Consider the following 57,671-nt stretch of genomic DNA (forward strand, 5'->3'; position numbering starts at 1 on the left):
GGTTTTTGTATTGATCCTTAGAAACCTTATCTTAAAATATAAATTTTCCTGAAAAATTAGACATAAAAAAAACTCCTTAATTTCTTAAGGAGTTTTGTGGGCGATGAGGGGTTCGAACCCCCGACCCCCTCGGTGTAAACGAGGTGCTCTGAACCAGCTGAGCTAATCGCCCTATTTTATTAGGCTGCTATCATTTCGTGATTGCGAGTGCAAATATACAGCTACTATTTGAATTTCCAAGCATAAAATTGAAAAAATATTAATCTTTTTTTAATTTTTTCTTTACTTATCTATTTTTCAATCCCTTATGAAGTCAATAAATTTTACTCTTTTTAGCACATTTTATAAAATAATGAAATCTATAGTTTGAAAACATAATATTCTTTTGATTTTACTTGCATAATCTTACATTTGTAAACCTTAAATAGTATAATCCAATGGCAAGATTTCAAGAAAATGATTTACCTAAAGCTAAATTAGACTCAAACTCACTTCAAAAAGCACTTAAAATTTTTAAATACGGTAAGAACCACAAATGGAAATTTATTCTTGGTTTGGTTTTTCTACTCCTAACCAGTGCCACAGCCCTCGCCTTCCCTAAGCTTATGGGAATGCTTGTAGACTGCGTAACTAACAAAGATCTTGATAGAGCCAACGAAATAGCCGTTGCACTTATGGGAATTCTGGTATTACAAGCCGTTTTTTCTTTTTTCAGAATTTCATTGTTTGTCAACTTTACAGAAAACTCATTATCCAACATTCGTTTTGCCCTTTATGAAAATCTGGTAAAACTTCCTATGTCGTTCTTTTCTCAAAAACGCGTTGGAGAACTGAACAGTCGTATTAGTGCAGACATTTCTCAGTTGCAAGATACTTTTACCACAACAATAGCTGAGTTTCTGCGTCAGTTAATCCTAATTATTGGCGGTTTTGTTATTCTGGGAAATATTAGTCCTAAATTAACGCTAATGATGTTGGCAATTGTTCCTATTGTAGCAGTTGCAGCAGTAATCTTTGGAAGATTTATTCGTAAATACGGAAAGAAAACACAAGATAAAGTTGCGGAAAGTCAGGTAATCGTGGAAGAAACACTTCAGGGAATCAGTAATGTAAAAGCTTTTGCGAATGAATGGTACGAAATTCAGCGTTATAAAAACAAAATCAAAGAAATCGTAAAAATCGCCATCAAAGGTGGTCAATATAGAGGTTATTTTGCATCTTTTATTATTTTGTGTCTTTTTGGCTGTGTAGTAGCAGTTGTCTGGTATGGAATAACTTTAACAATCAAAGGAGAAGTTGAAGGTGTTGGAGATTTAATTTCATTTGTACTTTATACAACCTTTATTGGTGCTTCTTTTGGAGGAATAGCCGAAATGTATGCTCAAATCCAAAAAGCAGTTGGTGCAACAGAACGCGTCTTTGAATTGTTAGAAGAAAGTCCGGAAGACATTAAAGGAAATGAAAACAGACCTGTTATAGAAAAAATCAAAGGAAATGTTTCGTTCAACAATGTTGCCTTCAGTTATCCGTCACGTAAAGAAGTTGAAGTCCTTAAAGATGTTAATTTCAAAGCTGAATTTGGTCAAAAAATCGCGATTGTCGGACCAAGCGGTGCCGGTAAATCAACAATTTCATCTTTATTACTTCGTTTCTACGATATCACTTCAGGAGAAATTATTATCGATGGAAAAAATATTTACGAATATGATTTAGAAAGTCTTCGCGGTAACATGAGTATTGTGCCTCAGGATGTAATTTTATTTGGAGGAACCATCAGAGAAAATATCGCTTATGGAAAACCTGACGCTACAGACGAAGAAATCATGTTGGCAGCAAAACAAGCCAATGCTTTGAATTTTGTCGAAGGTTTCCCTGAAAAATTCGAAACACTTGTTGGAGAACGTGGTGTTAAATTATCCGGAGGACAACGCCAGCGTATTGCTATCGCAAGAGCATTACTTAAAAACCCAAGTATTTTAATTTTAGATGAAGCTACATCTTCATTAGACAGTGAAAGCGAAAAACTGGTTCAGGAAGCTTTAGAAGTACTTATGGAAGGAAGAACAAGCATTATCATTGCGCACCGTCTTTCGACTATTAGAAACGCTGATAAGATCCTCGTATTAGATAACGGAAGAATTACAGAAGAAGGAACGCATCAGGAATTAATTAATCTTGAAAACGGAATTTATAAGAACTTAAGTAACCTTCAGTTCAGCAATTCTTAATATTTAACCCAATCACTACGCATAAATTATACACAAGCCCAAATCTAATTATCAAATCCTTAAATTAAACAAATGCCACAAATCAAAAACCTACTGATTTTATTAATTATTATTTTTAACACCATTAATGCTAATGCACAAGAAAAACCTTTTAACGTTGTCAATATAAGTCCTGATGGATCAAAATACATTAGATTCGGAATGAATCTTCAGGTTTGGGGACGTTATTCTGAATTAAATCCAGGCAGTAAAGTGGGTACAACACAAGTTGATGATACCTACGATGTTGTAATTAGACGTTTGCGTTTACAAGCATTGGGAATGATCTCTGATAATATCTTTTTTCATTTGCAATTTGGTCAGAACAACATCAACTTCACCCAAAATAGCGGTCCATCTAATGCACCATTATCGGTTATGGATGCTTTGGGAGAATACCATTTTAGTGATAAGCTACATATCGGAGGTGGATTAACCGGTTGGGGTGCCGGAACAACACGCTATTCTGCAAACAGTTCTGCAACTCACTTAAGTTTAGATACCCCTATGTATCAGCAATTTATCAATACCTCTTCTACTTTTGGAAACAGAAACTTGAGCATTTACGCAAAAGGATATCTTGATAAATTAAGTTATCGTGTTGCTGTTACCAATCCCTACAGAAATACAAATACAGTAATAAGTCCTACTTCTACTATAAGTCCTGAAACGCCAAGAGCACAATTCTCAGGAATTCTGACGTATCATTTTCTTGAAAACGAGCAAAACTTAGAAGCTTACAATAGAGGTACATATTTAGGAACGAAAAAAGTTTTTAATATTGGACTTGGTTATATGACACAAGCCAATGCAACTTGGCGATCAGATGTAGATGTGCCGGGTTCTGTTCTTCATGACGACATGAAAATTCTAGGTTTAGATGTTTTCTACGATAGTCCGATTGGTGGAAATGGTGCCGCAATTACAGCGTACGCTTCATACAATAATGCGCAGTACGGAAAAGATTACACACAGTTTGTAGCAACTCCAAATCCTGCTATCACTGATTTTTCGACAGTAAATGGTTCAGGAACAGGTTTTGCAGGCGTTGGAACAGGAAATATCTATTATGCTCAGCTTGGTTATTTCTTCCCGAAATCGGATAATGCAGAGAAAAAAGGACGTTTACAACCTTTTGTAGCAACACAAATAGCTGATTTAGAAGCTTTGAATACGCCAATGGCGATGTATGAAATTGGAGCCAATTATTACACTACAGGAACTTTTGGACCAAAATTCAGTTTAAATTACCAGAGCAGATCTGTTTATGGACAAACAGCGGTAAATTCAAAATTCAGACAGGAAGATCGTTTAGGAATGGTTGTTTTACAATGCCAGGTCTCTTTCTAGAAAAATAAAAACACTTTAAAGCAAAAAACTCCAATTAAATTTTAATTGGAGTTTTTTTTATAATAAAATAAAAGTAGAATTATTTTCCTTTTCTTCTCTTACGTTCTGCTTTAATCATCGATAATTCACGACTTGTCTGACCTGCTACAGAAGTATTTTCTTCAGCACGACGAATCAAGTACGGCATAACATCTTTTACAGGTCCAAATGGAAGATATTTTGCAACATTATATCCATTTTCTGCTAAGTTGTAACTAATATTGTCACTCATTCCGTACAATTGTCCGAACCAGATTTTGTTGTCATTTTTAGCAACACCTTTAGCATTCATTGCTTCCATTAATTTATAAGAACTCAATTCATTGTGAGTTCCTGCAAAAATGGACATCATATCTAAATGTGCTAACATATAGTCAACAGCTGCATCGTAGTTGATGTCAGTTGCTTCTTTAGAAACGCAGATTGGAGAAACATAATTCTTTTCTTTTGCTCTGTCGTTTTCTTTTTCCATGTAAGCACCACGAACTAATTTCATTCCAATGAAAAAACCTTCTTTTTTGGCAACTTCATGTAAATTTTTCAAATAATCTAAACGATCCCAACGGTACATTTGCAACGTATTAAAAACAATTGCTTTTTCTTTGTTGTACTTGCGCATCATTTCGGTTACCAAGTCGTCAGCAGCATCCTGCATCCAGCTTTCTTCACCATCAATAAGTAAAGCAACATCTTTTTTGTGTGCTTCACTGCATACGCGGTCAAAACGGGCTACTACTCTATCCCACTCTGCTTGCTCTTCAGGAGTTAAAGTTTTTTTCTCTCCTAATTTTTCATACAATTCAAAACGACCAAAACCTGTTGGTTTAAAAACAGCAAACGGAATTGCTAAACGTTCTTTTGCAAATTCAACTGTTTTTAATGTCATTTGTAGAGCAGCATCAAACTGTTCTTCTTCTTCTTTTCCTTCTACTGAATAATCAAGTACAGATGAAACTCCTTTAGTAAACATTTTGTCTACTACAGTAATACAATCGTTTTCATTTATACCACCACAAAAATGGTCAAAAACAGTTGCACGAATTAATCCTTCCACCGGTAAGTTTGCTTTGATAGCAAAATTGGTAACAGCAGTTCCGATCCTTACCAAAGGCTGGCTGTCGATCATTTTAAAAAGAAAATAAGCTCTATCAAGTTCCGTATCGCTTTTAAGTGAAAATGCAACTTGAGTGTTGTCGAATATTTTTTCCATTTAGAGTAATTTTTTGTGCAAATATAGAGAGAGTTTCAATATTATCTAGTTAAAAATGCCTTATTTTGCGGATTCAATTAACTAATGAATTATGCAATCTATTCAAGCCAATAATTATTTCGTACATTTTAACCAAAATGCCTACGAAGCTTTAAATAAACATTTAAAAGAAAATAAATATTCAAACTTGTTTATTATAGTTGATAATCAAACTAATGAGTATTGTTTACCTAAGTTTTTACCACTCTTAGAAACAGATTTGACGATAGAAATTATCGAATTTGAAGCAGGTGAAATCAATAAAAATATAGAAACCTGTATCGAGATCTGGAATGTTTTAACAGAACTTGGAGCTGACAGAAAATCCCTTATTATTAATGTAGGCGGTGGTGTTGTAACGGATTTAGGTGGCTTTGTTGCTTCTACTTTTAAGCGCGGAATTGACTTCATTAATATCCCTACTACCTTATTATCTATGGTAGATGCTTCTGTTGGAGGAAAAACGGGTGTAGATTTAGGAAATCTTAAAAATCAGATCGGAGTAATCAACGTACCGCAAATGGTTTTAATAGATACCAATTATCTGGAGACTTTACCACAAAGCGAAATGCGTTCCGGTTTAGCAGAGATGTTAAAACACGGTTTAATCTACGATGCAGCATATTGGAAACAGTTTTTGGATTTAAAATCAATCGATTATGCTGATTTTGATACCTTAATATATCGTTCTGTTGAAATTAAGAATGATATTGTAATTCAGGATCCTACTGAGAAAAACATACGTAAAGCATTAAACTTCGGACATACTTTAGGACATGCTATAGAAAGTTACTTTTTAGAAAGTGAAACAAAAAAGACATTGTTACATGGTGAGGCTATAGCAATTGGAATGATCTTAGAAAGTTACATTTCTTTACATAAAAATTTAATTACAGCAGAAGAGTACGCTGAAATTAAAACAGCCATTAAGAGTATTTATGATGATGTAATTGTAGAAGAAAATGATATCGATCCGATCTTAGAATTACTTATTCATGACAAAAAAAATGAGTATGGTTTAATTCAATTTGCATTAATTGAAGGAATCGGGAAAATAAAAATTAATCAATCCGTTGAAAATAAATTGATTCTAGACGCGTTTCAAGATTATAAATCCTAAACATTTTTTTAATCAAAAGCATTGCTTTTGGTATAATTTATTTTTTACATTTGCCACGATGAAAACAAACAATAAACAAAGACAATTTAGCTCTTACAGAAACCGGCTCAATAGTTCCCTACTGAGGATATTGGATCGTTTTTATAATAGTAAAAGTCCGTTTCGTTTTGATGTTTTCCAGTGCTCAAAAGCTGAACACGAAAAACTGCAGATTATATTTGCAAATATTAGGGTTTGAATTTTAGATTTAGCTTCGTGTTACTAAATTAAAAAAAAGACAATCTTTAATATTGAAAAATAAATGAATACTAAATATTCTGATCTAATCAATCAAACATACTATTTCCCACAAACGGAATTTAAACTAAACAAAGACAACTTACAATTTCACAATATCGATTTGATGAAATTAGTAGAGCAATATGGTACGCCATTAAAGTTTACTTACTTACCGCAGATTTCTGAAAACATCAATAAGGCAAAAGCCTGGTTCAGAAAATCAATGGAGAAAAACAAATACGAAGCAAAATATTACTACTGTTATTGCACGAAAAGCTCTCATTTTGAATATATTATGAATGAAGCTTTCAAGAACAATATTCACATCGAAACATCATCTGCTTTTGACGTTAATATTGTAGAGAATTTGCTTGAAAATGGTAAAATCAACAAAAGTACTTATGTAATCTGTAACGGCTTTAAAAGAGACGAATACATTACAAATATTGCACGATTAATCAACAGCGGACATAAAAACACTATTCCGATTATTGATAATTACGAAGAATTAGATTTACTACAAGCTGAAATCAAAGGAAAATTTAAAATTGGAATTCGTATTGCAGCTGAAGAAGAGCCTAAATTTGAGTTTTATACTTCAAGATTAGGTATTGGATATAAAAACATAGTTTCGTTCTATAAAAAACAGATTCAGGAAAACGATAAATTAGAGCTTAAAATGCTTCACTTTTTTATCAATACCGGAATCAATGATACTTCTTATTATTGGAACGAATTGGTAAAATGTATTAAAGTATACATTGCACTTAAAAAGGAATGCCCTACTCTGGACGGATTAAATATCGGAGGTGGATTTCCAATAAAAAATTCATTGGCATTCGAATATGATTACCAATATATGATTGATGAAATTATCAATCAAATCAAAATTGCCTGTGATGAAGCTGAAGTTGATGTTCCTAACATTTTTACAGAGTTTGGATCATTTACAGTAGGTGAAAGCGGTGGAGCAATCTATCAGATTTTGTATCAAAAACAACAAAATGATAGAGAGAAATGGAATATGATTGATTCTTCTTTCATTACTACACTGCCAGATACATGGGCGATAAACAAACGTTTTATCATGCTTGCGGTAAATCGTTGGAATGATACTTACGAGCGGGTTTTATTAGGTGGTTTGACTTGTGATAGTGACGATTATTACAACTCAGAACAAAATATGAACGCCATTTACCTTCCAAAATACAACAAAGAAAAACCTTTGTATATTGGGTTCTTTAATACTGGTGCGTATCAGGAAACTATTGGAGGTTATGGAGGATTACACCACTGTTTAATTCCGCAGCCTAAACATATTTTAATAGATCGTGATGAAAACGGAATTTTAGCTACTGAGGTTTTCTCAGATCAACAAACTTCTGACGATGTATTGAAGATTTTAGGTTACAAGAAAAAAGTATAAAAAAAAACCTGCAAAATAATATTAATATCTATAAAATTATTAATTTGCAGTACCATCAAAAAGGTTAAAAACTTTTAATTCAAAAAAAAAACAAAAAACAAGAAAAATGAAAGGACCAATCAGTCAGTTTATTGAAAAACATTATTTACACTTTAACTCTGCTTCGTTGGTTGATGCTGCAAAAGCATATGAGCAACAATTAGCAAATGGAGCTAAAATGATGGTAAGTATGGCTGGCGCTATGAGTACAGCAGAAATTGGTAAAATTTTTGCCGAAATAATTAGACAAGATAAAGTGCAAATTATTTCATGTACAGGAGCCAATCTAGAAGAAGACATCATGAATTTAGTAGCTCACTCCCACTACGAGAGAGTTCCAAACTACCGTGATTTAACACCAGAAGACGAATGGGCTTTGCTTGAAAGAGGATTAAACCGTGTTACTGACACTTGTATCCCTGAGCATGAAGCATTCCGTCGTTTACAAAAACACATTTACAAAATCTGGAAAGATGCTGACGATAAAGGTGAGCGTTATTTTCCTCATGAATTCATGTACAAAATGCTTTTATCAGGTGTTTTAGAAGAATATTATGAAATAGATTTAAAAGATAGCTGGATGTATGCAGCTGCTGAGAAAAACTTACCAATTATCGTTCCGGGATGGGAAGATAGTACGATGGGGAACATCTTTGCTTCATACGTAATCAAAGGAGATTTAAAAGCATCTACCATGAAATCAGGAATTGAGTATATGACATTCCTTGCTGATTGGTACCCTAAAAATAGCACTAACGGAATTGGATTCTTCCAAATTGGTGGTGGTATTGCAGGAGATTTTCCTATTTGTGTTGTACCAATGTTGTATCAGGATATGGAAATGCACGATATTCCGTTCTGGAGTTATTTCTGCCAAATCTCAGATTCAACAACTAGTTACGGTTCTTATTCAGGAGCTGTTCCTAACGAGAAGATCACTTGGGGTAAATTAGATATCAAAACCCCTAAATTTATTATCGAGTCGGATGCTACAATTGTTGCACCGCTTATTTTTGCATATTTATTAGATTTATAGGATAATTTTATGAAAAGAGTTATTGTAGACTACGCCAAACTTACCAACGAAATTTTAAACCTTTTAGTTGAAAAATTTCCTGATGGTTATGATGATTCGGATGTTATCCGTTTTAGAAATGCTAAAAACGAATTGATCGAAGCTGTTGAAGTTCGTACTGAAGATACTATTTACCTTGTAAAAATTAGTACTAAACTTGCTGACAGAATCGAAAATTACGACGAAGATGATGATATAGATGTTGATGTTGACACAATCGAACCAGTAAAAGGTCTTGATCTTGATGATGATATCGATGATGACGATGAAGATGATAATCTGGACAAACCAGACACAGATGGTGGTGACGATGATGACGATGATGATGACAAAGATGATGATATCGCTGACGACGACGATGAAGATGATGAAGACTAATTTATCATTTCTATAATAAACTAAAGGAACTCTATTCGGGTTCCTTTTTTTATGAATGTTAAAACTTTTTTTAATAGAAGGAAAATACTATGTTTTAATGTTAGTTTTTTAGCTTTGCCGCACATTAAAATATTCGCCTATGAATTCAGAAATATTACACGCCAAATTAAAAGAAAATTTTGGTTTCGAAAAGTTTAGACCTAATCAGGAAACGATCATACAAACGATACTTTCGGGTCAGGATACTTTAGCTATTATGCCCACAGGTGGCGGAAAATCTATTTGTTTTCAGTTACCGGCATTAGTTCTGCCCGGAATTACCATAGTAATCTCCCCGCTTATTGCTTTAATGAAAGATCAGGTTGATAGTTTAAAAACAAATGGAATTTCTGCTTGTTATATCAACAGTAGTCAATCTAGTGAAGAACAGCAGTTTTATATCGATAACTTAAAATCAAATACTTTTAAACTCGTTTATATTGCTCCGGAAAGCCTTTCTTATCTGGATGTTGTATTTAATGAACTCACCATTAGTTTAATTGCTATTGATGAAGCGCATTGTATTTCATCTTGGGGACATGATTTTCGTCCTGCTTACACAAATTTAGGATATTTAAAAAGCCGCTTCCCTTCTACTCCAGTTCTTGCCTTAACCGCGACAGCAGATAAAGCGACGCGAACCGATATTACAAAGCAATTAAAACTAAAAAATCCAAAAACATTTGTTGCTTCTTTTGACAGAAAGAATTTAAGTTTAGAGGTACGTCCGGCTTTAGACCGTGTAAAGCAAATTATCGAATTTGTTGAGAATAAAACCAACGAGTCAGGAATTATTTATTGCTTAAGCAGAAAAACCACAGAAGAATTAGCGCTAAAATTGCAAAAAAATGGCGTAAAAGCAAAAGCATATCACGCAGGTTTAGACAATAAGATTCGAGCTAAAACTCAAGACGAATTTATTAACGATGATTGTCAGGTCGTTTGCGCAACAATCGCATTCGGAATGGGGATCGACAAGTCAAACGTACGCTGGGTTATCCATTATAACTTGCCTAAAAATATTGAAGGATATTATCAGGAAATTGGCCGTGCAGGACGTGACGGATTGCCAGCAGAAACAGTTTTGTTCGAAAGTTATGCCGATGTGATTCAGCTTCAGAAATTTGCTTCAGAAGGGCTCAATTCAGATGTTCAGCTGGCTAAGCTGGAGCGAATGAAACAATATGCAGATGCATTAAGCTGTAGACGTAAAATTCTACTTTCCTATTTTGGTGAATTGGTAAAAGAAAATTGCGGTAACTGCGACATTTGCAAAAATCCGCCCAGATTTTTCGACGGAACCATTTTAGCGCAAAAAGCATTGTCTGCTATTGTACGTTTACAAGAATCGGAATCATTGGCTGTAATTGTTGATTTTTTAAGAGGCTCAAAAAACGCGTATATCTACGAAAAAAATTATCAAACGCTAAAAACGTACGGAATTGGCGCTGACATTTCCTGGTACGATTGGAATCAATACTTAATTCAGTTAATAAACTTAGGATATTGTGAAATTGCTTTTCATCAGCACAATAAAATTTTGCTTACTCCTTTTGCACGAAAAGTGTTGTTTGAAGGAGAAAAAGTAGAACTAACGACTGTTGTCAAAAAAGTAATTGATAAAAACGAATTAAAAGAAGCAAAAGAGAAACCAGCTAAAAACTCTCTATTTGAAATTCTTCGCAAATTACGTTATGAAATAGCGAAGGATGAAGAAGTTCCTGCCTATGTAATTTTTAGCGATGCTGCATTACGACAAATGGAAACTTTACGTCCTATGAGCGATGAAGAGTTCCTTGCTATTGATGGTGTTGGTAAAGCAAAACTTGAAAAATATGGTACGGAGTTTATCGATGCCATTGTTTATTACGAAGAAGTAAAAAAGAAGAACAAGAAAGCTAAAAAAGAAAGCAACACATATAAAACTACTTTAGGATATTTCAGAGATGGAAATACAGTGGAAGAAATTGCAGAGAGACGAAATTTAGGTTTAACAACCATTATTTCTCATTTAGCAAAACTTTACGTAGATGGAGAAGATATCGATATGAGTCAGTTTGTTACTGATAATGAAGTAAAACAACTCCATAAAGCACAAATAGAATTAGAATACCCAACAGCGCTAAAACCGTATTACGATTATTTTGAAGAAAAACTATCGTATGATAAGATTCGATTAGGGCTTGCTGTCGTGGAGAGGAATAAGTAGATTTTGATTGAATGATTTAATGATTTAATTATTTAATGATTGAATGATTGCTGCATGCCGTTTATAAAAGTAATTAGCTCAATCTTGCCTTTTCAAAACAAGGCGAAAACTTGAAACTTGAAACAAGCTTAAAACAAAAGAATTAAACTTAAAACAAAAAATCCTGTGAATTTTATTCACAGGATTTCCTTTTTATAATAATTTCATTGTTACAAATATCTTTCTTCAAAAACCTTTTGGTGGTGTTTTTGATGTCCAATGATTACAAAACCTAATGCACGAGTAGACATTGGATTGTTTGATGATGTTCCTATGAATTTAAGCTGTTCTTCAGATAAACTTTTGTAAAACAATATATTTGAGTGTCTTAACGCTGAAAGTTCAGTTAGCAAATCCTGAATACTTCTTTTGCCTGCATTTGCATTTATGGCATAATCATTCTCCTCAAAACTTGGCAAAGGTGTTTTGTCAAATCTTGAAAATCGCAACGCACGATAAACAAAAATACGTTCAGCATCTATTAAATGCTGAATGATATCTTTAATTGTCCATTTACCTTCAGCGTAACGATAATCAAATTTATCCAATGGAATATTTTGAACAAACTTAATAAAAGCATGAAGCGAAATTTCTAATTCTTCAATTAGATCTCCCTCGCCTGCTGCGTTTATATATGTTTTATAAAAACCTGCGTATTCATTTTCTAACAATTGGCTAGCGTACATTTTTTAACGATTTTAGTTGATAAAAATATAAATTTTAAGCTGAATTTCTACTTGCGTTCGTATTACCAAAAAGGGATCTTGTTACCACTTTTTCATATACTTTAATTAACTCTTCATTTGGTTCACTTTCCTTGTTCAATTCGTTAATTCTCAACAAAGCATATTGTTGTATTGTCAACAATGGCATTACGATACGTTCTCTTATCTGAATAGACGCTATACCGTCAGGATAATTCTCCATTAGTGTTTTATGACCAGCTATTTTAAGCAAAAGACGTTTTGTTTCTTCAAACTCATCGTAGATAATCTGCCAGAATTCTCCAAATTCAGGATCATTTCTCATGTATGCAGTAAGCGGAAGAAACGATTTTGCCAATGACATCATACTATTCTCTAGTAATGTTCTGAAAAATAATGAATTGTGGTACAAGTCATGCAGTTTGTCCCACTTATTTGTATCTTCAAAATGCTTTAATGCTGTTCCTACTCCAAAGAATCCCGGAACATTTTGTTTTAACTGACTCCATGATCCCACAAACGGAATCGCTCTTAAATCTGCAAAATCCAGTTGTTCAGATTTGCTTCTTTTAGAAGGACGGCTTCCAATATTTGTTTTAGAATAGTATTTTAAAGTACTCATCTTTTCCAAATACGGAATGAATTTAGGGTGATTTTTAAAACTTAAATACTTATCATATCCTAAACCGGCTAATTGCGTTAAGATTTCAGTTTCATTCGTGCTCAATTCATTTTTACCTTCACTAAAAATCTGATTCGTAACACCAGCACTTAAAAGGTTTTCGATATTATAACGGCAAGAATCTAGAGTTCCAAAATTAGAACTAATTGTTTGTCCCTGAACCGTAATCTGAATTTCATTATTTTCAATCTTTGGACCTAGAGAAGCGTAAAATTTATGTGTTTTTCCACCACCACGTGCTGGAGGCCCACCTCTACCATCAAAAAAGATCGCATTTATGCCATATTTTCTAGAGATTTCAGTCAGTGATATCTTAGCCTGGTAAATACTCCAGTTCGCCATTAAATAACCACCATCTTTAGTTCCATCAGAGAAACCTAACATGATCGTTTGTTTGTTTCCTCTGGCTTTTAAATGCTTAGAATATTCCGGATTCGTATACAATTGCTCCATAATCTGATGTGCATTTTGCAAATCATCCACAGATTCAAAAAGCGGGATGATATCAACAGTTGGATCTTCCCAATTGTTTAAGCGAATCATAGCGAATGTCTCCATAACATTCAGTGCGCTTTCGTTATTACTGATGATATAGCGATTGGCTCCTAATTCACCATTATTCTTTTGAATAGTTTTAATAGCCTGTACAGATTCTAAAGTAGATCTTGTTATCTCGTCTTCAAAATCAGCAGGATTTAATTCTCCTTTAACTTTTGATAAAACCACTAATTTTTCTGCTTCTGATAACTCAAAGTAGTTCTGAGGAAATACAGTAGAATTTGAGTTCAGATAATGTTGTACCACATCTTTAAATACCACATTATGAATTTTACTATTCTGACGAATGTCTAAAGTTGCAAAGTGAAATCCGAAAAGATTTATTTTAAGCAAAAACGCATCTAATTCGTCAAGATACAACGACTGATGTTTTTCGATAATTATAGCACGAATTGTATTTAATTGCGACAACAACTCATCTAAAGTGATAAAAATTTCGCCTTTAGAATAGAAAACGGAACGGTAAAGCTTATGCTCAAGTTCGGCTACCAAAGTATCTACATCTGAGAAAGTTAACTTACGTTTAAGATTTCTCATTTCAACATAATAACACTTTAAAATTGAGGTACGTAAACGCTCTGCAACCTTTAAGGTAATCTCAGTTGTAACAAATGGATTTCCGTCACGATCTCCGCCTGGCCAGAATCCAAGTTTTATAAGTTTGTTTTGAATTGCTTTTCCCTGAAGTACATTTTTCTGCAAATAATGTACAATTTCACCTGAAGTTGCATAAAATACATTTTCAAGGTACCAGATCAAGCTCACCGCTTCATCGTAAGGATTTGGCTTTTCTTTTTGAATAAAAGGTGTTTTTCCTAGTTGTGCCAGTAATTTTTTGATCTGAAATAAGTCATTGGAACGAATAGCTTCTGTCAGATCGTTTATAATCCCCAAAACAGCTCCAGGGTAAAATTGCGTAGGATGCGCCGTTAAAACAGTTCTAACATTGAAACTTTCAAGAAACTCAATAAGTTCATCGTCTTTTTCCTCTGCGTCTATTTTTTCTTTTATATCACGAAGAGAACCATGTCCTTCCATATTGTTTACTTCCGGAAATGCAGCATCTTCTATAGCGTCAAATAATACAATCTGACGTTCGATATACTGAATAAATCGAAACATTAGATCTAACTTTTCGCTTTCTGTAGCGTTAGTTAAAAATTTATTAGAAAAGAAATCAAAGATCTCTTTTGGAGTCTCCTGTTTTTTAAATCCTGTTTCGCAAGTTTCTGTAAATAAAGGAAGTAAAACTCCTGTATTATCAATAGAATCGAAAGGTAATGTTATAAAAACACTGTTGTAAATATGATATTTTGAAAGAACGTCCTGATTAAAGCGTTCTATTTTTGGAAGCGTATACATAATCTATAGGTGGTTGGTTAATTGGTCATAAAAAAACCCCAAGAATAAACTTGAGGTTATATTTTAATATAGCATTCAAGAAAATATTACATATTTTTAAAAATAGTATGCATCAAACGCTTCTTATCGTTTATACTTTCTTCTAATGAAATCATTGTTTCTGTTCTGTAAACTCCCTCAATATCGTCGATCATAAAGATAACTTCTTTTGCGTGTTTAGTGTCCTTTGCTCTAATTTTGCAAAAGATATTAAATTTACCTGTAGTAACAGATGCTACAGTCACGAATGGAATTTGGTTGATTCGCTCAAGTACAAATTTTGTTTGAGATGTATTGTTAAGAAATACACCAACATAAGCAATAAATGAATACCCTAATTTATCGTAATCTAAGGCTAATGAAGACCCCATTATTATACCCGCGTCTTCCATTTTTTTTACTCTAACATGTACTGTTCCAGCAGATATCAATAGTTTTTTTGCAATGTCAGTAAACGGAACTCTCGTATTGTCTATTAACATATCTAAAATCTGGTGATCTACTTCATCTAAACGAAATTTACTCATAATTCTTTAATTAATATTACTAATTGCTATAACAAAGTATAAAAATATATATAAAAAATAACAAATTTGCATAAAAATTAACTTTTTGCCAATCCGTTAACAAATTTAACATTTTTATTTAAATAAAAATCTGCTTTTTGATTCAATTTCGGAATGTTACCAAAGTCATCTGTATAACTTGCTCCTTCCGCATCATATTCAAAATGGCCAAAGTAATTTTCTAATTCGCCTATTTCAACTATATATGCATTAAATTGAATCTTATTTTCAATTAATTCTTCTTTGTATTGAGCGACAAAATTCGTAATAATTTCGATACCATCATAATTTATTTTGATATTTTTGTACATAAAATCATAAAAAACCACTTTATTTTGTGAAATATTCAAATAATCGTAAATTCTGTTATCAACTAAATCGTTTTCGCAAAGTAGCTCGAAGCTTGTGATTAAGGAGAAGAAGATGAACTTTCTGGTAATCTCTCTTTCGTAATCATTTGGATAATGCCCTGCTTCAAATAAAATGGTAGGAACTCCTAAATATTGAAAAGTATCTCCTATACAGTTGATATTAAAGGAGTCATCAAATCTTCCCACCTGCCCTGGTATATATTTTTGCAAAACATCGTTCATTCCGGCAATTATATTAATAGCTTTTAATCTATTATCATTTATCTCACGTTCTTCATTATAAGAAGGTGCTAAAAAAGAAACAGTTGCAGGATAACCGCTGCTTCCGGCACCAAAAATAGTACGCTGATCGTGCAAATTATAACAATAGTGTGGTTTAAAAGCTTCAAAAATCTCTCTCAATATTTTGCTTTCCGGTTGCGTCAAATTCTGAGAATCACGGTTTAGGTCTATCTTATTAGCATTTTCACGTGTGTATAACGCTGCTCCATCAGGATTTAATATAGGTATAAAATAAAAAGTAAATTTATTAAGGAGTTTTTGAGCAAAATCAGAACCGTTGTTCAAAACGTTTATAAAATCAAAAACAGCCTTTGTAGTGGTGCTTTCATTTCCATGCATTTGAGACCATAAATAAATACGCGTTTCGCCTGTACCAATTTCGTAACTATATATAGGTTTGTCTAAAACTGATTTACCAATAATTTTAACTTGATTATTAGTGTTTAGTTTTTCAAGTAATGGTTCAATATGTTCTAATGTTAGGTAACGACCATGAATCGATTGTTCTTTCGATTCGATAAATAATTCTTCTAAATTCATTGCTTTTCGATTAGTTTACAAAAGTAAACATCTTTATTGTTACAATTGTAAACATTTAAAAAAGACTAAAATTTAATAATGTAAACAGTATTTTAGGCAAATAGTTTAATAAATACAATCCTAATGTTGACAATTGTGATCGATGTTAAATTAATAAATAATAATATTGATTTTCAGTTAGTTAAACCGTGTTACTTAGAGTTAGAATAACCTTTTTATAATACTATATTCCTATTTTACAACTGTAAAATTGGTTATTTTGTTTATTATGATTACATTTGTAAACACTGATCAATTAAATAATAATTTACAATGGTAAACATCGATGATTTTGTAAAAAGGCTCGAGATTATACTCGATTATTATAGTTTAAATGCTTCTACATTTGCGGACAAAATTGGTGTACAACGTTCTAGTATGTCTCACCTACTTTCTGGCAGAAACAAACCTAGCTTAGATTTTGTACTTAAAATTCTGGATGTTTTTCCTGATGTAGATTTGTATTGGATCTTAAACGGAAAAGGAAGTTTCCCTAAACGAGAGGAAGAAATAGAATCTTTTAAAATAGAAAAAGACTTAGAGAATGAAAGAACGATCGCTACTATTTCATCTCAGGAAAATATAATGGCTCATGATCTTTTTTCTAGTATTGAAATCGAAAATGAAAAACCATCACAATCAATAAAGCAACCCGAAAGTAAAACATCAAATATTACTCCAGCTGAAGGTGAAATTGAAAAAATAGTGTTTTTTTACAAAAACGGAACATTTAAGGTGTATGTCCCGTAGTTTGTAAATTTTGCGTATTTGAAAATTTTTAAAAATATTTTTCGTTTAAGCGATTCTCACGAATCCGAAAAAATAGTGAAAATTTAGATCGGAAAACCATTCTCCGGAATTTTCCCCGAAACACCTTCGTAGAACTTTCTCAGAATTTGAATATCGGCTGCATAATCTCCTGTTGGGAAAAATGCTTCTCCAAAAGCAACTTGTTTTTTACCCCAGTCAAAAGCAACAGGAACAATTGGCACATTTGCTTTTAGCGCTATATAATAAAAACCACTTCGCAGTTCTGTTACTTTTTTACGTGTTCCTTCCGGAGCAACTGCTAAACGAAAAACTTCTTTTCTGTCAAAAATAGAAGCAATAGCATCTACTTTATTCAAACCACCTGAACGATCAAGAGGTTCACCGCCAACACTTCTAAAATAAAAACCCCAGGGAAATTTAAACAATTCTTTCTTTCCTACCCAGTTCATTTCTAAGCCGGAAATTCCGCGGGTAAAAATTCCCAAATAAAAATCATGATTACTTGTATGTGGCAATACCATTAATACACACTTTTTTACCGCTGCATTTTCCATTCCCACTATTTTCCAGCCCATTAGCTTAAAAAAGATGAATTTGTATATATTTTTCTTCATTAAATTTTATTGTTTCATGCAAAATAAAAGATTTAAAATGGTAAATTTGAGTAAAAGCGAAACAAAATGATCCCAAAACTGTTTAGTTATCTAATTCCAATTAAAATATTTAAAAAAAAATCAGCACGAAGCAAAACGATTGAAGTAACGTGGGCAAATGGTGAATTGGTACTGGATTCTGAAAACACAAATTATTCTTATGGAAGTCTGCAACGTATCTTAAGGTATGGTCTTAGAAATATTGGATACGACAAAATTCTCAAAATGGATCATATTTTAGTACTTGGTGTGGCAGGTGGCAGCGTAATTAAAACGTTGGCAGAAGAAATAAAATACAAAGGAAAAATTACAGGAGTTGAAATTGACGCTGAAATGATTCAGGTAGCGAACGAATATTTTAACCTCAATCAGATTGAGCAATTAGAAATCATTATCGATGATGCCTTTGAGTTTGTACTCAAAACAAAAGAACATTATGATTTAATCATCATTGACATTTTTGAAGATATAAAAATGCCTAACTTTTTATTTGAAAGTTTTTTTAGCAATCGAGTTTGCCAACTTTTGAAAAATAAGGGATTCATTCTTTTTAATACCATGATTCTGGATGAAGCGCACAATGTTAGAAACAAGAAGTATATTTCAGAAATCGACTCTAAACTTTTTTCTACCAAAATGCTGCCTCGTGTAGAAGATCATAACGAATTAATAATCATCGAAAAAGTAGCGTAATTTAGTATTTATGAAGAGTCTTATTTCTATTTTAAAATCTTTACCACCCACAAAAGTAATTGATTCCAGTATTGATTATTCTAAATATGTTGCTTTAGATTTATCGGTTACCAATAAAGAATTATTTGAGAACAAACCGGCTGATGCTGCTGAATTTGAAAATTATGTAGATCACTTTTTGGAGCGAAACAATGCAAAAGTGGCTTTTGGCGGTTATATCGAAGGGCGTACTTTATATCAGCGAAGCACTATTTTCAAAAATGATTCTGCTTTAGAACGAAACATACATATTGGATTAGATTTATGGACAAAAGAGGGAACATCCGTTTTGGTTCCGCTTGACGGAAAAGTACATAGCTTTAAAAACAACGTTGGTTTGGGCGATTATGGACCGACCATTATTTTAGAACACGAAATTGAAAATGAAAAATTTTATACTTTATACGGTCATTTATCGTTAGAAAGTATAGAAAACCTTGCCGTTGGGGCAGCTTTCAAAAAGGGCGACACCATTGCAACTCTTGGAAATTCAACTATAAATGGAGATTATGCACCACATCTTCATTTTCAGATTATACAAAATATAGAAGATTATTGGGGAGATTATCCCGGAGTCTGCAACACCAATCACCTGAATTTTTACATTGAAAACTGCCCCGACCCTAATTTATTATTAAAAATAACATAAATAGTTATGAAGAAAGCAGTATTGATTATAAGTTTGCTAATGTTAATTGGCTGTAAATCGAAAAATGTAAGCCGTGACACGGAAGATTTAAAAATTAAAAAAGTTTCTGGAGCAGAAATAAATTCCAGCCAGCAACAAAAAGCCTATGATTTAGGAAAACGAGTTTTAGAAACTTGTAACACATCAAAGTTTAAACCTTTTAATGAAACTGAAGTTACCAAATCGGTAATGGAAAACACAACAGAAGAACGTTTAACAAAAACCTGTCAGCGATTTAGACAATATTACGGAAGTTTCATTGATCTTAAATTAGATGGCGTTTACAAAAGCAAGCAGGAAGTTATCTATCGTTATCATGCGATGTACAGCAAAAAGGTAGCCAACAAAGAACTTCGTGTTTTTGTAGATGAAAACAATTTGATCTCTGCCATTAAATCGATGGATTGGGATGAAAAATTTGACGCTAAAATAAACGAATAATAAAATTAAATTATGAATTTAAAATTACCTCTTTTTGTCTTTCTGCTAATCTCGACATTAGCATGTGCTCAGGAAAGTATGGTTGTAAACGGCTCTAAACCTTGGCCAGCTACCGAAAATTATACTTTTATTTGCGAAAAATATGCTTACACAGGCGAGACCGATGTTCAGATTGCAAAAACAGACAAAGGAGGTATTTTAAAATTAACCGTTAAAACAGCAAACGACATTGTTAGAATTGCCGGTGGTTTGTATGTTGATTTAGCCAATGGTGATGTTATTGCCTGCGTAGACAGAAATGTAAAAGAAGCTGCAGACGGAAAAACTTCATCCTATTATTATTTTACTCCGGCAGAATTTAATAAACTAAAAAATACCGATATCAAAGCAATCCGTTTTATACTGGCAGGAGGTCCTACTACTTTTGGAAATCAGACAGGATATTTTACGACGATAAACAGAACTGCTTATTTTTCAACTGCTTTTGATACCTCAAAAAAAACATTTAATACTGCTTCGGCAATTAGTCTTTTATAAGCAATTATATCATTTAATAATTCTTATATTTATCATCTAATTTATCTTACATGAATTCAAACGAAAATTTAATTACAAAATTCTATACTGCTTTTGCAAATGCTGACTACCAAACGATGAGTGAATGTTACCATCCTAAAGTACATTTTATAGATCCCGCATTTGGTTTATTGAAAGAACAACAAGTTTCTGATATGTGGAGAATGTTACTTTTAAGAAGTAAAGGCAATATTAAAATTGAATTTTCAGCTGTTAAAGCAGATGAATCTACTGGTTCTGCAAAATGGGTTGCTACCTATAATTTCAGCAAAACAAACAGAATGGTAACCAATAGAGTTTCGGCTGAGTTTGTTTTCCAGGACGGATTAATAATAAAACATACTGACAGTTTTGATGTTTGGAAATGGTCCAAGCAAGCTTTTGGTACAACAGGACTTTTATTGGGATGGACTGGATTTTTCCACAATAAAATTCAAAAGCAAGCTTTGTTGTCATTAAGTAAATTTCAGCAAACAACATAATTTCCTTTAAAAATCGAAATTTATAATTCACATTAACTAAAATATTTTTTAGTCTTTATTCAATTTATAAGCCGTTATACTATTATACGTTTTTTGGTTATTGCTCTTTGTTAAGTTAATGGTGTTTCAATGAATAAATATGAAAGAACTTGTACACAAAAAATTAAATGAACTTCAGGCTACAGCAATTTGCGGAAACGATATTAGTTCTTCCTGCTTATATGTCTCTGCTTTAACAATTTTATATGCAGGACAATACGCCTGGATTTCTTTACTAATTGTTGCCGTAGTTTTATTTTTGTTTAGAAAAATTTATGGTGAAGTTGTAGGCGCAATTCCTTTAAATGGTGGAGCATATAATGTTTTACTAAATACTTCAACAAAACGCCTTGCCTCTCTGGCAGCAACATTAACTGTTTTGTCTTATATGGCAACGGCAGTAATTTCAGCTTCAGAAGGAATGCATTATTTACACGGTATTTTTGATGGTCTTAATGTAACGATTGCAACAGTCATTGTTTTAGTTTTGTTTACAGGATTGGCCATTTTAGGAATTGGTGAATCTGCTTTTGTCGCCGTCTTTATTTTTATTACACATCTTGTTACCTTAAGCCTTTTAGTTTTAGCATCCTTGTGGTTCATTTTAAATAATGGTTTGGAAACATTTCATATCAATTGGCAAATGCCCGTCGCATTCGGAAATATAAAAACAGCACTTTTTCTTGGTTTCTCGGCAGCAATGCTCGGAATTTCAGGTTTTGAGAGTTCTGCAAATTTTGTTGAAGAGCAAGAACATGGTGTTTTTCCTAAGACGTTGCGAAACATGTGGGGAATCGTTAGTTTTTTCAATCCGGTTATCGCACTTTTATTAATCAGTATTATTCCCTTAACAGAAGTTGGTGCTAATAAAGAATCACTTCTCGCCTATCTTGGCGAAACTACCGGTGGTTCATGGCTGGCATGGCTGATTTCTGTAGATGCTGTTTTAGTTTTATGCGGAGCTGTACTAACTTCATTTGTTGGTGTTTCCGGATTATTAAACCGAATGACCTTAGACCGAATTTTGCCAAATTATTTTCTAAAACAAAATAAAAGAGGATCACATTACAGAATCGTAATCAGCTTCTTGGTTTTATGTTTATCTGTTCAATTTGCAACCAGCGGTCATTTAGAATCTTTAGCAGGAGTTTATACTTTTTCTTTTTTGGCTGTTATGGCATTATTTGGAATCGGAAATTTGTTGCTTAAATACAAACGAGAAAAATTACCAAGACCGGAGCGCGCAAAAGGAATTTCAGTATTAATTGCTGTTTCCGCTATTATTGCTGCCTTTGTGGGTAACATGAAATTGAATATTTACGCTTTTTATACCTTTCTTCAATATATGGTTCCTGCATTAATTTTTATCGGAATCATGCTAAATCGTGTTTTTTTAATTCGGGTTTTAGTTTTAGCCTTAGAATATTTCTACGAACCTTTGCGTAAAATGGTCGTATTGAGCAATCGTTATTTGCGAAAAATGAGTTTAGAAATAAATTCGCAGGAATTTGTATTCTTTACGAAAGGCGATAATATTGCTATTCTGAATAAAGTTTTGCAATATGTTGAAGGAAACGAAACAACAAAAAAACTTAAGATTGTATATATCACAAGTGGCGTTTCTAATAGTGAAGCTTTACAAACTGATCTTGAAGTCCTTGATCGTGCTTACGATCAAATAGATATTGAGTACCTTGAAATTGAAGGCGTTTTTGGTCCCGAAATTATAGACGAGTTATCTAAAAAATGGAACATTCCTAAAAACTTTATGTTTATTGGTTCACCGGGAAATAAATTCTCCTACCGAGTTTCAGATCTTGGAGGTGTTCGTTTGATCATGTAATAATCAGGAGCACAAAAATCAAGTTTCCCAGAACTCCACTCCCGCTTTTCGCTAAATCTTTTATGGCACAATTAGTTACGGAAATTGCCATAAAAGGATATCGCTTCAATCGGGGCTAGATAAGAAAATGTAGAGATTAAATTTAAACACAAATTTCACCAATTTTCACTAATCTATTTGGGCAAATTTTAGTTTATGTCATTAATTTTAAAAAATTTAATTCGTGCTCACCCGTTAAATTTGTGTTGATTTGGAAAATGTGCCTACACGGCAGGCTTCAATCGGGGCTAGATAGGAAAATATAGAGATTAAAAATAAATATAAATTCCACCAATTTTCACTAATCTATTTGTGCAAATTTTAGTTTATGCCATTAATTTAAAAAAATTTAATTCGTGCTCATTCGTTAAATTTGTGTTGATTTTGAAAATGTGCCTACACGGCAGGCTTCAATCGGGGCTAGATAGGAAAATATAGAGATTAAAAATAAATATAAATTCCACCAATTTTCACTAATCTATTTGGGCAAATTTTAGTTTATGCCATTAATTTAAAAAAATTTAATTCGTGCTCATTCGTTAAATTTGTGTTGATTTTGAAAATGTGCCTACACGGCAGGCTTCAATCGGGGCTAGATAGGAAAATATAGAGATTAAAATTAAACACAAATTCCATCAATTTTCACTAATCTATTTGGGCAAATTTTAGTTTGTGTCATTAATTTTAAAAAATTTAATTCGTGCTCATTCGTGAAATTTGTGTTGATTTTGAAAATGTGCCTACACGGCAGGCTTCAATTGGGGCTAGATAGGAAAATATAGAGATTAAAATTAAATACAAATTCCACCAATTTTCACTAATCTATTTGGGTAAATTTTGGTTTGTGTTATTAATTTTAAAAAATTTAATTCGTGCTCATTCGTGAAATTTGTGTTGATTTTAAAAATGTGCTTACATGGCAGTGCAATCGGGGCTAGAAAAGAAAAAATAGTGTTTCTCAGAAATAACAAACCCGACAAGTGTTTTGCTCGTCGGGTTTACTTTTTGAAACAACTTTAGTTTTTATAAAGTCTTTATGCTCCTTTGTTTACAAACTGAATTGCTCTGTCTAAAACTTCATCTTTCTTTTCCTGAGTTCCCACAATTGTTGGTTTGACCACAATATTTGGAACAATTCCAACACGTTGGGTTTCTTTTTTATTTGGATAAAATACTCCGGATGAAGTAAATGAAGAATTAAAACCATTAATGATAGTAAAATTGTAATTAGGTCCATCTGCACCAGCAGTTTGACTTCCAATTATAGTCGTATTGGGTGCTGTCTGAAAAGCCATAGCTGTTTGCTCACCAAAACTAAAAGTACCGGAACCCACCAGAACAATCACTTTTCCTTTGTAATAATCCGGATTTATTTTACCACATTCCTGCATTTCGTTTGCCCAAATGTAACGTCCAGGAAAACTGAGATCTTGAGAAAGCAATCTCAAAATTGGTTTTGGTTCTGGATTTAAATATTCATGCAAAAGAAAATCGGTGTATTTTGGTCTGCTTCTTACATCAAAAATTATGGACTGAGTATTTTTTAATTCTTCCATCATCACATTGATGTCCACCTTTTCGACCTGACTCATGTTAACGTATCCGATATTGTTTTCTAAAATTTTCCACTTGTCCGTACTTTTTGGAGGTGTTCTTTTTAGATCACGATTTTCATACAATCGTATTCTCTTTACTGATTTCAGATTGTTTCTGATAAACTCAATTTCAAGGTCAGGCATATTTCCAGTAAGCATCACCATCCCAATAGACGGAAGAGCTGCATCTTTATTTGAACCTGACATGTATTTTTCCAGTTCCTTTACTTTTTGAGCAACCGTCTTACCATTAACTTTAGTGATTATATCCCCTATTTTAATGTCATCGATGTTTGCAAGTGAATCATTAGCTAAATTCGTAACAACAGCTTTGTCATCTATAATTTTTACTGAAGCTGCAATATATTTTTCTCCTCCTAAGTATTCTATCATTTTCATACTGAAAGTACCCGCGTGAGTATCATTCAATTTTATAGACAATTCACGCATGGCCAACAAGAAATCTTTCTCTGATGCTGGCGTAGCAATATTGGGTAAGATTTCCACCAAGGCATCATCCCATTTTTGATCCATTACATATTTGTACGGGAAAAAATATTCTACATAATTCCAAAATCGAAATAAGCTTAGAATACGCATATTTTTATTAGTCCAGTCAAACTCAGTATATTCTATTTCATTTGTAAAAGAAAGTCGAACGCCCTCACCTTCAAGCGATACATAATGGTTTTTTCCCTGAAATCTGTTTTCAGTAATAAACTGCAATTGTTCAGAGAGTTTCTTAGAAAATAATTTATTTCTTTTAATCCAATCTAAATCAAGGTTTTTAGTAAACAAATCAGTTTTAGCATCAAGCACTAAAGGTTTATTAGCAGGAACAACGCCAAGTGTTTCAACCCATTTTTCTAAAATAGTAGAAAACTCTTCTTTAGTTTGTGCTTTGTCAATTTCAGGCAAAATGTCAAAAAGTTTTTTGTCCCAATTGGTTTTTCCTCCTGCAACTTCAGGATGATAATATTTTAAAAATCCCCAAACTTTGCAAGTCGCTGCTAATTTTTGGTTTTCGGTAATTTTTGTTTGAGAAAATAAGGTTTGGGTAATGACAATAAAAAAACATAATGTAATTTTTTTCATGTAGTAATTTGGTTTAAATAGGTTTTTGGTTGATTAAAAAATAGTAAGATATTTTTTGTAAAAGTGAATAAAAATTAGTTTTACTCAAAGAAAAACTGTCGCTATTTTTTATGCTATCCTAAAGAATTTTTCAGACAGCTGTAAAACAGTTATTTACCTTTAAAAATTAAAAAATCCCGATAGCTTAAAAAAAACTATCGGGATACATATTATATGTTCTACAGAAAAATAGAAACTGTTCTAATCTAGTATTACGATTTAAACCAGCCTGCTACCAATTCATCTTCAAATGATGTAGCATTTTTATGAATGAATTCGTTTGTTTGTTTGTTGTATGAATAATCTAAAGCCCAGGATTCGTGGTTCTTAGCTAAATCTTTAATACTTTCGCAAACTAAAGCAATTTCCTGATCAGTAGTTGTTGGGTGAATAGACATTCTAATCCATCCCGGTTTTTTAATCAAATCTCCAATTGTAATTTCACCTACCAATTTATTAGACGTTTCCTGATCAACGTGTAATAAAAAGTGACCATAAGTTCCAGCACAACTGCATCCGCCTCTTGTCTGAATTCCAAATTTGTCATTCAATAGTTTTACTCCTAAATTAAAATGAAGATCTTCAATAAAAAAGGAAATAACTCCCAAACGGTTTTGATGTTGTCCTGCTAATATTTTGATATTAGGTACATTACCTAATGCCTCAAAAATATAATCAACGATTTCGTGTTCACGTTGCAAAATATTTTCGATTCCCATTTCTTCTTTTAGCTCAATCGCCAATGCCGTTTTGATTACCTGAAGAAAACCGGGAGTTCCGCCATCTTCACGGTCTTCAATATTGTCAATATATTTATGTTCACCCCAAGGATTTGTCCAGCTTACTGTTCCTCCACCAGGACAATCGGGAATCATATTATTGTATAATTTTTTATTAAAAATTAAAACACCTGAAGTTCCTGGCCCTCCTAAAAATTTATGCGGAGAAAAGAAAATAGCATCTAAATAAGATTCAGGATCTTTTGGATGCATGTCGATTTCTACATAAGGTCCTGAACAAGCGAAATCTACAAAACAAACACCGTTGTACTGGTGCATTAATTTTGCTGCTTCGTGAAAAGGTGTTTTTAACCCTGTTACATTAGAACATGACGTTATCGAAGCTATTTTTATAGTTCTGTCAGCATATTTCTCTAATAATAAAGCCAAATTGTCAAGGCAAAAAAGTCCTTTTTCGCAAGACGGAATAATTTCGACATCAGCAATTGTCTCTAACCAAGACGTTTGATTAGAATGATGCTCCATATGTGAAATAAAAACAACAGGTCTTTTTTCAGCAGGAACAACAGTACATTCTTTTAAGTTTTCCGGAATTTTAAGTCCCAAAATACGTTGAAATTTATTGACAACTCCTGTCATTCCGGTACCATCTGTAATTAAAACATCGTCGTTATTGGCATTGGTATGACGCTTGATGATGTTTCTGGCATGATGATATGCTTTTGTCATGGCAGTACCTGACACAGTTGTTTCAGTATGTGTATTGGCTACAAAAGGACCAAAACTGTTTAATAATTTGTCCTCAATTGGGCGATACAGCCTTCCGCTTGCCGTCCAATCCGTGTAAATAATCTTTTTTTGACCGTAAGGAGAAGTAAATTCCTGATCAATACCAACGATATTCTTTCTAAATTGCTGAAAGTATGTTTCTAAGGTGATGGTACTATTTTTGCTATTCATTAGTGTGCCTGTGTTTGATTGCAAATATATTGCTTTTTTAGAGAATTGCGAATTTATCAATTGTAAACTTCAAACATTAAATAACTGTTTACTATCTTTAATTTAATTGTTGTTTTATTAATAATTATCACAATATTCTATCGGATTAATAGGGCATGTAAACTTAAACAATACTATTTATGGAAAATTTATCAGTAGCTACTTTTGGTGGTGGATGTTTTTGGTGCATAGAAGCTGTCATTCAGCGTTTAAAGGGAGTTGAATCTTTAAAATCAGGATATTCAGGAGGTTTTATTAAGAATCCGCCTTATCGCGAAGTGTGTACTGGCAGAACTGGTCATGCAGAAGTTATTCAGGTTGTGTTTAATCCTGACATAATTTCATACCATGATTTGATCTTTATATTTATGACAAGTCATGATCCAACAACATTAAACCGTCAGGGAGCTGATGTTGGGACACAATATCGATCTGTTATTATGTATCATGACGCTGAACAAAAAGTCATTGCAGAACAGGTTTTTGAAGAAGTAAAACCTTTTTACGAAGATCCAATCGTTACAGAACTTGTACCTCTTGAAGTGTTTTACGAAGCTGAAGAAGATCATCAGAACTATTACAATGATAATCAGGATGCGCGTTATTGCCAAATCGTAATTGATCCTAAGATTCAGAAACTTAAAAAAATGTACGCCAATCAACTAGCGGACTAAATTACTTAAACAAATCTCATGAAAGATTTAAAAATAAAAAATCGATTCACAGCTGAACTACCGGCAGATCTTGACGAGACGAACGAAATTCGTCAAGTATCGAAAGCAGTGTTTTCGTTTGTGAATCCAACACCACCTTCGAATCCAAAATTAATTCATGCTTCTGAGGAAGTAGCTGATTTAGTTGGGATTTCGAAAGATGAAATTCAATCTGAAAGCTTTCTGAACGTATTTTCAGGTAAAGAAGTTCTGGCAGGAACACGTCCGTATGCGATGTGCTATGCAGGACACCAATTCGGTAACTGGGCCGGACAATTGGGAGATGGACGTGCTATTAACTTAACAGAAGTCGAACATAACAATTCGTTTTTTACACTTCAGTTAAAAGGTGCCGGAAAAACACCATATTCCAGAACGGCGGATGGTTTGGCAGTTTTACGTTCTTCTGTTAGGGAATATTTGTGTGCAGAAGCGATGCATCATTTGGGAGTTCCTACTACCCGATCGCTTTCGTTGATGCTATCTGGAGATCAGGTTCTGCGTGATATTTTGTACAACGGAAACCCAGCTTACGAAAAAGGTGCTGTAGTGTGCCGTGTCGCGCCATCGTTTATCCGTTTTGGAAGTTTTGAAATGCTGACTGCCAGAAATGAACTCAAAAATTTAAAAGAGTTTGTTGAGTATAACATCAAATATTATTTCCCTGAGATTCAAGGAGAACCAAAAGAACAATATTTGCAATTCTTTAAAACGGTTGCCGATAAAACCCGCGAAATGATCTTGCATTGGCAACGTGTTGGATTTGTACATGGTGTTATGAATACCGATAATATGTCTGTTCACGGAATCACCATTGATTATGGTCCGTATGGCTGGCTAGAAAATTATGATCCAAACTGGACACCTAATACAACAGATAGTCAAAACAGAAGATACCGATTTGGAAATCAGCCTCAGATTGCACAGTGGAATTTGTATCAATTGGCAAATGCGCTGTATCCTTTAATTAACGAAGCAGAACCTTTAGAAAAGATACTAGAATCGTTTATTACTGATTTTGATTCCGATTACAAAACTATGTTTTTAAGCAAGTTAGGATTATTTACTTCAACAGAAGCTGATGATGCATTAATTGAAGGATTGGAAACAGTTTTACAGCTGTCTGAAACGGATATGACAATCTTTTTTAGAAATTTAAGCCAAATTAAGAAGGCCGATTCTATAGAAAAAGCTATAGAAAAAATCGAGTATGCATTTTATACTCCTGCGGAAATTTCGGGAAGTATTTTAGATTCTTGGAAAAAATGGTTTGCTGTATATCTGCAAAGATTACAAGCAGAACATCCTTCAGATCAGGAACGTTCTGAGAAAATGAATACCATTAATCCAAAATATGTATTGCGAAATTATATGTCGCAATTGGCTATTGATGCAGCAGATCAGGATGATTATACTTTGATTGATGAGCTATATTTGCTTTTGCAAAAGCCGTATGATGAACAACCAGAATATGAAAAATGGTTTGCAAAACGTCCGGATTGGGCGCGATCTAAAGTCGGCTGCTCTATGTTATCTTGTAGTTCTTAAGAAATCTCAGATTTATAGTATTTCCCATCAGGCAAATTATCAATTGAATACTAATTGAATTTTTCTGATGGGATTTTTTATTGCACTTAAAATTAAAATAATATTCCTATTTGGAAGTAATACAATCTATAATCATGTTAGCATGAACACGAGAATTTTCTATAAACCATTTGTGCGTTTGCATTCCTCCGCAAACTACACCAGCCAGAAACAGTCCTTGAACATTTGTTTCCATTGTTTCAGCATTGTATTGTGGAATTTTCAGCTCATCGTCTGATAATTTGATTCCCATTTTCTCTAAGAAAGTAAGATCAGGTTTATATCCGGTTAAAGCTAAAACAAAATCATTTTCAATCGTCACTTTTCCGTTTGGTGTTTCGATTTCAACCTCGTTATCAAGGATTTCAGTAATATTAGATTCGAAATAGGCTTTGATACTTCCTTCTTCAATTCGGTTTTCGATATCCGGCTTTACCCAATATTTTACTCTGCTGTTTATTTCGTTTTTACGCACCACCATTGTAACGTTAGCGCCTTTTCGCCAACATTCTAAAGCAGCATCAACAGAAGAATTATTGGCTCCAACCACTAAAATATTTCTAAAAGCATATTCGTGTGCTTCCTTGTAATAATGACGCACTTTTGGTAATTCCTCTCCTTTTACGTTCATTATAATTGGAATATCATAGAAGCCTGTAGCAACAATTACATTTTTTGCTTCGTAGTCATTTTTGTCTGTACCAATTTTAAATCTGCCATTTTGAACTTTTTGAACTTCAGTTACTTTTTCGAATAAATTAATATTGAAATTAAAATAGCGATGAATGTTTCTGTAATATTCTAATGCTTCCTGACGTCCTGGTTTGGGTGCCAGACAATTAAAAGGAATATCTCCTATTTCCAGTCTTTCAGCTGTTGAAAAGAAAGTCATGTACAAAGGATAATTGAAAATACTGTTGACAATAGCTCCTTTTTCTATAATTAAATAGTTTAATTTTTTCTTTTGTGCTTCTATTGCGCATGCTAAACCAATTGGCCCGCCTCCCACAATAATTAGGTCATATTCTGTCATTATACTATTATTTTTCCCAATCTTTAAAAGGATTTTTACTCAGATAGGCATTGTAATATCTTGAATCGTTTGTTACTTCTATTCCAAGCCAATCCGGTTTTTCGAATACTTCTTCTTCTGATTCTAATTCGATCTCTGCCATGATCAATCCTTCATTCTCTCCGTAAAATTCATCTACTTCAACAATGTGTTTTCCTATTTTTACTTCATACCGCGTTTTCTCGATTTTCCCTTTCTCACAGAGTTTAAGTAATTCCTGCGCTTCGTCAAGCGGAATTTCATTTTCCCATTCAAAACGGGACATACCTCCTTGATTACTAATTCCTTTTATAGTAATAAACCCTTTTTGTCCTTTGATTCTAACACGTACCGTTCGTTCCGGAATAGAACTTAAATAGCCCTGGGCAATTTTATTTTGAGTAAAAGCCACTTCTTTAAAATCATTAGATTTCACTAGAAACTTTCTTTCAATTTCAATCATTTTTTTGTTTGTTTTTTCTACTGCAAGTTACTGAAATTAATGCAATCATTTAGAATGCAATAATCCTAAAAACAATGCAAATAATATCGATCGTTCCTACGGAACTTTAAATACTGGGGATACATAAATCAACGGATTAAAATCCGTTGCTACAATATATACCGTTCCTACGGAACTTTTACCTGTATCGAAAAAGAGCCAGAGGCTCGACAGATATTGTAGCGTCGGATTTTAATCCGACGTTAATATAGAAATCTACAAAAAAGATCCATAGGATCGGCCGATATTATCCAGCTTGTAAGCAATTAAACGCAATATTAATATGGAATTTATTTGTGTTATTATTCAAATCTGAAATCAACAATTAAACCTTATAAATCAAATACATAGCTTATAAATTTCAAAAAAACACTGCAAATAATATCGATCGTTCCTATGGAACTTTAAATGCTGGCGTTGCATAAATCAACGGATTAAAATCCGTTGCTACAATATATTTCGTTCCTACGGAACTTTACCAGTTTCAAAAAAGAGCCATCGGCTCGACAGATATTGTAGCGTCGGATTTTAATCAGATGTTAATATAGACAGCAACAAGAAAAGATCCATAGGATCGACCGATATTCTACAGTTAAATAAATAATTAAACGCAATGTTAATATGGAATTTATTTGCGTAATTATTCAAATCTGAAACCAACAATTAAACCTTATAAATCAAATAGATAGCTTATAAATTTCAAAAAAAACACTGCAAATAATATCGATCGTTCCTATGGAACTTTAAATGCTGGCGTTACATAAATCAACGGATTAAAATCCATTGCTACAATATATACCGTTCCTACGGAACTTTACCTGTATCGAAAAATGCTTTTGTAAATCGTAACGGATTGAAATATGTTTCTACAAAATTTGATTATCCTAATCTGATTCTATAATTATCAAAAAAGAGCCAGCGGCTCGGCAGATATTGTAGCGTCGGATTTTAATCCGACGTTAATATAGACAGCTACAACAAAAGATCCATAGGATCGACCGATATTATTCAGTTAGTAAGCAATTAAACGCAATATTAATATGGAATTTATTTGCGTAATTATTCAAATCTGAAACCAACAATTAAAACCTATAAATCAAATAGATAGCTTGTAAATTTCAAAAAAAAGCACTGTAAATAATATCGATCGTTCCTATTCAACGGATTAAAATCCGATGCTACAATATATTTCGTTCCTACGGAACTTTTACATGTATGAAAAAAGAGCCAGAGGCTCGACAGATATTGTAGCGTCGGATTTTAATCCGACGTTAAATATAGACAGCTACAACAAAAGATCCATAGGATCGACCGATATTATTCAGTTAGTTTTAGGCGTGATGATTAAATCGAATATTATTTTCTCGTTTATTTAAAAAATTCTAAAATCCTATTTTGTTAGAAAAATAACCTATTACAAAACAGATGATTGCCAAAGTATTTAGTAAATTTGAGAGTATATAAATTTATTCAGTTCTAAAAAGAGATTTTTACTCCTTTTGGTACGTACATCACCACTACAAGGATAAATCAGAATTGAAATTAGTTTTAAATAATTAAAATATACGATTATGAATTTACCTTATATAATACTGCCGATATTTATTGGTTTAGTCTGTGGAATTCTAGGTTTCGTGCTGGGAAAGAGAAGTACTAAAGATTATAAATCACTTGCAAAAGTATTACAGGAAGATCTTGATACCTGCAAAGCCAATACTAAAAACCTGATGACTAAAGTTTTGTCTCTTGAAAATGAGCTTCTTTCAAAAGCGACTCCTTATGCTGCAAAATCTTTTAAACCCTATTCGGTTCCTGTACCTGAGTTTGACAATGAGCTGGCAACGAAGATCATGGGAAAAAGAATAAGAGAAAATGATCTGAAAATTGTAGAAGGAATTGGACCAAAAGTTGAATTCTTACTAAATGAAGCAAAGATAACGTCCTGGTATGCATTGTCTGAAGCTGATACAGCGCAATTGTTTGCCATTTTAGATGCCGGAGGTGAAAATTCTGCCATTCATAATCCGAGTACATGGTCTAAGCAGGCTTTGTTAGCCTACAATGGTAAATGGGAAGATTTAAAAGACTGGCAGGAAAGTTTATTGGGCGGGAAAGAATAAATTTGCATCCCATTTTTTAGTTTTATCATACCATAATTGACCTTTCGTTACTTCTAACGGGCAATCGAAATTGTTGGTATAAAGTGCTCCAGTTCCCAAACCTTGTGGCATTGCGGAGTTTTGCAAAAATGTCCATTGTGCAATGGCATTCAGTCCTATATTACTTTCTAATGCTGATGTTATCCACCAGCCGATATTGTACTTTTCTGCTAATGTGATCCATTCTTGTGTGCCTTTGAAACCGCCCACAAAACTTGGTTTCAGAATGATGTATTGTGGTTTGATTTCCTGAATTAGTTTTTCTTTTTCTGCTAATGAAAAGACGCCTATTAATTCTTCATCAAGTGCAATTGGAAAAGGTGTTTCCAGGCACAAATCTGACATCGCTTTGATGTTTCCTTTTTTTATAGGTTGTTCGATACTATGTAATTGAAATTTATTTAATTGATTCAGCTTATCTAAAGCTTCGTCTAATGCAAATGCGCCATTAGCATCTACACGTATTTCGATTTGTTCTGCTGAAAAATGACTTCGAATGAATTGCAATAAATCAAGTTCTTTTTGAAAGTCGATAGCTCCAATTTTAAGCTTAATACACGTAAAACCATCTGCTAATTTCTCCTCGATTTGTTGCTTCATAAACGCCTCTTCACCCATCCAGACCAAACCGTTTATAACTATCGATTGTGAAGTAGTCGTAAAATCTGATGGAAATAAAAGATACGGATTCTCACTTTGCAGCGATAAAAAGGCCATTTCTATTCCGAATTGTATCGAAGGAAATTCCAATAAGGCATCCCAAAGTTGGTCTTTTCCTAAATGAATATTGTCGCAAGTCCACTGTAATTTTTCTTCGTAATCCGGTCGATCATCGGCGCTCAGGCCTCGAAGTATACCACATTCCCCTATTCCTTTTTTACCATTCTCCTCGAGAACAATAAACCAGGTTTCTTTTTGAGTCATAATACCTCTGGATGTTCCCGACGGACGCTTAAATTCCAACATATATTGGTGGTAACTTGCTTTCAAAATAGTGGGCTTTTTAATAGGTGTATTTCTAGTTGTAAAGTTTTAAAACTCTTTCAAAATCTTCTGATGACAGACCTGCTTTCTTAAAAACAGTGAAATCCAGTTTTGTTTTTTCAATCCAGCTTAAACTGTCTGTTACGTTTTGATTCTGATACTTTTTATAAATTTGTTTTGCTTCGCTGTAATCATCACTAAGCAAATAAACGTGCGCCAGATTTAGTTTTACTAACAATTCGGTATCATCTGCTTTTTCGCCTTCTTTTAAAACTTTTATTGCTTTTGCATATTGTTTTGTCAGTATGTAACAATACCCAATTGAGCTGTAATCTAACGCTGTTGCTTTTCCGTCATTAATTATGGTATTTAATTTTGGAATGGCTTCATTGTACTTTTGAGTTTTTATTAAGGCAGCAGCTTTAGTTCTTAAATCTTCATAAATATCTTTGGAGATACTATTATCAGAATAGCAAGAGTTTCCAAAGTCTTTAAAAACTTTGTTTTTTTCGATTGGCAATAACTTTTGAAATTCGGTGTAGGTGTATTCTTTTATGATTTTATCGAGTATACAAACGCAAAAATCATCTGAATTGGCCATTTTTTGAGCCATTGTAGACGTTTTACATAAACTGATAATGTCGTTTTTGTTGTCTTGGTTCCAGCCACGGTTTAATTTTGTATCGACCCACGGCACTACTTCAAGAACAATTTTTTGTTTTAGTACCCAGTTTTTACTGTGAAATCCAAACCAAAGTGTGCTTACGTTCTGATGTACACATGATGATTTATCGATTGATAATCTTTTGGCGTCTTTGTTTACGGCTTCTACTTCGGCATAACATGCTTTGTCTGTTTTTCCGTCGTTAACATACTTTTTAGCATCTTCGCTTGATGTAAAGAGCGCGTAGGTACAGGTATCGTCGCCTGAAATTTTAGACATTAGAAATACGGCTCCGGCAGAACCTTGACTTATTCCTGTAGGATCCGGAATTGCCTTTAGCACAGAAACCAAACTATTGCTCATTTCCTGATTTTCATCAAGTAGCGTAATTCGGTAGACAATTTCTGTTGTTCCGACGGGCAGGTCTTCTGTTTTTAAGGTAACACGATCGCGCGCATAGGCGATAATTTCTTTGGTAGTAGCACGATCTTTGTCCCAATAGCCATCTTTTTGTGCAAAAGTGTTAAGTGAAACTGTAATTAAAATAAATAGAATTATATTTTTAAAATTCATTGTTTTAAATTTAGTTTAAACGTATGTACAAATTTCAAGCCTAATTTTTTAATATTAACTGTATTCTTTTTTCTGCTTCTTCTTTTGAAATTCCTTCGTAATATTCTTTTACAAAAGGGTGATCAAAATCTTTGTGTGGAAAAATTTCGGGTCTTTGATTTCCTGCACTTGTCACAACTGTTGTGGGAATGCTGGCTGAAAATTCGTGTTGTGGTATAAAATTAGAAAGCCAGCCAAAATAATTGGTTTCGTGATTTTCATTGTCAAAATTAGCAAGGTAATCTTCAAAACTATTTTCACTCAAAGAAACCCAAAAACCATATTCGAGATCATCGCAATGATCGTTTACTTTCTGAATTAAAATACATCTCACAAAGCGAAGAACGTGTTCCGGATATTTGATAACGCAGAAATCTTCATCGAGTACTGCTATTTCGTCTTTTTCCTGCTGGGATAAATTATTGTAACTGTTGGGAGCTGCATATCCGATTGCCGGCCAGCTTTCGTGTTCTTTGCCGCAACATTCACAAATGAAAGTAATGTTGTTATCCATTTAAGTTTTCTTGTTTAACGTAAATCCCTAGCCCTGATAGAAGCGATATCCTTTTGTGGCATACGCGTAAAGATGGGTATGCCACAAAAGATAAAGCGGATAGCAGGATTAGCTCCTAAATCCTTTACTTTTCAGTATTATAGGTTTACAATTCAATTGAAGCTCCGATTTCAAGAAGCATTAAATCTTTTCCTTTATCGAAAAATTTACGGATAGATTCTTCGTGATCAATTTTGATATATCCAAAAGTATCGAAGTGATAGCCTAAAATTTTGTCGCATTCTACAAAGTCAGAAGCGATAATAGCGTCTTCTACATCCATTGTAAAATTGTTTCCGATTGGAAGTATTGCTAAATCCAGTTTGGTACGCAACGGAATAAGTTTCATATCCATTGTAAGTGCTGTATCTCCCGCGATATAAATGTTTTTATGCTCGCTTTCGATTACAAAACCTCCAGGATTTCCGCCGTATGATCCGTCAGGGAAAGAACTTGAGTGAATTGCATTTACGTATTTTACTTTTCCGAAATCGAAATTCCAGCTTCCACCATGATTCATTGGGTGCGCTTTGAATTCTCTTTGTTCATAGTAAGTCGCAATTTCTGCATTTGAAACAATAACTGCATTGGTACGTTTTGCTATGGTTTCAACATCAAGGACGTGATCGCCGTGTGCGTGTGTAAGTAAAATATAGTCTGCTTCTAAAGTGTTGATATCGATTCCGGCTGCTTGTGGATTTCCTGTAATAAAAGGATCTACAATGATATGTTTTCCGCCAACTTCAATTCCTAAGGAAGCGTGACCGTAGTATGTAATTTTCATATTGATAGTTTTTATAGTTGAACAATTATCTTCCACCCAGGAAGAGGTTAACAATGATGTCTGATATTAATGAAATCATACATACTGTTAATAATATTGAAAGTAAAAAAGTACTTAATGCCAGTTTTTTTAATTCGGGATCTAACAGCTTAGGATCTTGGTTTTTATATACCGTAATCAAATGTTTAGTTAAAGGTATATAAGCCAACAAAAACAGGTATTGATCGAAGTTGTAATCGCTTAAAATCGCAAAAAGAACTACCAAAAGCATCGCTGAAATGATAATGAAAAAGTGGTATTTTTTTGCTGTAGCGCCGCCTAATTTTACCACAATGGTATTTTTCCCTGCTTTTCTGTCTGACTCTTCATCGCGCATATTGTTCAGGTTTAGTACACCTACGCTTAATAATCCGATGGCTACTGCGGGAAGAATTAGGATTGGATCTACTTCTTTGGAATACAAAAAGTTAACCCCTAAGGTACTAACTAATCCAAAGAATATAAAAACAAATAAATCGCCATAACCTCTGTATCCGTAAGCTGAATTACCAACTGTATAACGAATAGCTGATGCAATTGCTGCTACTCCTAATACAAGGAAAAAGATGGAATAGACGAAATTACTTTGACCAAACGCAAAATATATAAGTGTAATTGCTGATAATAAGGTAAGTAATGAAGTAATGATTATGGCTTTTTTCATAGCCTGAGGCGTAATGGCTCCACTTTGAATTGCGCGCTTTGGTCCTATTCTATCTGCATTATCAGTGCCTTTTACTCCGTCACCGTAGTCATTTGCAAAGTTAGATAAGACTTGTAATCCTAAGGTTGTCAGAAGTGAAAAACCAAAAATTTTCCAACTAAATACTTCTGTTGGTGTATTTACGGTTTCGGTTGGGTTAGATAAAGCATAAATACTTCCTACTATAATTCCAGAAACTGATAAAGGTAATGTGCGCAATCTTGCGGCTTCAATCCAATGTTTCATTATTTTTTATTTTAGATTTTTGAGTGTAGGTTTTAGATTATTTTTAAATGATTTTAGTTTGTAGGCTTAAAAAAATCTACAATCTAAAATCTGAAATCTAAAATTATTACGGCAGCCATTTATTTTCGCCAAAGTTTGGTTTTCTTTTTTCTAAAAATGCATTTCTACCCTCTTTTGCTTCTTCTGTCATGTAGGCTAAACGCGTTGCTTCGCCTGCAAAAACTTGTTGACCAACCATTCCGTCGTCTGTTAAATTCATTGCGAATTTTAGCATTTTTATAGACGTTGGAGATTTTTGAAGAATTTCCTGTGCCCATTCGTAAGCTGTATCTTCCAGCTCATCATGAGGAATTACGGCATTTACCATTCCCATGTCCATAGCTTCCTGCGCTGAATAGTTTCTTCCTAAAAAGAAAATTTCACGTGCTTTTTTCTGACCTACCATTTTAGCCAAATACGCTGATCCGTAACCTCCGTCGAAACTGGTAACGTCTGCATCTGTTTGTTTGAAAATAGCATGTTCTTTACTCGCAAGTGTCATGTCACAAACTACGTGTAAACTGTGTCCGCCACCAACTGCCCAGCCTGGAACAACTGCAATTACTACTTTTGGCATGAAGCGAATTAAGCGCTGCACTTCAAGAATATTTAAACGGTGTTGACCGTCTTCGCCCACGTAACCTTGGTGTCCGCGTGCATTTTGATCGCCTCCACTGCAAAAAGAGTAAACGCCATCTTTTGTCGATGGACCTTCTGCAGATAATAAAACAACTCCTATTGAAGTGTCTTCTTGTGCGTCGTAAAAAGCCTGGTATAATTCTGAAGTTGTTTTAGGACGAAAGGCGTTTCTAACATTGGGTCTGTTAAAAGCAATTCTAGCAACTCCGTTACATTTTTTGTATGTTATATCTTCAAATTCTCTGGCAGTTATCCAATCCATTTCTATTTGTTTATTTTAATTATAGTGTAAAAATAAAGCATTTTTATATTTTTACCTACTCTATTTAAGTGAACTCTTCATGAAAATAGCTACGAATGTTAAGAATTGGGGGTTACGCACAAAAAATAACAATTTTTAACATTTGTATTTAAAAAAAAGAATTAATTTTACATCCTAGAAATCAACTAGATACATATTTTTCTAATTGATTTAGATTGATTTTCTTTCACTGATTTATTAACCTAAAAAATGATTTTTTTGAGAAAATTTAAAAAATTTGTCGCTCATTTTTTTACGGTTTTTAATACTAAACCTTTAATGAATGAGCAAATGGTTTATTTGTTTATTAAAACTCCAAGGAAGAGATAGTAACACCTACGGTTAGCATATAGAAATAGTACTCAGTTTACGGGAAAAAGGATTATGATAGTGGGGAATTAATCAAATTGAGACTTTCTAGAAATTATATAAAAAAAACTAAAGGTAAAGCCGTGAAATTGATTTTTTGATTTTGAGGTAAACAAAACAAACTGTTTAAAGACATAACTCGTTGAAAAAGTAATTTCAAAAATTTATAAGGTTTTTACTTTTTTAATTTATTCTAATAATTTTATTTCTGTTTTTTTTTAATTACAATTTTTTTTAAAACTAGAATAAAAAAGAGAAAGGCTACTTGTAATGAGTAGCCTTTCTTGTTTATTAATTATCTTTTACAAGATAAATTCCGTCTTCTTTGATTTCGATTAGTTTTTCTTTGTATAAAGCTCCAATCGCCTTTTTAAAGGTTTTTTTACTCATTTTCAAGACTGTTTTAATGTCTTCGGGATGAGAATTATCATTTAGACGTAAAAAACCACGGCTGGCACGCAATTCATCCAGAATCTTTTCTGCATTTGGCTCAACACTCTGATATCCTTGCGCTTGCAATGCGACGTCTATTTTATTATCAGGACGGATATTTTTGATATATCCGCGCATTCTGTCTCCGGTTCTTATCGCATCATCGTATACTTCATCTTTGTACAACAATCCTTTGTGTTGCTCATTGATGATAACATTGATACCTATTTCTGTTATGTGCGAAACGATCAAATCTACTTCTTCGCCTTTTTCAACTGTTAAGTTGTCATTGTTCAGAAACTGATTTGTTTTGCTTGAAGCTACCAAACGTTTGGTTTTTTCGTCCATATAAAGGTACACCAAGTAGCGTTTTCCTTTTTCCATCGGACGTGCCTGCTCTTTGAACGGAACAAGGATATCTTTTTCCATTCCCCAGTCCATAAAAGCGCCAACCTGATTGATGTAGTTTACACGTAAAAGTGCAAATTCATTTAATAAAATATAGGGTTCAAGTGTCGTAGCAACAGGACGTTGTTCGTGATCTAAGTAAACGAAAACAATAAGCTCCTCGCCTATTTCAAATTCGTTTGGTACGTATTTATTGGGTAATAATATATCGTGAATTCCTTCAGGGTCTTTTTCAGGATTTCCTAAAAACAAACCAACTTTAGTATCACGTAGTATCGTTAGTGTATTGTATTTTCCTATTTCAATCATATTCATAAGTTCTAAGGCGCAAATGTACGAAGTTTGAAAATGGTTCAGCAAAAAATATTAGATATAATAAAGCGTTGTCGTTATTTTGAACTGATTTTATTCTAAATGAAGTTAAAAAAAGAAAGCGCCAATGCATTGGCGCTTTAAGTTATAGTGATATAAAATGTAATTGCTTTTTTTGAAGTATTAATTCTCTCTATACAAGTTCTTTAAAAAACTGAAGCAAAATTTTATCATTTTCTAATGTTGGTGTGAAAATTTCCAATATTCCCGGAGCATCTTCAGCTAAATACAATGCTTTTATATTTTCTTCTAAAGAAGTAACGTCTGAAGCTTTGAAATAATTGATCTGATACATTTTTGCTAAATGCTCAGCCGTTAAATTATGTGAAGTTTCAAAATAAGTATTAAAAACCGGTTTTTCTTCGTGACCGGGTAAAATTCTGAAAATACCGCCACCGCCATTATTTATTAGAATAATTTTGAAGTTTTTAGGAATATAAGAATTCCACAATGCATTACTGTCATAAAGAAAACTAATGTCTCCGGTGATAAAAACATTTTGTCTTTTGCTTCCAACCGCTGCCCCAATTGCTGTAGACGTACTTCCGTCTATTCCGCTTGTTCCGCGATTGCAAAAAACTTCGATAGAAGGATCGATGTGAATTAATTGTGCGTAACGAATGGCTGAACTATTGCTTATTTGCAATTGACTGTTTACGGGTAAAGATTCTATTACTTTTTCAAAGACTTTAAAATCCGAAAACGGAATTTTATCCAAATATTCTTGTCTTCTTACTTTTCTTAATTTGTAAACTTTATCAATTGTAGCAAAGTAATCGCTTTCTACAGTAGTAGTTTTAGATAAGAGATTGGTGAAAAAATCATTGGGCTCCATCACAAAATGTTGTGTCAAAGCCGAAAAAGTATCATACGCTCTTAAGGTATCAATATGCCAATGGTGACTTGGTTTGTATTTTCGTAAAAATGCCTTGATTCGTTTAGAGACAATCATACCTCCAAAAGTAATTAGAATTTCGGGTTGAAATTCTTTAAAATCAACATCTTGAAATGGTGTAATTAAAGTATCTATACTATTGATAAAACTTGGATGATGTAAGTTAGATGTCGTTTCTGTTAGCACCACAACTGAAGGATCGTTGGCCAATTGATCTAAAATTTCCTGATCGATACTATTCGCTTCGTTTACGCCAACTAAAACTAATTTGCGTTTGGCTGTATTCCAGATCGAAATGAATTCTTCTTCATTTTCTATAATTCGAGTTAGAATACTTTTTTCTGTATGGGTGATTTTTGGTGTTATAGAAAGCGTTTCGACTACTTCATATAAAGGTTCTTCAAAAGGAGCATTGATATGAACCGGACCTTTTTGTAGTATTGCCGTTTCAATTGCCTGATTGATTTTTATATCATTTTCTACGGAGGCATCTTCGGTTAGATTGGCATTAAAAACAGAATGATTCTGAAAAACATTTTGTTGGCGTATCGTTTGTCCGTCACCAATATCTATTTTGCTTTGCGGGCGGTCTGCTGAGATCACAATCAAAGGAATTTGGCTGTAAAAAGCTTCTGCAACTGCCGGATAATAATTCAATAAAGCTGATCCCGACGTACAAATTACAGCGGTTGGCAATTTGGTTTGTTGCGCAATTCCCAACGAAAAAAAAGCCGCAGAACGCTCATCTGCAATGCTGTAACACGTAAAATTAGGGTTTTGAGCAAATCCTATCGTTAAAGGCGCATTTCTTGAACCTGGAGAAATTATAATATTGGTGATTCCTTTTGCTAAACAAATCTCGATAATACTTTGAGCAAGTGGTATTTTGGGGTAAATCATTCTGATAGTGTATTACTTTTAAAGAGAATCTTAAAAGCTTAAGATTTCTTTTTCATACTACAAAGTTACAAACTTAGAAGCTCATTTAACTTATAAATTAAGAAGATATTAAGGTCATTTACTGAAAAAGGAGATATATTTGTAAAAACGAACTTCTGATTAAAATTAAACTCAATATGCGTTTCTTATCATTACTCTTTCTTTTTATTTCGCTGCAAACGATAAATGCCCAAAATCAATTTGAACCTGTTGATATTCCGTATCAACAAGTTCTGGAAACGGCTAAAAAAGAAGGCAAACCTATTTTTATTATGCTTTATGCCGATTGGTGTCCGCATTGTAACCAAATGAAAAAAGAGGTTTTCAGTGATCCCGCTGTTATTAGTTTTTTAAACAAAAATTACGTTTGCACGTATAAAAACGTAGAAAAAGAAGAAGGCATAACACTTAAGAATAAATTCAATACTAAATCATTACCGACATTTTTATTTTTAGATTCAAATGAAACCTTATTATATGTTTTGAAAGGCGAATCGAAAAAGAATGATTTTTTGGCGGAAGCCAATTACGCTTTAAATCCTAAATTACAATTACCTTATCTGGAAAAAGAATTTCTTAAAGATCCTTCTAATGTAAATGCGTATTTTAATTATTTGAATGCCTTAAAAAAAGGAAAAGACAGAACTGAACTTTCTATACCTACACACTTGTATCTTAAAACACAATCAGACAAGGAATTAGTTAACGAAACTAACTGGCGCGTTATTGCAAATGGTGTTACGGATATTAATTCAAGAGAATTTCAATATGTTTTACAACATCAAAAAGAATTTGCTGCCGTTGCATCTCAAAGCCGTATTGATCGCAAGATTGAAAGTATCGTAAAGGAATTACTTTTACCGCTTGTAGATAATTTAGATACGGTAAGTTATTACAAACAGAGAGAAGTTGCAAAGTCAATTAAACTTCAAAAAACAGATTCTTTGGTGTTTAAATATGATTTAACATTAGCGGAACGTACAGAAAATTGGGCTTTTTATAAAAAAGTAACGCAAGAGAATGTTCAGACTTTGGCCTGGAACGATGCAAGCTTTTTAAAAGAGATTGGACAAACGTACCTGAAACATATTAAAGACACGGAAAGCTTAAAAAAATCAATTTTATGGGTAAAACGTTCTATCGAAATAAATGATTCGTATGATGGAAACCTATTAATCGCCCGACTTTATGCTAAAATAAAAGACAAAAAATCAGCTTTGAAATTTGTTAAAGATGCTAAAGCTATTGCCAGCGAAATGAGCTGGGATTCAAATGATGTGGATCAATTACTCTCTGACTTAAATAGAAAATAAAAATAATCTTTATGAATGTAACGCTAAGGCCTGCTGTAGTAAGCGATCTAAATAAAATACTGGAAATTGTAAATCATTCTATTATTCATACCACGTCTAACTACAATTACGAGACGCAAACTCTTGAAATTCAAACAAAATGGTTAGAAGATAAAAAGGCTAAAAATATGCCTGTAATTGTGGCTGAATTAGAAGGTGAAGTTGTGGGATTTGGAAGTTATGGTCAGTTTCGCGAAAAAATTGGCTACCAATATACTGTAGAACATTCAGTTTATGTAGTAGATAACATAATCGGTAAAGGTATTGGCTCTAAACTATTGACCGAATTGATTACATTAGCAAAAAAACAAGGTCTCCATGTCATGATTGGTGCTATAGATGCTGATAATGCCGGAAGTATTGCTTTTCATGAAAAATTTGGCTTCGTAGCGACTGGAACTATTCGAGAGGTTGGTTACAAGTTTGATCACTGGCTTGATCTGGTTTTTATGCAATTGATATTGAAGTAAAAAAACCTTAAAATAAAAAATCCACAAACTTGCAATGATACAAATTTGTGGATTTTTTGATTTAAGTTTTTTTATGAATTAACTCTTAATCCAGTTAATAACTTCCGGATCAGTAGGTAATGTTCTAGGTTTTATCACCTTTGCCAGCTCCCCTTTTTCATTAATTAAATATTTTTGAAAATTCCATTCTACTTCAGAATCCTGTAAACCGTTTTTCGATTTTTGAGTAAGGAATTTGTAAATCTCACACATATCATCTCCTTTTACAGAAACTTTGTCCATCATTGGAAAAGTTACACCATAATTTTGTTGACAAAAAGCACCAATTTCTTCATTAGTCCCTGGTTCCTGAGAAGCAAAATTGTTTGCCGGAAAGCCTACAATTACAAAACCTTTGTCTTTATACTCTTTGTAAATTGCTTCCAGATCTTTGTATTGCGGTGTTAATCCGCATTTTGATGCTGTATTTACAATCATTACTTTTTTCCCTTTAAGAGTAGAGAAATCAAAAGTATTACCCGATAAATCTTCTACTTTATACTGGTAAATTGTTTCCTTTGCCATAACTTCCTGCTTTTTATTAGTTTTTTTTACGCTCGTTTGCGCTTGATTTTGGCAGCTAAACAAGATTAGTGCACCGTATGCCAGAGATACTATTTTTTTCATTTGTTACTATTTTTGGATAAAATTAATTAAAATCTGATTTACTAGTTGTGTTCATTATACTAAACATAAGTTAAATAAAAAAATGAAGCCTAACGTTAATCAGACGTTAGGCTTCCCCCCATACAAACAAATCAAACCATGAATTTTAGTTTAAGCACTGCTGCTTTATATTTTGATATTTATTTTAGTATTACTTTCAAATTATAGTTGATGCCACGGTTATAATGAAAACTATTGCATCCTCATAAAAATGTATCCCTGAACTATTTTTAATATTGGTGTTTACAATAATAAAATGCTAAATCTCTAATCAGGTTAATCATTTTGTTCCCTCGTCATTCTACTATTTTTCGTTTGGAAGTCCGAAGGCATCAACTATTTATTATTTTAATATCTATTGTATTGCGTTTCTTATTTATATGTACGAAAAGTACTTTCTTTTGGATTTGAAAAAAGTAAAAAAAAATGAAGTTTTTTTTACATCCCTTATTTTTAGGGACTTTACAAGCATAAAAAAAAATGGATTTTCTTAAATAAATCAATTATCTTTAACTCACAGATAAGAAATTTCAATTTTGGAGTTTGAAAATCTTAAAAATTATATAAAACAAAACCCACAAATTTATGAGTCAGGAAGAATTATTAGTTTTAATTTACAAAAAAGATGAAAGGGCTTTTACTCATCTTTATGATATGTATTCTAAAAGCTTATTTTCAGTAATCAATGTTCTGATCAAAAACCGTGAAGAAGCGGAAGATGTTCTTCAGGAAGTTTTTGTGAAAATTTGGAAAAATATAGATTCTTATAATGAAGGTAAAGGTCGATTTTATACCTGGATCCTAAATATAGCGCGCAATACGTCAATTGATAAGCTGCGTTCTAAAAATTTTAATAACAGTCAAAAAAACCTTTCCTCCGATAATTTCGTACATCTGTTAGACGACAGTAATAAACTGGCCAATAAAATTGATACAATTGGAATTCATGAATTTGTAAAAAAGCTAAAACCAAAATGTATTGAGATTATAGATTTATTATTTTTTAAAGGATATACTCAACAAGAAGCCTCTGAAGAACTAGCTATACCGTTGGGAACTATCAAAACACAAAACAGAAACTGTATTAACGATTTACGCAATTATTTAAAAATATAATGGAAACACAAGAATATATAGACTCAGGAATTCTGGAACTCTATGTTTATGGTTTATTAACCGAAACTGAAAATCTGGAAGTAGCCGAAATGGCGAAGAAACATACCGTAATCGAACAGGAAATTCTTTCGATAGAAAAAGCAATTGTTGCCTTATCTTCTAGTTTTTCTCCGTTTCACTCGGTAGCAAATTTCGAAAAGATAAAAGCACGACTAGAACTTAAACATGGTAAAGTAGTCGAGATGAAACCTGCCTCAAACTGGTCACAATATGTGGGTTGGGCAGCTGCTGTTGTATTGCTTTTGGGACTTGGATACCAAACTTTACAATTAACAGAAACAAGAGAAGCTATTGCAACTGTTGGAAATGAGAAAAACAAAATACAAAGAGATTTTGCTTATCTGGATCAGCAACATAAAGAAACAGAGAAAAGTTTAACCATCGTAAGGGACATCAAAAATACGGGTGTAACTCTTGGCGGGCAAACCGTCTCTCCTACTTCATTTGCAAAAGTATACTGGAACAAAGACACCAAAACTACTTATATTGATGCAAAAGGTTTACCGGAACCTCCAAAAGGAATGGTTTATCAGGTTTGGGCATTAAAATTAAGTCCGGTGCTTACGCCTACAAGCATAGGTTTACTGGAAGATTTTGCCAGCAACGACCAAAAAATATTTGCTGTAAGCCAGACAGATTCTGCTGAAGCTTTTGGAATTACGTTAGAGCCTGCAGGAGGAAGTTTAACGCCTACAATGGAACAACTTTATACTTTAGGAAAAGTCTAAAAATCAATTTGTTATAAAAATAAAACGCATATTAATTTATTTTAATATGCGTTTTTTTTATTATTTTTAGTGAACCAAAAGTCATATAATACTTTCAAAACATGAGTATAAAATGTAAAAATTGTGATCAAAATTATAGTGGCAATTATTGTAACAATTGCGGACAGCCGGCAGAGACACACAAAATAAATGCTCATTTTTTATGGCATGATATTCAGCACGGTTTATTACATTTTGACAAAGGTATACTTTATTCTTTTCAGCAATTGTTTAGCAGACCCGGACACTCTATTCGCGAATTTATTGAAGGAAAGCGTGTAAAACATTTTAAGCCTATTTCTCTTGTTGTAGTTCTTGGAACTCTTTACGGAATATTATATCACTTTTTTGATATCAATTTGATTAACGCTACTTCTACCGATCCTAAAATAAATTATTTAAAAGTAAATGAATTTATTGCGACTCATTTTTTCTGGATTACGATTGCAAATATTCCACTATTCACGATTGGTACTTTTATTTGTTTTAGAAAACAAGGCTACAATTTTATTGAGTATTTTGTTTTAAACACTTTCAAAGCCTCTCAAAAACTATTCGCTCACATCATTACTTTTCCATTGCTTTATTTTTTCAATGGATCACCGGAAATAAAATCTATCAATATCTTAATTTATGTAATTGATCTAATCTTGATCTTTTGGACTAATATTCAGTTTTTTAATAAAATATCTAAAACGAAAGCATTACTTCTGTCTATTCTAAGTCATCTTATTTTTCTAGTCCTTTTTATTTTAATTTTAATCGTAATTGTTTTACTCTATGAGCATCTGTAAACTTATAATAGAATAAGCAAAAAAGGCTCAACATAACGTTGAGCCCTTTTTTATCTAAAAGAATTTATTCTTTATTTATTCTTTATTTTTTCTTTTTATAGTACTTTCTATAACTCGGATACGTAATTGCTCCAATAAGAGTAATAGTTCCTAAAGAGTAATACGTCCAGGCTAATGAATGCGCTTCTCCGGTTGCATAAGAGTGAAGTCCAACCAAATGGAAGTTTACTCCGTAATAGGTAAACAAAATTGATACAAAAGCAAACATACTCATTAAATTAAAGAACCATTGCCCTCTTAAAGCCGGTACAAAACGGGCGTGAATTACAAAAGCATATATCATAATAGAGATTAATGCCCAAGTTTCTTTTGGATCCCATCCCCAGTAACGTCCCCAACTTTCGTTGGCCCATTGTCCTCCAAGGAAGTTACCAATTGTTAACATAATCAAACCAATTGTTAATGACATTTCGTTGATGTATGTAATCTCTTTGATATTTAAACTCATTTTTTCTTTGTTCTTTTCTGTTGTAAAAAGAATAAGCAACAACGAAACAAAACCTAAAATCATTCCTAAAGCAAGTGGTCCGTAACTACCCACAATTACTGCTACGTGAATCATTAACCAGTAAGAGTTAAGAACCGGCTGTAAATTTGCAATTTCAGGGTCGATCCAGTTCAGGTAAGCCGCAGATAAAATCATTGAAGTTACAAAGGCAGATGAAGCAACTGTAAGTTTTGATTTTCTGTCAAAAGCCAATCCAAAGAACATTGTTGCCCATGCCACGTAAACAATAGATTCATAAGCATTACTCCAAGGTGCGTGACCTGAAATATACCAACGTGCTATTAGCGTTGCTGTATGTAGTGCAAATAACAATCCAACTAATATATGGAAACCGTTTACGGTAAAACGAAGCCATTTCTTCTCAAAAAAGATATTGACAATCACAAAAACAAACATGAAAACAGATACTCCTAAATACCAAAATGGCAGTTTTTTTAGAAAATCGTATTTGTTATATAAAATCTCAGAATCAATTCTATCTTCGCTTGGACGTACTTTGCTTCCAAATTTCTTTTGAAAACCATTAATACTTTCAACCAATTGATCTGCTGTATCAAAGTTTTTAGAAATAGAACCATTATTTAAAGCACTAAAATACATTGGAATGATTTGTTTTACATAAATCGAATCCATTCCTTTAAGACCAGTATTTTCACGCTCTAAATACGAAACCCATTTATTACCCGGATCATTTGGAATTGGGAACAATTTCAAAATACTTCCGCTTAACGCTGATTCCATTAAGTTTACTTTCTTATCCGTTTCAACAAAATCCTTCTCAAACTGATTTGGATTTGCAGCCTGATAAGCAGCATCTAAGTAAGGAGCTAATTTATAATTTCCGTTTTGGTCAAAGAAGTTTACAAAAGGTGCATATTTTGCTGTTTTTTCGATACCAATAATTTTTCGAATACTATCGTTACCCATTTTGATATAGATAATCGGAACCTGAATCCAAACCTGAGCATATTGCGTCATAGACAAAAATACCTGATCAGAGTTCATTCCGTTATAAGTATCTTTCTGACTTACTTTTCTAAGTAATTCAGATGAAAAAGTATTAACCGGTTTCATTCTTCCTCCCGCATCCTGAATAATCAGACGCCCAAATTTAGCAGCATGAGATTCCGGAGCTTTGAATACATTTAGTAATGAATCCAATTGTTTTTGACTTGGTGGAGCTGTAACGTGATTAGCATGATCATTAGGATCAGCAGGATGATCATGATTGTGATCGTGTCCAGGTGTATGAACATGAGGTGCCTGAGCGAAACCACTCAAACTGATCATTAAAACTAAAATGGTGATTAATTTTTCTTTTTTCTTTTTAACAACCTCTAATTTTCTCTTCAAATCTCCAAAACGAGAGTGTTTGGTAAACATAATTGCCATTAATCCAATATATAACATAAAATATCCAAAGTATGTAATTGACGTTCCCCAGAAATCATGATTTACAGATAAGATTGTTCCTTTTTCATCCGGATCAAATCCTGATTGAAAGAAACGGTATCCTTTGTAATCTAAAACGTGATTCATATAAATAGCAGCATCAAAAGTTTCTGTAGAATCCTGAACTGTTACTTTACTTTCAAAAGCAGAATAGCTTTTTTCTGTTCCCGGATATTTGGTTGCAATAAAATCATTTAATTTAATTTTAAATGGCGTAACATAGGCTTTACTTCCATAAAATAAAGTATAATCTACATTACCAATCTTAACAGATTTAGGTTCTCCTTGTCTTCCTTTAGATCCTAAAAGTGTTAGTTTCTTTTCTTGTCCGTCAGCATTGATTTTTACAATCAAAGCATCATTATGATTTTTAGCTTTATAGTCGTTATTAGACTCATAATCAATACGTCCTTTTAAGGCAGGATCAGGAAATACAATTCTAATATCACCTATACTATATAACGAACGCATCATAAGTGGCTGCACGTTATCTTTAGTAACAGCTCCTTTTAATTTATCCGCCATTCGCATAAATTCTCCTTCAAAAGGCGTTTGGATTGTATATTCTTTTCCAGTTGTATTAATATTGATTGCACCATCTGTAGGCTTATTCAAAGCAAATAAAACATTGTGTATGTTTTGTACCTCGCCTTCTTTAAGGAAATGTTCTTCACGTCCTCCAGCTCCTGCTTCTACTAATTTTATGTATAAAGTTCCGTTAGGATCTGGCTTAACCACTTCTTTAGCTCCCATGATATATTGATCAAGAGTAACTTCAAAAGGAGTTTGGTCAAATTTACCTGAAACAGTAAAGTCATTATTGGTAACAGGCGATAACAAAAGGTTTTTTTCGAAAACCCTGCGTTTCATTTCACCTTTATATTCTCCATCAGCAAAAATGGTGATGTATGTTTTTTCTGAAAGAATTTGATTCTCTGCAGCACCTTCTCTAATTGGCATTACACCTTCATAACTAATATAACGTGTTATAAAAGCACCTATAATAATAAAGATAAAAGCAAGGTGCAGTAATAAAGTTGCCCATTTTTCTTTTTGTAATAATTGGTAACGTTTGATATTTCCGAAGAAATTAATAACAAAGATTACCATTATAGCCTCGAACCACCAAGTGTTGTAAATTAAAATTCGAGCAGTATCTGTATTGTACTTGCTTTCTATAAAGGTACCGATACCCATTGCTAATGCAAATGTTAAAAAAAGAACGGCCATTAATCGTGTAGAAAACAAAAAAGAGAATATTTTTCTATCCATTTTTGAGGAATTACATTGTATAAAAGTGGGACAAAAGTACTTAAAAATGTTGAGTTCGGTTAGCGACAATTTGTTAATAAAAACTAAAAAGTAAATGCAATATTTTCTTTCTCATTAACAAATTAAAAACGTTATCTAATTTGTTAATTTAATTCGTTTAACTTTTTTTTCAATAATTTTTATTTAGATTTGTGTAATCGATTACAATTTTAAAATTATGGGTTGTGAGTTGTGAGTTGTGAATTGTGAATTACGGATTGAGCGCAAACAACCACAAACCAACAACAACTTACATCTAACAACTTACATCTAACAACTTACATCTAACAACTCACATCTAACAACTCACATCTAACAATTCACATCTAACAATTCACATCTAACAACTCACATCTAACAATTCACATCTAACAACTTACATCTAACACCTATAAAACTAACTTCTCAAGAATGAAAACGAAACCACACTATTTATTTTTGATGCTTATTACTATTGTAATGAGTAATTCATCGCCGATCAATGCACAAAATTCAAAATCGTATGATACTTATAAGAATATTGAATTTAAGATGCCAAAAGTCAAAGAACCAGTTATTCCTAAAAATAGCGTAAATCTAAAAGACTTTGGTGCTGTAAATGGTGGTTATGTTTTGAACACCCAAGCTTTTGCTGCTGCGATAGATGCCGTTTCAAAAAAAGGTGGTGGAAAAGTTATTATTCCACCTGGAATATGGTTAACAGGACCAATCATTTTAAAAAGTAATCTTGAATTATATGCTGAAACAGGTGCTTTGATCAAATTTTCTACTGATAAAAGTTTGTATCCAATTATAGAAACCAGTTTTGAGGGCTTAAATACGTGGCGATGCATCTCTCCTATTTATGGTAAAAATCTTGAAAACATTGCTTTTACAGGAAAAGGTGTTTGGGATGGTTCTGGAGAAGCATGGAGACAGGTTAAAAAAAGTAAATTAACGAATGACCAATGGAAGAAATTTGTAGCGTCCGGCGGTGTTCTTAATGAAAAGAAAGACAGTTGGTTTCCATCTGAGCAATATATGAAAGGCGCTAATGGTGCAGATCAGAATATTAGGCTGGATCTAAAAACTAAAGAAGATTTCGAAGCTATTCACGACTTTTTACGCCCGGTAATGGTAAGTATTCAAAATAGTAAAAAAGTACTTTTTGATGGTCCGGTTTTTCAAAATTCTCCAGCTTGGAATATTCATCCATTAATGATTGAAGACCTGATTGTGCGTAATATAACAGTTCGTAATCCTTGGTTTTCTCAAAATGGTGACGGCCTTGATGTGGAATCCTGCAAAAATGTAATTATCGAAAATTCAAGTTTTGATGTTGGTGACGATGCTATTTGCATTAAATCAGGAAAAGACAAAGACGGTCGCGACAGAGGTGTTCCCTGCGAAAATATAATTGTAAAAAATAATATTGTGTATCACGGACATGGTGGTGTTACCGTTGGAAGTGAAATGTCCGGAGGTGTAAAAAACCTGCATGTTTCAAACTGTACTTTTATGGGAACAGATGTTGGATTACGTTTTAAAAGTACACGTGGTCGCGGTGGTGTGGTCGAGAATATCTTTATCTCAGATATTTTTATGACTGATATTCCGTCGCAGGCAATTTCATTTGACTTGTATTATGGTGGAAAATCAATAGCAGAAACATTGGCTGAAGGCGGAAATAAAATAAGCACTAAAATTGTTCCTGTAAATGAGGAAACGCCTCAATTCAAAAATATCTCTATAAAAAATATTACTATAAAAGGCGCTTATCAGGCGGTTTTTCTTCAAGGTTTGCCTGAAATGAATCTTGAAAACATCGAAATTTCAAACCTAACCGCAAATGCTGAAAATGGCTTTTCGATAATTGATGCAAACGGAATAAAAATTAATAATGTGAAACTAGAAATCAGCAAACCAACTGTATTTGAGATTTATAACAGCAAAAATATGGTATTCAGCAATATCGATATCAATTCTGATTCACCTAAAGCAATTTCCATCAACGGTGAAGCTTGTACGAATATAGAATTTGTTTCTTCTTCTAATTCAAACTTATCTAAAAAAACAAGTATTGGAGAAACGGTTCCAAAAGGAGCCGTAAAATTATAATCAGATTTAAAACATTATAAAAAGCCCACTGTTATAGTAAAATTATAATAGTGGGCTTTCTTCATTTGAATAAACAGCTTAGCAATAATTGGATTAAAAGTTCTCTTTAAACGAATGACAAACGCATTAAAAGCAATTAACTTTAAAAAAAATAATGCTAATTTTGCGATATGATTCGAATAACGATACTTGGTTCCGGAAATGTTTCACAACACTTGATACAAGCTTTTTCAAAAAGTGAGCTTGTTGAAATTGTGCAAGTGTTTTCCAGAAAACCGGAAACGCTGGCTCATTTGTTGGATTCAGATAAAATTGTGTCGGATTATTCAAAATTAAAAGAGACTGACTTATACATCATTGCTGTTTCTGATAATGCTATTGCAGAAGTTTCAAAACAATTGCCTTTCGAAAATAAATTAGTGGTTCATACTTCAGGAGCCGCTCCAATCGATACCTTGGATTCTAAAAGCAGAAAAGGCGTTTTTTACCCGCTTCAGACTTTCTCAAAAGATAAAACAGTAGATTTTTCTGTTATTCCGTTTTGTCTGGAAGCTGAGAATGAGGCAGATTTTAGCATTTTAGAAACAGTTGCTAAAAGTATTTCGAATACTGTATTTGCTATAAGTTCAGAACAGCGTAAAGCCTTGCATGTTGCGGCTGTTTTTGTGAATAATTTTACGAATCATTTGTATCAAATCGGACAGGATATTTGTCAGGAACATCAGGTTCCATTTGAAATTTTGAAACCGCTTATTCAGGAAACTGCTGACAAAATTAATACACTACAACCCGCAGAAGCGCAAACCGGTCCTGCAAAACGTCATGATTCCAATACAATTGAGGCTCATCTCGCGTATTTAAACAATGAAAATCAAAGAAAAATATATAATATACTAACACAATCTATACAAAATAATGGCAAAAAGTTATAAAGAAATGATGAATGACATCACAACATTTATTTTTGATGTTGATGGCGTACTTACAGACAGTTCCGTTTTTGTAACCAGTGAAGGCGAAATACTTCGTACAATGAATATTCGTGACGGTTACGCTATGAAAGCAGCTGTTGAAAGTGGTTATAATGTTTGTATCATTTCTGGCGGAAGCAATGAAGGTGTTCGCGTGAGACTGCGTAATTTGGGAATTAAAGATATTCATTTGGGAACTCCTGATAAAGTAAAAACTTTTGAAGAATATACTGCACTCCATAATATTAAACCGGAACAAGTGTTATATATGGGTGATGACATTCCTGATTATCATGTAATGAAATTAGTCGGTTTGCCAACATGCCCTCAGGATGCAAGTCCGGAAATTAAAAATATTTGCCGTTATATATCGCATGTAAAAGGTGGTAAAGGTGCTGCCCGTGACGTAATCGAACAGGTTATGAAAGTACAGGGAAAATGGATGGAACATTTTAACGGAAAACACGATTAAATAATTCCGTTTTTAAATTATTTACAGCTTTGTAATCAAAAATTAGAACCTTAAGAAAAATGAAATTTCTCAAATTAATACGTTATCAAAACCTATTGATGCTTGCTTTTATGCAGCTTTTATTTCGTTATGCTTTTTTAAAGCAGCAAAATATACCTTTAGCACTAGCCGATTGGCAATATGGTTTACTGGTTTTAAGCACTGTTTTAGTAGCGGCAGCGGGATATGTCATTAACAATATTTATGATGTTGCTACAGACAGCATCAACAAACCAGGTGATGTTGTTGTGGGTAAAGGAATTACAGAAACAGCTGCTTATAACATTTACATCGGTCTAAACATTACTGGAGTAGCGATTGGATTTTATTTATCTAATGTTATCATGAGACCTGGTTTTGCAACGATTTTTATTTTAATTGCTTCGCTACTTTATTTTTATTCAACAAGCTTGAAGCAAATTATGGTTTTAGGTAATTTTATTGTAGCGCTATGTTTAGCGCTAAGTGTTATTATCATTGGTGTTTTTGATATTTTTCCGGCAACAGATGCTCAAAATCAGGGACAAATGGGCGCTCTTTTTTCCATATTACTTGATTATGCTCTATTTGCCTTTATGATCAATTTTATTCGTGAAATAATTAAAGATATCGAAGATGTAAATGGTGATTACAATCAGGGAATGAATACACTTCCTATTGCTATTGGTATTAGCAGAGCTGCAAAAATTGCACTTGGTCTTACGCTAATTCCTTTTATTCTAACGTTACTTTATACCAATAAATATTTTTTAGCAAACAATCTTTACATCGTTACGCTGTATGTCTTTGTCGCTATTTTAGCACCTCTTTTATACTTCATTATGAAGATATTTGGTGCAAAATCTCAAAAAGACTTTCATCATTTAAGTAATGTATTAAAATTGATTCTGTTTTTTGGAATACTTTCAATTTTAGTTATAACCCTAAATATTAAGTACAATGCTTAAAGAAAAATTAAAAAAATACACACTTATCCTCGCATCAGGTTCACCACGCAGACAACAATTTTTCAAAGACTTAGATTTAGATTTTGAAATTCGTCTTAAAGATATTGAGGAAATTTATCCACCGGAATTACAAGCAGTTGAAATAACAGACTATTTAGCTGAATTGAAAGCGGGTGCTTTTGAAAGGGAATTAAAACCCAACGAAATTTTGGTTACCAGCGATACCATTGTATGGCATAACAATAAAGCATTAGGTAAGCCAAAGAATGCTGAGGATGCCTTTGAAATGATTAAATCAATGTCGAATGCAACACATGAAGTTATTACGTCGGTTTGTTTTAAAACTGATAGTACTTCTACTCTATTACACGATATTACTAAAGTTACCTTCAATGAATTATCTGATGAAGCAATTTTATACTATATAGAAAATTATAAACCGTACGATAAAGCTGGTGCTTACGGAATTCAGGAATGGTTTGGTTTCATGGCAGTTGCAAAAGTTGAGGGATCTTATACAAATGTTATGGGGCTTCCGACAGCCAAAGTTTACGAATATTTGAGTACCTTAGTGTAAAAATTAATTTATGTTTACCTTTAAAGAATACAGTCAGGAGATATTTGCTACCGTAATTCTTCTTATTTCCCTAATAGCCTTACGAATTATTGTTGCTAATTTAATAAGAAGCTACGCCAAAACAAGTCAGTTAATAGAACACAGAACCAATTTAGTTATTAAGTATACGCATATACTAATGAATATCCTGGTTACAGTATGCTTAATTGTAATCTGGGGAGTTGAAACTAAGGATATCTTTATAACTGTTTCTTCTATTGCAACCGTAATTGGTGTTGCCATGTTTGCACAATGGTCTATTCTTAGCAATATTACTTCAGGAATGATTTTGTTCTTTTCTTTTCCATTTAAAATTGGAGACACTATAAAAATTCACGATAAAGATTTTCCACTTGAAGCTGAAATAGAAGACATTAGCACGTTTCATGTGAATTTAAGAACAAAAGAAGGTGAAAAAATAATTTTTCCAAATAATCTCTTGTTACAAAAAGGAATTTCGATTATGCCGGCAAAATACGAAGACAGAGAATTTTATGACTGAAATTTGTAATGGGAATTTTATAAACTAATAGAGAAAACTTACAACATTATTTATTGAATAAAGGAGGAATTTTGTTTAGTCCTTTTCAGATTTCCTAATCAAATTTCAATAAATATGAATGATACTTTACAATTTCCGTTTTACGCCAAACTTTCTTCAATACTGCTTATTTTAATTTCTTTTTCATTTATATTTTTTATTGGAAAAGATATTATGACTCCAGTATTAATGGCGTTTTTATTTGCGGTTTTACTCTTGCCTGTTTTTACATTTCTAAATGGCCGATTAAAATTCCCAAGGCACATTGCTGCGGCAATTTGTGTGCTGTTATTTGCCTTATTCATTGCAGGCATTTTGGCTTTTATCTCTTATCAGGTTACGGATATGGCGAATGATTTTGGCACTATAAAAAAGAATGCAAATGCCTTTCTAATAGAAATTCATCAGTTTGTCAAAGAAAAGTTTCAAGTAAGTATTGGGGAGCAAAAAAAGTATATTGATAATGTAACAAAAGATTCCGTTAAAAATGGAAGTAGTACATTAGGATCAGCGCTGGTGTCAATAAGTGATTTACTATTTAATTGCACTATTATTCCAATCTATACCTTCTTGTTTTTAATCTATAAAGATCATTTTATTCTATTTCTGGCAAAACTAATCAGTAAAGAAAATCATCAGACCTTAAAAGATATTCTATGCCAGATTAAGGTTTCTATAAACAATTATATTGTCGGATTAATTTTTGAAATGATTGTAGTATCTGTATTGACAGGTATAGGTTTGTGGATCGTCGGAATTAAATATTTTATTTTGCTGGGTTTGATTACTGGTATTTTAAACCTTATACCGTACATTGGTATCTTAATTGCCGGAATTATTACCGCTTTGGCTTCCTTAACCGGAACATCAGAAACCTCAATATTACTAAGTATCTTATTGGTAAATGTAGTTGTTCAGCTAATTGATAACAATTTACTTGTACCTTTAATTATTAACTCTAAAGTAGAAATTAATGCTTTTGTATCAATCATCGGAATTATCGTTGGAGGTGCGGCAG

General features: G+C 33.0%; 50 protein-coding genes and 1 tRNA gene (1 of these 51 running past the window's edge). 30 read left to right on the plus strand and 21 right to left on the minus strand.

Annotated elements, in window-relative coordinates; all coding sequences use genetic code 11:
- Positions 1–97: 97 nt before the first annotated feature.
- Positions 98–172: transfer RNA gene (locus B0A66_RS12025), tRNA-Val, on the minus strand.
- 265 nt (positions 173–437) lie between these two features.
- Here B0A66_RS12025 and B0A66_RS12030 point away from each other — a divergent pair.
- Together B0A66_RS12030 and B0A66_RS12035 are read left to right on the plus strand one after the other, a co-directional pair.
- On the plus strand, positions 438–2,228 hold the full coding sequence (locus tag B0A66_RS12030) for an ABC transporter ATP-binding protein (RefSeq protein ID WP_089050089.1): 1,791 nt from the start codon (positions 438–440) through the stop codon (positions 2,226–2,228).
- Positions 2,229–2,300: 72 nt separating this feature from the next.
- Positions 2,301–3,617, plus strand: coding sequence for a porin (locus B0A66_RS12035; RefSeq protein ID WP_089050090.1), 1,317 nt, complete (start codon positions 2,301–2,303; stop codon positions 3,615–3,617).
- Positions 3,618–3,696: 79 nt separating this feature from the next.
- On the opposite strand, the gene B0A66_RS12040 is transcribed toward B0A66_RS12035, so the two are convergent.
- Complete coding sequence (locus B0A66_RS12040) at positions 3,697–4,866, minus strand: proline dehydrogenase family protein (RefSeq protein WP_089050091.1); 1,170 nt, start codon at positions 4,864–4,866, stop codon at positions 3,697–3,699.
- A 91-nt stretch (positions 4,867–4,957) separates the two neighbouring features.
- On the opposite strand from B0A66_RS12040, the gene aroB reads away from it, so the two are divergent.
- From aroB to recQ, 5 genes are all read left to right on the plus strand, one after another.
- Positions 4,958–6,025, plus strand: a complete 1,068-nt coding sequence (gene aroB / locus B0A66_RS12045) for a 3-dehydroquinate synthase (protein WP_089050092.1) — start codon at positions 4,958–4,960, stop codon at positions 6,023–6,025.
- A 301-nt stretch (positions 6,026–6,326) separates the two neighbouring features.
- Complete coding sequence (locus tag B0A66_RS12050; RefSeq protein WP_089050093.1) at positions 6,327–7,730, plus strand: type III PLP-dependent enzyme domain-containing protein; 1,404 nt, start codon at positions 6,327–6,329, stop codon at positions 7,728–7,730.
- A gap of 106 nt (positions 7,731–7,836) precedes the next feature.
- Positions 7,837–8,805, plus strand: coding sequence for a deoxyhypusine synthase family protein (locus tag B0A66_RS12055; RefSeq protein WP_007811609.1), 969 nt, complete (start codon positions 7,837–7,839; stop codon positions 8,803–8,805).
- Positions 8,806–8,814: 9 nt separating this feature from the next.
- Positions 8,815–9,222, plus strand: a complete 408-nt coding sequence (locus B0A66_RS12060) for a DNA primase (RefSeq protein ID WP_089050094.1) — start codon at positions 8,815–8,817, stop codon at positions 9,220–9,222.
- 139 nt (positions 9,223–9,361) lie between these two features.
- Positions 9,362–11,470 carry a DNA helicase RecQ gene (gene recQ, locus B0A66_RS12065; RefSeq protein WP_089050095.1) on the plus strand — a complete coding sequence of 703 codons (2,109 nt, stop codon included), beginning with the start codon at positions 9,362–9,364 and terminating at the stop codon, positions 11,468–11,470.
- 209 nt (positions 11,471–11,679) lie between these two features.
- On the opposite strand, the gene B0A66_RS12070 is transcribed toward recQ, so the two are convergent.
- The 4 genes from B0A66_RS12070 to B0A66_RS12085 all read right to left on the minus strand — a co-directional run bounded on the left by B0A66_RS12070 (position 11,680) and on the right by B0A66_RS12085 (position 16,613).
- Entirely contained in the window at positions 11,680–12,195 is a 516-nt protein-coding gene (locus B0A66_RS12070) for a DinB family protein (protein WP_089050096.1), read from the minus strand.
- 34 nt (positions 12,196–12,229) lie between these two features.
- The gene (locus tag B0A66_RS12075; RefSeq protein WP_089050097.1) at positions 12,230–14,815 is read right to left on the minus strand and encodes a phosphoenolpyruvate carboxylase; all 2,586 of its coding nucleotides are present in this window, start codon (positions 14,813–14,815) and stop codon (positions 12,230–12,232) included.
- Positions 14,816–14,901: 86 nt separating this feature from the next.
- On the minus strand, positions 14,902–15,381 hold the full coding sequence (locus B0A66_RS12080) for an Lrp/AsnC family transcriptional regulator (RefSeq protein ID WP_007805990.1): 480 nt from the start codon (positions 15,379–15,381) through the stop codon (positions 14,902–14,904).
- 77 nt (positions 15,382–15,458) lie between these two features.
- Positions 15,459–16,613: a M14 family metallopeptidase gene (locus tag B0A66_RS12085; RefSeq protein WP_089050098.1), complete on the minus strand. Its 1,155-nt coding sequence runs from the start codon at positions 16,611–16,613 to the stop codon at positions 15,459–15,461.
- 312 nt (positions 16,614–16,925) lie between these two features.
- Between B0A66_RS12085 and B0A66_RS12090 the strand changes: the two genes are divergently transcribed.
- Positions 16,926–17,402 carry a helix-turn-helix domain-containing protein gene (locus B0A66_RS12090; protein WP_089050099.1) on the plus strand — a complete coding sequence of 159 codons (477 nt, stop codon included), beginning with the start codon at positions 16,926–16,928 and terminating at the stop codon, positions 17,400–17,402.
- Positions 17,403–17,485: 83 nt separating this feature from the next.
- On the opposite strand, the gene B0A66_RS12095 is transcribed toward B0A66_RS12090, so the two are convergent.
- Positions 17,486–18,037 carry a 1-acyl-sn-glycerol-3-phosphate acyltransferase gene (locus tag B0A66_RS12095; RefSeq protein WP_089050100.1) on the minus strand — a complete coding sequence of 184 codons (552 nt, stop codon included), beginning with the start codon at positions 18,035–18,037 and terminating at the stop codon, positions 17,486–17,488.
- Positions 18,038–18,103: 66 nt separating this feature from the next.
- On the opposite strand from B0A66_RS12095, the gene B0A66_RS12100 reads away from it, so the two are divergent.
- The 6 genes from B0A66_RS12100 (at position 18,104) to B0A66_RS12125 (ending at position 22,877) form a co-directional block, all read left to right on the plus strand.
- A complete protein-coding gene (locus B0A66_RS12100; protein ID WP_089050101.1) occupies positions 18,104–18,769 on the plus strand; it encodes a spermidine synthase in 666 nt (221 codons plus the stop codon).
- Between the two features lie 10 nt (positions 18,770–18,779).
- Positions 18,780–19,457, plus strand: a complete 678-nt coding sequence (locus B0A66_RS12105; RefSeq protein ID WP_089050102.1) for a peptidoglycan DD-metalloendopeptidase family protein — start codon at positions 18,780–18,782, stop codon at positions 19,455–19,457.
- A gap of 6 nt (positions 19,458–19,463) precedes the next feature.
- Positions 19,464–19,937 (plus strand): hypothetical protein, encoded by a 474-nt coding sequence (locus B0A66_RS12110; protein ID WP_089050103.1) that lies wholly within the window; start codon positions 19,464–19,466, stop codon positions 19,935–19,937.
- A 12-nt stretch (positions 19,938–19,949) separates the two neighbouring features.
- Positions 19,950–20,474, plus strand: a complete 525-nt coding sequence (locus B0A66_RS12115; RefSeq protein WP_089050104.1) for a hypothetical protein — start codon at positions 19,950–19,952, stop codon at positions 20,472–20,474.
- Positions 20,475–20,524: 50 nt separating this feature from the next.
- The gene (locus B0A66_RS12120) at positions 20,525–20,995 is read left to right on the plus strand and encodes a nuclear transport factor 2 family protein (RefSeq protein ID WP_089050105.1); all 471 of its coding nucleotides are present in this window, start codon (positions 20,525–20,527) and stop codon (positions 20,993–20,995) included.
- Positions 20,996–21,134: 139 nt separating this feature from the next.
- Positions 21,135–22,877, plus strand: a complete 1,743-nt coding sequence (locus B0A66_RS12125) for an APC family permease (protein ID WP_089050106.1) — start codon at positions 21,135–21,137, stop codon at positions 22,875–22,877.
- A 1,073-nt stretch (positions 22,878–23,950) separates the two neighbouring features.
- Here B0A66_RS12125 and B0A66_RS12130 read toward each other — a convergent pair.
- Positions 23,951–25,606, minus strand: a complete 1,656-nt coding sequence (locus B0A66_RS12130; RefSeq protein ID WP_089050107.1) for a S41 family peptidase — start codon at positions 25,604–25,606, stop codon at positions 23,951–23,953.
- 251 nt (positions 25,607–25,857) lie between these two features.
- The gene (locus B0A66_RS12135) at positions 25,858–27,345 is read right to left on the minus strand and encodes an aminotransferase class V-fold PLP-dependent enzyme (protein ID WP_089050108.1); all 1,488 of its coding nucleotides are present in this window, start codon (positions 27,343–27,345) and stop codon (positions 25,858–25,860) included.
- A 179-nt stretch (positions 27,346–27,524) separates the two neighbouring features.
- Between B0A66_RS12135 and msrA the strand changes: the two genes are divergently transcribed.
- Positions 27,525–28,058, plus strand: coding sequence for a peptide-methionine (S)-S-oxide reductase MsrA (msrA, locus tag B0A66_RS12140; RefSeq protein WP_089050109.1), 534 nt, complete (start codon positions 27,525–27,527; stop codon positions 28,056–28,058).
- 18 nt (positions 28,059–28,076) lie between these two features.
- Positions 28,077–29,645, plus strand: a complete 1,569-nt coding sequence (locus B0A66_RS12145; protein WP_089050110.1) for a protein adenylyltransferase SelO — start codon at positions 28,077–28,079, stop codon at positions 29,643–29,645.
- A 106-nt stretch (positions 29,646–29,751) separates the two neighbouring features.
- On the opposite strand, the gene B0A66_RS12150 is transcribed toward B0A66_RS12145, so the two are convergent.
- Both B0A66_RS12150 and B0A66_RS12155 read right to left on the minus strand, forming a co-directional pair.
- Entirely contained in the window at positions 29,752–30,717 is a 966-nt protein-coding gene (locus tag B0A66_RS12150; RefSeq protein WP_089050111.1) for a YpdA family putative bacillithiol disulfide reductase, read from the minus strand.
- A gap of 7 nt (positions 30,718–30,724) precedes the next feature.
- Complete coding sequence (locus tag B0A66_RS12155) at positions 30,725–31,198, minus strand: CYTH domain-containing protein (protein WP_089050112.1); 474 nt, start codon at positions 31,196–31,198, stop codon at positions 30,725–30,727.
- A 1,250-nt stretch (positions 31,199–32,448) separates the two neighbouring features.
- Here B0A66_RS12155 and B0A66_RS22855 point away from each other — a divergent pair.
- On the plus strand, positions 32,449–32,613 hold the full coding sequence (locus tag B0A66_RS22855; protein ID WP_165766611.1) for a hypothetical protein: 165 nt from the start codon (positions 32,449–32,451) through the stop codon (positions 32,611–32,613).
- A 195-nt stretch (positions 32,614–32,808) separates the two neighbouring features.
- Positions 32,809–33,357, plus strand: coding sequence for a hypothetical protein (locus tag B0A66_RS12160; protein ID WP_089050113.1), 549 nt, complete (start codon positions 32,809–32,811; stop codon positions 33,355–33,357).
- Here B0A66_RS12160 and B0A66_RS12165 read toward each other — a convergent pair.
- The 8 genes from B0A66_RS12165 to menD form a co-directional block, all read right to left on the minus strand.
- Entirely contained in the window at positions 33,337–34,386 is a 1,050-nt protein-coding gene (locus tag B0A66_RS12165) for an o-succinylbenzoate synthase (RefSeq protein WP_089050114.1), read from the minus strand. The genes B0A66_RS12160 and B0A66_RS12165 overlap by 21 nt on opposite strands.
- Before the next feature lie 28 nt (positions 34,387–34,414).
- Positions 34,415–35,617: a tetratricopeptide repeat protein gene (locus tag B0A66_RS12170; protein ID WP_089050115.1), complete on the minus strand. Its 1,203-nt coding sequence runs from the start codon at positions 35,615–35,617 to the stop codon at positions 34,415–34,417.
- 40 nt (positions 35,618–35,657) lie between these two features.
- Positions 35,658–36,170, minus strand: a complete 513-nt coding sequence (locus B0A66_RS12175) for a DUF2199 domain-containing protein (RefSeq protein WP_089050116.1) — start codon at positions 36,168–36,170, stop codon at positions 35,658–35,660.
- Positions 36,171–36,315: 145 nt separating this feature from the next.
- Entirely contained in the window at positions 36,316–36,993 is a 678-nt protein-coding gene (locus tag B0A66_RS12180) for a metal-dependent hydrolase (protein WP_089050117.1), read from the minus strand.
- Positions 36,994–37,018: 25 nt separating this feature from the next.
- Positions 37,019–37,981 (minus strand): 1,4-dihydroxy-2-naphthoate octaprenyltransferase, encoded by a 963-nt coding sequence (gene menA / locus B0A66_RS12185; RefSeq protein ID WP_089050118.1) that lies wholly within the window; start codon positions 37,979–37,981, stop codon positions 37,019–37,021.
- Between the two features lie 106 nt (positions 37,982–38,087).
- A complete protein-coding gene (locus tag B0A66_RS12190; RefSeq protein WP_035681238.1) occupies positions 38,088–38,921 on the minus strand; it encodes a 1,4-dihydroxy-2-naphthoyl-CoA synthase in 834 nt (277 codons plus the stop codon).
- Positions 38,922–39,620: 699 nt separating this feature from the next.
- A complete protein-coding gene (locus B0A66_RS12195) occupies positions 39,621–40,478 on the minus strand; it encodes a CvfB family protein (protein ID WP_089050119.1) in 858 nt (285 codons plus the stop codon).
- 196 nt (positions 40,479–40,674) lie between these two features.
- Positions 40,675–42,336: a 2-succinyl-5-enolpyruvyl-6-hydroxy-3-cyclohexene-1-carboxylic-acid synthase gene (gene menD, locus B0A66_RS12200; protein WP_089050120.1), complete on the minus strand. Its 1,662-nt coding sequence runs from the start codon at positions 42,334–42,336 to the stop codon at positions 40,675–40,677.
- Positions 42,337–42,512: 176 nt separating this feature from the next.
- Here menD and B0A66_RS12205 point away from each other — a divergent pair, with 176 nt between their 5' ends.
- A complete protein-coding gene (locus B0A66_RS12205; RefSeq protein WP_089050121.1) occupies positions 42,513–43,688 on the plus strand; it encodes a thioredoxin family protein in 1,176 nt (391 codons plus the stop codon).
- An 11-nt stretch (positions 43,689–43,699) separates the two neighbouring features.
- Positions 43,700–44,197 carry a GNAT family N-acetyltransferase gene (locus tag B0A66_RS12210; RefSeq protein ID WP_089050122.1) on the plus strand — a complete coding sequence of 166 codons (498 nt, stop codon included), beginning with the start codon at positions 43,700–43,702 and terminating at the stop codon, positions 44,195–44,197.
- 78 nt (positions 44,198–44,275) lie between these two features.
- On the opposite strand, the gene B0A66_RS12215 is transcribed toward B0A66_RS12210, so the two are convergent.
- Complete coding sequence (locus tag B0A66_RS12215) at positions 44,276–44,863, minus strand: glutathione peroxidase (protein WP_089050123.1); 588 nt, start codon at positions 44,861–44,863, stop codon at positions 44,276–44,278.
- A gap of 624 nt (positions 44,864–45,487) precedes the next feature.
- Between B0A66_RS12215 and B0A66_RS12220 the strand changes: the two genes are divergently transcribed.
- The 3 genes from B0A66_RS12220 to B0A66_RS12230 all read left to right on the plus strand — a co-directional run bounded on the left by B0A66_RS12220 (position 45,488) and on the right by B0A66_RS12230 (position 47,639).
- Positions 45,488–46,018 (plus strand): RNA polymerase sigma factor, encoded by a 531-nt coding sequence (locus tag B0A66_RS12220; protein ID WP_089050124.1) that lies wholly within the window; start codon positions 45,488–45,490, stop codon positions 46,016–46,018.
- Complete coding sequence (locus tag B0A66_RS12225; RefSeq protein WP_089050125.1) at positions 46,018–46,806, plus strand: anti-sigma factor; 789 nt, start codon at positions 46,018–46,020, stop codon at positions 46,804–46,806. The genes B0A66_RS12220 and B0A66_RS12225 overlap by 1 nt, the downstream gene beginning before the upstream one ends.
- Positions 46,807–46,907: 101 nt before the next feature.
- A complete protein-coding gene (locus B0A66_RS12230) occupies positions 46,908–47,639 on the plus strand; it encodes a DUF3667 domain-containing protein (protein WP_089050126.1) in 732 nt (243 codons plus the stop codon).
- Positions 47,640–47,721: 82 nt separating this feature from the next.
- Here the strand turns inward: B0A66_RS12230 and ccsA are convergent, their stop codons facing one another.
- On the minus strand, positions 47,722–50,931 hold the full coding sequence (gene ccsA / locus B0A66_RS12235) for a cytochrome c biogenesis protein (RefSeq protein WP_089050127.1): 3,210 nt from the start codon (positions 50,929–50,931) through the stop codon (positions 47,722–47,724).
- A 450-nt stretch (positions 50,932–51,381) separates the two neighbouring features.
- On the opposite strand from ccsA, the gene B0A66_RS12240 reads away from it, so the two are divergent.
- The 7 genes from B0A66_RS12240 to B0A66_RS12270 all read left to right on the plus strand — a co-directional run.
- Positions 51,382–53,067, plus strand: coding sequence for a glycoside hydrolase family 28 protein (locus tag B0A66_RS12240; RefSeq protein WP_089050128.1), 1,686 nt, complete (start codon positions 51,382–51,384; stop codon positions 53,065–53,067).
- A 170-nt stretch (positions 53,068–53,237) separates the two neighbouring features.
- Positions 53,238–53,999 (plus strand): Rossmann-like and DUF2520 domain-containing protein, encoded by a 762-nt coding sequence (locus B0A66_RS12245; RefSeq protein ID WP_089050129.1) that lies wholly within the window; start codon positions 53,238–53,240, stop codon positions 53,997–53,999.
- A complete protein-coding gene (locus tag B0A66_RS12250) occupies positions 53,983–54,510 on the plus strand; it encodes a KdsC family phosphatase (protein WP_089050130.1) in 528 nt (175 codons plus the stop codon). Before B0A66_RS12245 ends, B0A66_RS12250 begins: the two co-directional genes overlap by 17 nt.
- Before the next feature lie 59 nt (positions 54,511–54,569).
- A complete protein-coding gene (locus B0A66_RS12255) occupies positions 54,570–55,496 on the plus strand; it encodes a geranylgeranylglycerol-phosphate geranylgeranyltransferase (RefSeq protein ID WP_089050131.1) in 927 nt (308 codons plus the stop codon).
- A complete protein-coding gene (locus B0A66_RS12260) occupies positions 55,489–56,073 on the plus strand; it encodes a Maf-like protein (protein ID WP_089050132.1) in 585 nt (194 codons plus the stop codon). Before B0A66_RS12255 ends, B0A66_RS12260 begins: the two co-directional genes overlap by 8 nt.
- A gap of 10 nt (positions 56,074–56,083) precedes the next feature.
- On the plus strand, positions 56,084–56,614 hold the full coding sequence (locus B0A66_RS12265; RefSeq protein WP_089050133.1) for a mechanosensitive ion channel domain-containing protein: 531 nt from the start codon (positions 56,084–56,086) through the stop codon (positions 56,612–56,614).
- A 114-nt stretch (positions 56,615–56,728) separates the two neighbouring features.
- Positions 56,729–57,671: the 5' portion of an AI-2E family transporter gene (locus B0A66_RS12270; protein ID WP_089050134.1), read on the plus strand. It continues 158 nt past the right edge of the window; the window shows 943 of its 1,101 coding nt (coding positions 1–943); the start codon lies at positions 56,729–56,731; its stop codon lies beyond the right edge, outside the window.

This window comes from Flavobacterium hercynium (genome assembly GCF_002217285.1).
Taxonomy (GTDB): domain Bacteria; phylum Bacteroidota; class Bacteroidia; order Flavobacteriales; family Flavobacteriaceae; genus Flavobacterium; species Flavobacterium hercynium.

What these genes read in the sequence shown, in the direction of transcription:
- B0A66_RS12135 (WP_089050108.1), bottom strand. Translation starts at nt 27,345, where the DNA reads ATGAATAGCAAAAATAGTACCATCACCTTAGAAACATACTTTCAGCAA.
- B0A66_RS12255 (WP_089050131.1), top strand. Translation starts at nt 54,570, where the DNA reads ATGAAATTTCTCAAATTAATACGTTATCAAAACCTATTGATGCTTGCT.
- B0A66_RS12115 (WP_089050104.1), top strand. Translation starts at nt 19,950, where the DNA reads ATGAATTTAAAATTACCTCTTTTTGTCTTTCTGCTAATCTCGACATTA.
- B0A66_RS12250 (WP_089050130.1), top strand. Translation starts at nt 53,983, where the DNA reads ATGGCAAAAAGTTATAAAGAAATGATGAATGACATCACAACATTTATT.
- B0A66_RS12230 (WP_089050126.1), top strand. Translation starts at nt 46,908, where the DNA reads ATGAGTATAAAATGTAAAAATTGTGATCAAAATTATAGTGGCAATTAT.
- B0A66_RS12105 (WP_089050102.1), top strand. Translation starts at nt 18,780, where the DNA reads ATGAAGAGTCTTATTTCTATTTTAAAATCTTTACCACCCACAAAAGTA.
- B0A66_RS12215 (WP_089050123.1), bottom strand. Translation starts at nt 44,863, where the DNA reads ATGAAAAAAATAGTATCTCTGGCATACGGTGCACTAATCTTGTTTAGC.
- B0A66_RS12110 (WP_089050103.1), top strand. Translation starts at nt 19,464, where the DNA reads ATGAAGAAAGCAGTATTGATTATAAGTTTGCTAATGTTAATTGGCTGT.
- menD (WP_089050120.1), bottom strand. Translation starts at nt 42,336, where the DNA reads ATGATTTACCCCAAAATACCACTTGCTCAAAGTATTATCGAGATTTGT.
- B0A66_RS12205 (WP_089050121.1), top strand. Translation starts at nt 42,513, where the DNA reads ATGCGTTTCTTATCATTACTCTTTCTTTTTATTTCGCTGCAAACGATA.
- B0A66_RS12085 (WP_089050098.1), bottom strand. Translation starts at nt 16,613, where the DNA reads ATGAATTTAGAAGAATTATTTATCGAATCGAAAGAACAATCGATTCAT.
- B0A66_RS12125 (WP_089050106.1), top strand. Translation starts at nt 21,135, where the DNA reads ATGAAAGAACTTGTACACAAAAAATTAAATGAACTTCAGGCTACAGCA.
- aroB (WP_089050092.1), top strand. Translation starts at nt 4,958, where the DNA reads ATGCAATCTATTCAAGCCAATAATTATTTCGTACATTTTAACCAAAAT.
- B0A66_RS12050 (WP_089050093.1), top strand. Translation starts at nt 6,327, where the DNA reads ATGAATACTAAATATTCTGATCTAATCAATCAAACATACTATTTCCCA.
- B0A66_RS12095 (WP_089050100.1), bottom strand. Translation starts at nt 18,037, where the DNA reads ATGAAGAAAAATATATACAAATTCATCTTTTTTAAGCTAATGGGCTGG.
- B0A66_RS12040 (WP_089050091.1), bottom strand. Translation starts at nt 4,866, where the DNA reads ATGGAAAAAATATTCGACAACACTCAAGTTGCATTTTCACTTAAAAGC.
- B0A66_RS12150 (WP_089050111.1), bottom strand. Translation starts at nt 30,717, where the DNA reads ATGACAGAATATGACCTAATTATTGTGGGAGGCGGGCCAATTGGTTTA.
- B0A66_RS12070 (WP_089050096.1), bottom strand. Translation starts at nt 12,195, where the DNA reads ATGTACGCTAGCCAATTGTTAGAAAATGAATACGCAGGTTTTTATAAA.
- B0A66_RS12245 (WP_089050129.1), top strand. Translation starts at nt 53,238, where the DNA reads ATGATTCGAATAACGATACTTGGTTCCGGAAATGTTTCACAACACTTG.
- B0A66_RS12195 (WP_089050119.1), bottom strand. Translation starts at nt 40,478, where the DNA reads ATGATTGAAATAGGAAAATACAATACACTAACGATACTACGTGATACT.
- B0A66_RS12145 (WP_089050110.1), top strand. Translation starts at nt 28,077, where the DNA reads ATGAAAGATTTAAAAATAAAAAATCGATTCACAGCTGAACTACCGGCA.
- B0A66_RS22855 (WP_165766611.1), top strand. Translation starts at nt 32,449, where the DNA reads ATGTATGAAAAAAGAGCCAGAGGCTCGACAGATATTGTAGCGTCGGAT.
- B0A66_RS12030 (WP_089050089.1), top strand. Translation starts at nt 438, where the DNA reads ATGGCAAGATTTCAAGAAAATGATTTACCTAAAGCTAAATTAGACTCA.
- B0A66_RS12170 (WP_089050115.1), bottom strand. Translation starts at nt 35,617, where the DNA reads ATGAATTTTAAAAATATAATTCTATTTATTTTAATTACAGTTTCACTT.
- B0A66_RS12035 (WP_089050090.1), top strand. Translation starts at nt 2,301, where the DNA reads ATGCCACAAATCAAAAACCTACTGATTTTATTAATTATTATTTTTAAC.
- B0A66_RS12100 (WP_089050101.1), top strand. Translation starts at nt 18,104, where the DNA reads ATGATCCCAAAACTGTTTAGTTATCTAATTCCAATTAAAATATTTAAA.
- msrA (WP_089050109.1), top strand. Translation starts at nt 27,525, where the DNA reads ATGGAAAATTTATCAGTAGCTACTTTTGGTGGTGGATGTTTTTGGTGC.
- B0A66_RS12090 (WP_089050099.1), top strand. Translation starts at nt 16,926, where the DNA reads ATGGTAAACATCGATGATTTTGTAAAAAGGCTCGAGATTATACTCGAT.
- B0A66_RS12075 (WP_089050097.1), bottom strand. Translation starts at nt 14,815, where the DNA reads ATGTATACGCTTCCAAAAATAGAACGCTTTAATCAGGACGTTCTTTCA.
- menA (WP_089050118.1), bottom strand. Translation starts at nt 37,981, where the DNA reads ATGAAACATTGGATTGAAGCCGCAAGATTGCGCACATTACCTTTATCA.
- B0A66_RS12155 (WP_089050112.1), bottom strand. Translation starts at nt 31,198, where the DNA reads ATGATTGAAATTGAAAGAAAGTTTCTAGTGAAATCTAATGATTTTAAA.
- B0A66_RS12080 (WP_007805990.1), bottom strand. Translation starts at nt 15,381, where the DNA reads ATGAGTAAATTTCGTTTAGATGAAGTAGATCACCAGATTTTAGATATG.
- B0A66_RS12175 (WP_089050116.1), bottom strand. Translation starts at nt 36,170, where the DNA reads ATGGATAACAACATTACTTTCATTTGTGAATGTTGCGGCAAAGAACAC.
- B0A66_RS12060 (WP_089050094.1), top strand. Translation starts at nt 8,815, where the DNA reads ATGAAAAGAGTTATTGTAGACTACGCCAAACTTACCAACGAAATTTTA.
- B0A66_RS12160 (WP_089050113.1), top strand. Translation starts at nt 32,809, where the DNA reads ATGAATTTACCTTATATAATACTGCCGATATTTATTGGTTTAGTCTGT.
- ccsA (WP_089050127.1), bottom strand. Translation starts at nt 50,931, where the DNA reads ATGGATAGAAAAATATTCTCTTTTTTGTTTTCTACACGATTAATGGCC.
- B0A66_RS12120 (WP_089050105.1), top strand. Translation starts at nt 20,525, where the DNA reads ATGAATTCAAACGAAAATTTAATTACAAAATTCTATACTGCTTTTGCA.
- B0A66_RS12225 (WP_089050125.1), top strand. Translation starts at nt 46,018, where the DNA reads ATGGAAACACAAGAATATATAGACTCAGGAATTCTGGAACTCTATGTT.
- B0A66_RS12190 (WP_035681238.1), bottom strand. Translation starts at nt 38,921, where the DNA reads ATGGATTGGATAACTGCCAGAGAATTTGAAGATATAACATACAAAAAA.
- recQ (WP_089050095.1), top strand. Translation starts at nt 9,362, where the DNA reads ATGAATTCAGAAATATTACACGCCAAATTAAAAGAAAATTTTGGTTTC.
- B0A66_RS12265 (WP_089050133.1), top strand. Translation starts at nt 56,084, where the DNA reads ATGTTTACCTTTAAAGAATACAGTCAGGAGATATTTGCTACCGTAATT.
- B0A66_RS12130 (WP_089050107.1), bottom strand. Translation starts at nt 25,606, where the DNA reads ATGAAAAAAATTACATTATGTTTTTTTATTGTCATTACCCAAACCTTA.
- B0A66_RS12240 (WP_089050128.1), top strand. Translation starts at nt 51,382, where the DNA reads ATGAAAACGAAACCACACTATTTATTTTTGATGCTTATTACTATTGTA.
- B0A66_RS12220 (WP_089050124.1), top strand. Translation starts at nt 45,488, where the DNA reads ATGAGTCAGGAAGAATTATTAGTTTTAATTTACAAAAAAGATGAAAGG.
- B0A66_RS12260 (WP_089050132.1), top strand. Translation starts at nt 55,489, where the DNA reads ATGCTTAAAGAAAAATTAAAAAAATACACACTTATCCTCGCATCAGGT.
- B0A66_RS12210 (WP_089050122.1), top strand. Translation starts at nt 43,700, where the DNA reads ATGAATGTAACGCTAAGGCCTGCTGTAGTAAGCGATCTAAATAAAATA.
- B0A66_RS12180 (WP_089050117.1), bottom strand. Translation starts at nt 36,993, where the DNA reads ATGAAAATTACATACTACGGTCACGCTTCCTTAGGAATTGAAGTTGGC.
- B0A66_RS12055 (WP_007811609.1), top strand. Translation starts at nt 7,837, where the DNA reads ATGAAAGGACCAATCAGTCAGTTTATTGAAAAACATTATTTACACTTT.